This is a genomic window from Arcobacter sp. CECT 8989 (assembly GCF_004116715.1).
In the GTDB taxonomy this organism is placed as follows: Bacteria; Campylobacterota; Campylobacteria; order Campylobacterales; family Arcobacteraceae; genus Halarcobacter.
This window is the reverse complement of the sequence record NZ_PDKE01000016.1, coordinates 1-55447: the sequence shown is the minus strand read 5'-3', so window position 1 is coordinate 55447 and position 55447 is coordinate 1. Positions and strand designations below refer to the sequence as shown.

Here is a 55447-nt window from a genome sequence, read left to right as displayed (position 1 = left end):
GTATTATTCTTATTTCTAGATTTATATAAACCTTGATGTGTAATACCTATAGAATAAGTATCATGGAAATGCATACTAAAATTTTTATTAGATTCTTTTACATTAGTGAAAAGAATATTATTCAATAATTTATTCATTTTATTATTATACACTAAAGAGAAAAATTTTATTAAAAGAACTGGTTATATATTTTCTATATTGGCATCTTTTTATAGAAATTTTTAAATGATTAATCCTAAACTATTTTTCATATTTACTGTTAGTAGGTTTTAAAATAAATATAAAACTCACTGTACTATAATTATTAATGAATCTAATGTTAGATATTATATATGTATAAACTAATTATTATATGTTAAAAAAGGTTTATTATGACAATATCTTATAATACTAAAAATAGCTACATAAATGAACTACAAAAGAAAAATAGAGAAAAAAGAATAGAGATTAGAAAAGAGCTTCTCGAAAAAGCAATTGGTATAAAAAAAGATGAGAATAAAATTGCACTAATAATAAAAGATGAAGTTATTGCATTGGATAAAGAAGTTTATAATATGCAAAATAAATATTTTAAAAATTCTTTTATCTCTTATCAAGGTGCTTTAATAGCAAAGGAAGAGGATACAAACTATATCAATGCTACAATAAATAATCTACAAAAAGAAGAGGAAAAAAAAGAAGAAAATGGCATTTTCCTTGATATTTCAACAGATGCAAAAACAAAAGGTTATCAGGCTGCTAATAGTCCTGCAACACAACTTCAAAAACTATATAAAAAACTAAGAGAGTATGAAAGTAAAGTTGCATCGCTAATGAAAAAGTTGAATTTTACAGACAATCCACATCAAGCGAATCAGATAAATGAAAAAATAGTAGAGCTGAATCAAAAAATATCTGCAATAAAAGAACAAATACAAAATATTACAAAAGCATAACAATATATTAAAATGTGAATTAACTTAAATTCTGATGGAGAACTTATGGTTTTGCAATTAATACTCCACCAGCTGTTATCATTACACTTCCAGCTACAATATTAATTTTTCTTTTAGCACTTTTACTTTTAAATAGTTTTTTTGCACTATTTGCACTATATGCATAAGCTAAAAGTACTACACTAAGTACTATTGTAACAAGAGTAGTAACAATAACAATATCATAAATTGTCAATGTCTGTAAATTTATAAAAGTAGGTAGAAAACCTAAATAAAAGAAAATAACCTTTGGATTACTTAGTGTTATTAATAGACCTGCAATAAAGTTTTTCTTCCAAGGTAAACTTTTTATTTCTCTTATATTTGTTTCTTCTTCTTTTGTAGTTATTATTTTATATCCTAAATATAATAGGTACATACCTCCAATATATTTTACAATAATAAAAAAATCACCTAATATTGAAGCTATTACACTCAATCCAAAAATAGCTAAAAGTAAAAAAACTATATCACCAATAACCATTCCAATTACTAAAAAAGAAGTATTTTTTAAACCTGAAGATAGAGCATTTGAAATAATTGCAAATAATCCAGGTCCAGGACTAAGTGCAAATAAAAACATTGCTCCCGAAAATGTTAACATATCAATTAATGACATTGGCTTTCCTTATTTAATTTAAATTTTATCCAAATTCTTTTATTTTAATTATCATCTAATCTACTTTACACTTAAAGAATATACTACATTTCCATTCAGATTGAGTCATTTTACTACTTAGTTGTATTTAAATTCCCATATAAAGTTTTTTAACAAGATGCTTGTAACAATTTTAAGATTCTTTTAGATTCTTCATTACATTTATTATATATATCAATTGGAAAATTATCTTCATCTGGTTTATTTAATAAATCCTCAATAGTTGAGTTTTTATTATTGTTATCTTTTATAATTTTTGATATGTTAGAAATATAGCCATTTTCAGGGACATCATCTCTAAAATAAGCAAGAAGAGGAATTGAATTAAGAATCAATATTTGAAATTCTTTTTCTAGTACTCTAATGTAAATTAATGAATCCAGTATAAAATTTTCTTTTTTAAATGGTAATTTAGATGAATGCCTTATTTCTTCAATTTCTAAAGGATTTAATTCAAGATATTTCCCATAAGCATTTATATTATCAATATATTTAAGAAATTTCTCCATATTATTAACTTTTTCTTTATCCATTTTATTCCATATATAAAGAACAAACCCTGTGATGACTATAAACACTATAATTTGCGTATTTACATCTTTTCCAAGACCCCATGAAAAAAAACCAATAAGACATATTGTTGTAAATCTTTTTAATTTTTCTAATTTACTTTGGTAAATAAAAACTAATAAAATTAAAATTAATATTATTGAGCCAATGAGAATATTCCTCACATAAGGTAGTAATACTTCCATATAAACTCCTATAAATTATAATTTATTAATAATAACATAGGTTACTATTCTAAAGACTTAATATAGTAAACATGATTTAAACTTTAACAATCAATAAATAGACTTGATTTCCATTTTCAGACTATTAATTGTAGATACAGGACTCTTTGTGAACTAGATATTTAAAATAAATAAACTTGATCTGTCAACAGAAAACAGATCACTCTGGATATGCTTAAATCAGAATTTGTGTATAGACAATGATTAGACGTTTTTATTTATAATTATTATGTTAAACTATTTTTAGATATTAGAAGTTAATATAGTTAAAGGAGTTTTATTGAAAAAGTTATTTTTATTAATTGTTATAACAATCTTTTCTTTTTGTGCATATGCAAAGGATATTTCTTTATTTGTAAACAATAAAGAAATTAAAGTTTATGGTATTTCTACTGAAGAATTTGAGGCCCTTAACTATATGCCCAAAAATACATCTGATGCAAAAATTGTAACAAAGAATTTAGTTAGTACACTCCATCAAATGGGTTATGTGGCTGCAGAAGGTTTTGTGGTTTCAGACCATGAAATTTTTTTAAATCAAGGTTTAATTACAATTGTTAACGTTTTTGGAGTCAATGGTAAGGCTAAAGTAGCTATTGAAAAAATTGCTAAGAACTTAATTGGTAAAAGACCTAATGTTGATAAACTTGATGAAATTCTTACAGATATAAATGCACTTTCAGGAGTTGATGCAACCTTTGCACTTCAAGCTTCTAAAAATAAAATTTTAGATCCTAGAGGATGGACACCAAAAGATAATACTAGTCACTACAGTTTAATTGTCAAAGTATCTAATCAAGCTCAACATTATGGAGCAATAGCTTTAGATAGTACACCAAGAAAACTTTCGAAAAGAAATAGAACAACGATAACTCAAACATTTAATTCAGTGATAGTTGGTGGAGATCATATTCAAGGTTCTTTTACCCATATATGGGGAGATAATCAAAAAGATCAAAATGAGGGTTCTCTTACTTATTTTTTACCAATCTTAGAGAATGGTCTTTATACAGAGATGCATGCTTCATACACTGCTTCTAAAAATGAAGTACAACCTAATATTACAAAAGATTTTGAAGGTACAAGTTTTACAGGAACCATTGGTTATCCAATATTTCGTACTCATGATGAAACACTTAATATTTTAGGTGGAATAGGTTATCAAGGGGAGAATCAAGAAGGAGAGTCTGATTCTAGTGTGAAAGCACTAAATACAACTTTATTTTATAATCATTCAGATCCTGAAGGAAATAGTATAACTACAAGTATTACTGTAACTTCAGGTGATGCAAGTTCTCAAAGTAATTTAAGAGAAAATGGTAGATTTACTCATTTTCGTGTAGGTGCAGGCTATATTCATGCTTTAAGTTTTATTGGAGATGATACAGAGTTAAAACTTGAAGGTTTTGGTCAGTATACAAACGATACTGTACCTGGTGCTCAAAAATTTATTTTAGGTGGATCAGATTTCTTAAGAGGTTATCCTACAGGTATATATTCAGGAAATAATGGTGCTGTAGGAACATTCGAGATTGCTCATAAATATTTTTATGATAATGATTTTTTAATAGGTTCAAATGTTAAAGCTTTTTGGGATATTGGTTTTGTTTCTAATAAATCAGAAGATGCTATATCTTTAAATAGACCTAAATATAAAGCCTTAAACAGTGTAGGTATTGCATCTTCAACTGATATAAAAAATGGTTTTGGAATATCAGGATGGCTTGGAGTACCTCTTAATAAAGGTAATCAAGGTGAAAATCTTAGTCCTGCTGTTTATTTAAGACTTACTAAATCTTGGTAATTTGGAGGAAATATGAATAAAAAAATAAAAAAATTAATATGGATTTTCGTTGCGATTTCATTTGTTAGTACTAACATAGCAATTGCAAGTCCACTTAAATGTAATTCAAAACAACCTTTGTTATGTAAAAAAGCAATTATTGAGATTCTTAGAAAAGCAGGACTAAATCAATACTTTATTGAAGATGGTGATATCATTTTGACAATGGATACTTCTTCTCCACAATACAATGCAATTAAAAATACTAAAATTGGTATTTTTGTTCATGAGTACAATGGAATTAAAGTAGTAACTCGTGAGCTTACAATTAAAGATGTTGTAGGTTTTGAAAGTGCAGATAGTGCTACAAAGGGGCATCATCCAAGATATGGATTAAATGTATTAACAACATTAGCAACAACTGGTTCTTTTTCTCAAGAGATGCCTAAATTAGTTAGTGCAAAACTACCTGGGGAATCAAGTTCTGGACCAGTCAAAGTTACATTGGTGGTTGCAAAAGGTACTTCTGGGGAAAAAACAATTGAGTTTGTTTTAAGAAAAAACGACCGATCAACTGCACTCTCTGGGATGCAAGACATAGGTCTTTTAGATAAAGATTTTAATTTAGTAGTAAGTAGTTTAAATGCAGGAAATCAATATACTTTGACAGCTGATGCATTAGCTAAACTTGCTGGGGTTCCTGTGAACTCATTGCAAGCGGGCGATAAAACTTCATTTGAATACAGTTTTTCTAAAGCTACTGAAGAAGATATAAAACATGATAGTTTAGATGTCACAAGTACAGTTGCTGGTACGGCAAGTTTAATTTTAAGTAAACCTACAGCACCAGCTCAAGTAGCATTACCAAGTGTGCAACCTAAAATAGCATCAAAACCTGGAGCTACTCCTCAAGAGCAAGCATTATTAGATGCATCTAATTTTATTGGTACCTATACAGGGAACAATAATAAACAAAACGAACGACTTCAAAAGCTTACTGAAATCCAACAATTAGTTCAAGCAAGCTCCCTATCACCTGAAAGAAAAGCACGTATAGATACAGCAATAAACAAAGCTAATGAAGCAGTTAAATTATTAGGTGGTAGTCAAGCATTTGAACAAGCAATACAAAAGCAAAAAAATAATGACCCTTCATTGACAGCTTATGAAAGTGCTCTTATAAGTGCTGTTACAGGAAATCAAAAACTGGTTAGTTCTGAACTTAGAAGTGGAGTTTTAGGTGGAAATGCTGGCGAAGAAATTTTTAATCATAATGATATGCAAGGACAAAAATTATCGTCAGCAAAAAACACAAATAAATATCTGCAAGAAAGTTATCAAAGAGATCTATTAGCTTATGAAAATTTTGTAAAAAAACAAAAACAAGTAGCTCAACAAGCAGATGTGAATGGTGGATTAAAGTTTTATGCTATTGATGGTACTTCTTCATATGCTTCAGCAAATGACTTTTTAAAAGCTCATGGTCAAGTAAATAAACAAACAGGTAGAGTAAAGTCATTTAATGAACTTACTAGAGCTACAGTAAATCCAAACCATGGAGGTTCATTAGGTTATCAACACTTTGGCGGAAGTCCTGAATTTTTAACAAGTAAAGGTAATCCAACGCCAAAGCCATATTGGGTACATGAATATCAATGTGTTGATGCTTCTTGTTCTTCGTACACTAATCCTGATGCAAGTGCTCCTCAATCATCAGATCAAGGTAGATTGTTTCGTTTAGAACATTATTCAGGCTTAGAAAGAAAAGCACTTGAAAAATTAATAATGAATGGGAATTTAGAAGGAGCTAATCCAAATGGTAGATTGGTTCAAAAAGTTGGCAATAAAATATTTGTTTTTGAACCATTACATAAAGATCCTAAGAGTACTTGGCAACCTGCATTATTACATGCCTATAATCAAGCCGCTTCTGGCTCTGGACCTGCGCCAGTTATACCATCAGACATGAGTGGCTTTAGTGTTACATATCAAGTCTGTGGCCCTGCTGGATGCGTTGGTGCTGACAATAATGGAAATTTAGTTGAAGGCAATAAGGAAACACAATTAGGTGTTATTGTAGAAGAAAGCGGTTTACTAAAAAATCTTCAATCATTAGGTGCAGTCGGAGCAAATGGTAAAATTCAAGGAATAGGTAGTGATAAAGATGGAAATATTGTAGTATTTACTCAATCTCCCGGTAGTTCTGACTTAGTAAAGTTTACCTTTCAAAAAACTACACCTGATCAGGTTGCAAAAGCGGGATTAAAACCTATAAGTAAACCTGTTGAATTAGTATTACCTAATCAAAATAATGTAAAGCCTCAGGTATTTACTATCACAGTAAGTGATAAAGATGGTGGAAAAACAGCAACAAGATTTCCTGGAATTGTCACTGAAGATAAAGTGAAAACTCTTGTTGATGCAGGTGTGATTACAAAAGTAAACGGTCAATTTATGATTAATGGAAAACAAAATCCAGATGGCAGTATTACAGCACCAGTTATCATAAAAGGTACTGAGTATAAGTTTACTTTTCATCGTGGTATTCATGTTGGAAGTACTGCTATCCCAACTTCAGTTGTTCAAGCTTTAAATAAACAACAGGTTGCAAAATTTTTCCAGCCCAATAGTGCTCAAGCGAATGCGGTTGCATCACTTACTCAACCTGTACAATCATCTCATCAGGGGTTAACTCATCCGGTGCAAACAGAAAAAAATATTTCTCATGTACATGAGCAAAGAAACAAAGCTATAACTGGTAAATTAAGCACAAATGCAAATATGGAGTTACCAAAAACGGGGCAACAGCCTCGCTCTACAATTACATTTGCCCATAAACAAGCACCTAACACTTATGTGGATGCTACAAATGTCAATCAGTATTTCATTACTCCATCTAGTGGACATCAAGTTGAGCTTAATGAAGCAGCAAAATTTGTAGACTCAAATAATAAGCAATGGTTTTGCATGGTTTCTGGTCTTGGGCATCGAATTTCGATTAATAATAATGGTGATAAAACAGTACATGGGCATGCAGAGACATTAAGTTTCTTCGATCCAGCAATAAGAGATATACCAGGTGCTAAGCACAATACTTCATCTCATTGTTTGATTTCGATTAACCATGATTAGTTAAAATATTTAGTGTACTCTTTCTTATCTTAATTAGAAATATGCTTACTTTTAGAGCAGTTTTTTCAAAAAGAGTTGAATTTTTAAACAGATGAAGTAGTCAAACTGACTACTTCTTTTTAGCTACATCTTGAATCGCTCTATAGATTGTATTACGAGCTACATGAAAAATCTTTGATAAGAATGCAACAGATTTTCCTTTTTCACGCTGTTTGTATATAATATTCTTTTCTTTAGTACTAAGAATAGCTTTTCTACCAAAATGAACACCTTTTTTCTTTGCAGCTTCAATTCCTTCCCTAACACGTTCATTTATCAAATCACGTTCGAATTCTGCAATAGCACCTAACATAGTAAATAATAGTCTACCTGCTGGAGATGTAGTATCAATATTTTGATGTAATACTTTTAAGTTTACATCCTTGCTCTCTAAAAACTTTGCAATATTATGAAGATCTATTACAGACCGTGCTAACCTGTCAAGTTTTGTAATATAAAGTACATCACCTTCTCTTACAAAATCCATCATAATATTAAACTGTTCACGATATGCTTCATTCTTTCCTGATCTTTTTTCTGAGAAGATCTTTTCACAGCCTGAATTCTTAAGTTGATCAATTTGATTCTCAAGATTTTGACTAGAAGTTGAAACTCTTGCATATCCTACATTCATAATAAATCCTTTGTGTTGAATTTACTATTTATCTCATATATTTGAAGGATTGTAAAGTAACGTATTTCTCCATAAAAGAACTATTTATGAAGCTTAAGTTTTCCAGCAATACAGTTATTTACTGAAGAATATTCTGCAATACTTCTTAAAACATATAAGAGGTTTAAATGCTAGGACAATGTACACTCTATGTATTTATAATCAAAATAGTTATTATATTTCATTAGCAGCAGTTGTAGTAACTATTACACAATTATTTACTAGTAACTCTATAATAAGCCTTATAGTATTTGCAATCACTTATGGTAGTTCTGCATATTTCTATCCTAAAGCTAAAGATTGCCAAATATAACAGATTATTGAACTTGTGTTTTATAGCTTATTTTCTATGTATCATAAAGTGTAGCTATCCCATAGATATAAAATTAGATAAATTAAAAAATCATGAAATAGATTGTAAAAAGTTTAAATAAACTCATAATAACAGTTTTTAAAAAAACTAAAATACTATTAAATATTTTAACTAATTATAAAAAAGAATTCAGTAATATATTAATTAATTATTTTAACTCTTCAGGAAGAATTAAAATTGATATAAAAAATTAAGTTAAGAAGAGAATATTGGAATTTTTAATACTAATTGCTGTAATTTTTGTTATTTCATTTATATATGAAAAATTAAAAGGTTCATCTTCTTCAAATACAAATAGTTCTCAATCAACTTATCAATCAAATTCTAAATCTAATACTGTAAAAAATCCTAACGCATATAGACCTAAAAAAACACCAACTAGAAAAATCAATTTTGGTGAATCAAATAATATTCAAACAAATACCAGTAATAATAATGAAATTAAACAAGAAGACTTGAAAGACTTAAATGATGCTTTTACTGGTGCTCCTCTAGATTTAAAATTAGGTTTATTTAGATGTAATAATTGTCAAGTTTATTATCATACTTCAAGTTACGAAATACTTTTATCTGAAAATAATAGACAATGTATGTCCTGTGGTTCTTCAGATATAACATCAGTAAACGGTATAAAAACTGGTGCAAGAAATGCAAGCGTAGATGTAATCACTCTTGATAACTATAAAAATCATCTTGGAAGAGTTATTACTTTTGAAGGACATGTTTACACTGTTAATGAGTCTAGAAGAGGGAATGATTTTGCAGTAATGTTTGAAAACAAATCTTGGACAAGAGGATTTAAGCTTGTATTCTTTAGAGGTTCAATATCAAAATGTGGTGGAAAAACATATATTAATAGTTTAAAAGGTAAGAATATTAAAGTTAGAGGTTTATTAAAACACCATCCTAAGTTTGGATATGAAATTGTCATTTCAGAAAAAAGTCAAATTTTAAAGGTTAACTGATTATGAAATGGACTAATTTAGAAATAAAAAAATACAATAGTCAAATTGATAAATTGAAGAATATGTCTCCTTATGAATTATTTGAAATAAGCGAAAATTCTGAAATCAATGAAATTAAAGCAGCTTATAGAAAAAAAATGAAAATTTATCATCCTGACAAAAATACAACTTTTAGTAAAGAATATGGAGAGAATGTAAGTAAAATTTTAAATTATGCATACGATAAATTATTAAAGAAAGTAAAAAAATGAATAGCAATAGATATTTAAGACATTCAATTATTGATTGGTTTGATCAAGACTATATGTTAAATTTAAACATTTTAGTTGTTGGAGCTGGTGCGTTAGGGAATGAGACCATAAAGAATTTAGCCTTGTTAGGATGTGGTAATATTGATCTTTATGATTTTGATACAATAGAGGAACATAACTTAACACGAAGTGTCTTATTTAATGAAAATGATATTGGTAAAAATAAAGCAAAAATAATTTCAGAAAAAGGAAAACTGTTAGATCCTAATGTAAATATTAACTATTTTACAACTGATATTACATTATCTTTGACACCAGCTAAAATACAAAAATATGATGTTGTTTTTTGTTGTGTAGATAATTTTGAAGCTAGAATATATTTAAATAAAATTTGCTTTCTAATGAAAATTGATTTAATCAATATGGGGATGGATAGTAGATATCAAAGTACAGAGCTTTTTCCCTTTTCAACAGAAAGTAATTGCTCATGTTATGAATGTAATTTACCATATAGTGTTTACGATAGATTAAAAAAAAGATATAGTTGTGGTGGATTAAAAAAATTATCATTTATTGAAAAAAAAATACCGACTACAATTATAACATCTTCAATGGCAGCATTTGGAGTTTCATTAGGTTTAAGATTAGGGAATAATGATAATATCCATAAATCAACAAAAATATTTATAGATACTATCACGTCTGATATGAATAAAACTTATTATGATAAAAATAAAAATTGTCCTATATGCTCTACAGATTCAAAAAAAATTAAACTTTTAACTTTTGATAAAACATCTGAGTTAGAATTTGACAATGATGATACAACATTAACGTTATCTCATTCAATAATTAAAAATATGGAATGTAAAATTTGTAATGAAAAAGAATCTTTTAAAAACTATCATTATAAAAATGCTTTGATGTATGATGATAGTTTAACTATTTGTCCAAAATGTAACAATCAAAGTGTCGATATCGAAGTTTCTGATATAATTCAAATATCAGAGGTTAAACATTTAATCAAAGACAACAATTTTATTGATTTAACATTTATTACTTATGAAGTAGAAGACTATATATATATAATTTCAAAAGGAGAAAAATAGAATGAGTAATATTAAAGTAATTATCAGAACACCTGACCAAACTAGAAAAGCAGAAGTTGAAGTAAGTGAAGAATTTACAGGTGGTGATATCTTAGAAAATGCAGTAAGTAATTGGAATTTACCAACAGATACTGATTATCAACTTGCACTTGTTGATACTAACACTATGATTCAACCTGCTCAGAGTTTAAAAGATGCAAAAGTTTCAAATGGTTCATTATTAGAAGTACAGCCTGTTCTTGTTGCAGGAGTATAAAATGAGTGGTTTTTCAGAAAGAAGAAATCAAGATTTAATTAAATTAAACGAATTAGTTAAATCAACAAATGGAAAAGTTCAGATTTTATCAAAATCAGGTAATCCAGTATCAACAATTGTTATTGAATTAAACTATCCAACAGTAGTTAATTCTAATTACCCAACTGATATATGCAATAAAACTAAAATAACCATAAGTTTATCATCTAAATATCCATTTACTGAACCGTCAGTTTCTTTTGATAAGCCAATAGTTTTCCATCCTAATGTTTATGATTCAGGAAGAATTTGTTTTGGTACTAAATGGTTACCTACTCAAGGTTTAGATTTATTGATTAAAAGAGTAATAAAAATTATAACATTCGAACCAGATATATTAAATGAGGCATCTCCTGCAAATGTAAAAGCATTAAACTGGTATAGAAGTATTATAAAGATATTTCCAAATAAATTTCCAACTACAAAATTACAATCTAGTAATGAAACTAATAAGCCATCTATGAGTTGGAATAATTTAAAATGAATTGGGTTGACGTAGAATCTGATATCATAAGAAGAAATTATTCTACACTAAATAATCAGTTAACTTTAAATGAGATTTTGAAAACGATTACTTCATCTGACCCAATTATAATATTCCCAACCTATATTTATGAAAAAATTTTAACTCATTTAAAATCAGATTTAACAACAGAATTAGGTGGTATTTTAACTGGTAATTTTTTTGTTGATGATGATGATAAAATAAAAATTATAAAAATTGAAGATGCTGTAGAAAGTAGGAATTACAGTTCTACTGGTGTTTCTTTAAGTATGAATAGTGATATTTGGAATGATGTTAATAAAATTAATGATAAAAACAATTCAATTGTTATTGGATGGTATCATAGTCATCCAAATCTAGGAGCTTTTTTTAGTGCAACTGATAGATATACACAAAAACATTTTTTTAACAATGATTATAGTTTGGGACTTGTGATAGATCCCATTAGAGAAGAAGAAAAATATTTTTTAAATAAAGATTCAATAGAAGTATGTTCCAAAAGAGTACTAAAAACTTATGTTTAATTGGATAAAAAGATTTAACTTTGGTGGGGGATTTAGAGGAAGTTTAAATAAAAATGGATTAGGTTTCAGTTGGGGGATACCAGGAATAAGAATTGGAATTTCTCCATCTGGATATAAATGGATTTACATTACTATTCCCGGTACAGGTATTGGTTTTTATAAAAGATTTTCAAAAATAAATCGTTCAAGGAAATTTAAATCAGTAAAAGAAAAAGAAATATCTTGGAAAGAATTAAAATAAATCTAAATATCTTTTAATAAGTTTGATATGGCTATAGTTTATCAGACATAAAACTCTGAACAGTCTCTTCCTCAACCTCTTACTTTTTGAGCAGTTTTTGTTAGTAAAAAGCTTTTCCCAAAAAGACTTGAATTTTTGAACATATATGAAGTAGTCAAATTGACTACTTCTTTTTAGCTACATCTTTGATTGCTCTATAGATAGTATTACGTGCTACATGAAAAATTTTGGGTAAGAATGCAACAGATTTTCCTTTTTCATGCTGTTTGAATATGATATTCTTTTCTTTAGTACTAAGAATAGCTTTTCTACCAAATTGAACACCTTTTTTCTTTGCAGCTTCAATTCCTTCTTTGACACGTTCATTTATTAAATCACGTTCAAATTCTGCAATAGCATCTAACATAGTAAATAATAGTCTACCTGCTGGAGATGTAGTATCAATATTTTGATGTAATACTCTAAGATTTACATCTTTGCTCTCTAAAAACTTTGCAATATTATGAAGGTCTATTACAGACCTTGCTAATCTGTCAAGTTTTGTAATATAAAGTACATCACCTTCTCTTACAAAATCCATCATAATATTAAACTGTTCACGATATGCTTCATTCTTTCCTGATCTTTTTTCTGAGAAGATCTTTTCACAGCCTGAACTCTTGAGTTGATCAATTTGATTCTCAAGATTTTGACTTGAAGTTGAAACTCTTGCATAACCTACATTCATAATAAATCCTTTGTATTGAACTTACTATTTATCTCATATATTGGAAGGATTGTAAAGTCATGTATTTTCCCTAAAAGAACAGATTAAGGAACTTTGTTTTATAACTCATCTTTGTAGCAATTTTTCATCCATATTGTATTCCTAATATATTTATATTGTCATTATTTATTTTCAGGCTATCTTGTATATAATGTATATTCAATAAATAGTTAGGTGTCAAAGGAATATAATGAGATATACAGCCTCTTTTATTTTTTTATTGTTATTCATGGTAACTACCACATATGCGCAAGATATTCCTGCGAATGCATGGAAGAGCGGAAATAGTTGGTACTGTAATGATGGCTATAGAAAGCAAGGAAATGAATGTATAAAATTCAGAGTCCCTGAAAATGCATGGGTATCGGGCTCAAATTGGTATTGCAATGACGGTTATCAAAAACGAGGCAATGAATGTATCAAATTTAGAGTGCCAAAAAATGCTTGGGTGTCAGGTTCAAAATGGTACTGCAATAATGGTTATCGCAAACAAGGTGATGAATGCGTTAAATTTGAAATACCAGATAATGCTTTTGCACAAGGAGCTCAGTGGTACTGCAACGAAGGCTACAAAAAGCAAGGTGAGAATTGCATCAGAATGTCCCAGGATGAATTGATCCGGCTAAAAAAGAAACTAGAGGAGCAAAAAGCGTCATTGTCAGATGGAACAATAGCATTTCAAACGAAAGTAGATGATGACTCTGGAGATATTATCAAACTAGAGAATGGTGCAATTGTAGAAGTTTCTTCTTATTTTGGTTACCTAGGTTACAGAAAAAAAGCGGTGTTGTTCGGTAGTGGCAACAGATGCAGAATCTGGATTGCTGGCAAAAAAGCCTATAAATGTGAGTTGTTAAAATCACCAGAGAAGCGAGGCGAACCAGCTAAAGAAGTACACATATCGGAAGTGAAGGGTAAGGGAACTATATTGATTATGCTAGACGGAAGCATGTACGAGGTAGATTCAATAGACGAAATTTATACTTCATTGTGGCTTGGAGTATCAGATGGATTGTTGATTAACGGTACAACGCTAATTAATTTCGATGCAGATGAAGCAGTCACAGTGCATAGAATCAGGTAGTCACTTAGCAATCGCATGCACATGGACATCAAAAGTGCCGCTCGTGCTTCGCTATGCTTTTTGCCGTCAGTGATGTGAAGCGTTAAGTTACTAAACCTCTTACTTTTGAAGCAGTTTTTACTAAAAAGTAGCTTGTTCCAAAAAGAGTTGGAATTTTGATCATGTTCAATAAGTACAGGTTGTTGAACAGTCTATAAATATTCTTATAACTCACCTTTGGGACAATTTATCTATCATTTTTTGTGTCTTATTTTCTGTTGACAGATCAGAACTCTTAAAATATAACTTTTAAAACAAGAAACTTTTTGTATAATATCAAACATTATCATAATAGTAATATAAAATGTACTTATAGCATATATTTATTAATTCTATTAATCCCTTAATGATATAGAAATTAAAGAGTAACTAATGAATAATAAAGAATTAATTAATAAAATTTCTAACCAACTATTTGATACCTTTGTAATTAATAGAAGATATTTTGCTATTCAAAAATTTGGATACTATGTTGCAGAACGAGGTTGTATTAATGAATATACCATAAATAGGATATTGCAAAATAAAGAAAGCTTTTTATGTTATCAGGAAGATTTTAATTTTATAAAATGGATATGCTTTGATTTTGATATTAATAAAGAAATTCATGAAAGTGAAGATTATCAAAAAAATAAAAAAAAATTATATACACAATTAATTCAACAACTTTCCAAACTAATTAGCTACTTAGAACAAAATAAGATTGAATATTTATTAGAATACTCAGGTAATAGAGGTATTCACTTATGGATAGTTTTTGACGAGTTTATTACGAGACAAGAAGGTTTTTTAATTTTTAAAAGTATATTAACAAACTCAAATTTAGAATTAGACAGTAAATTGTTTTCACTTGATAAATATCCAAAAACAATATTATCTAAAACAAAAACTGACAAAGGAATAGGTGTAAAGATTCCTTTATCATTCCATCAAAAATCATTAAAGTATTCCTTATTATTAAAAAATCTAGATAACTTTGATATTGAAAAATTGAATATAAATGAATTTACTGATGGCTTTCTAGAAGAACAACATAATATATTATCTACATATGTAAAACAAAACAAAGATACTTTATTCTCTAAATTAGGTATAACTCAAGAATCTATGGAAGAGGAAAAGTTAAAAATAAACTATTTAGATTCAAAGGATATATACTTTGATAATATAAAACTAGATGAAATCATACAAAAGCTAACACAATGTGAGCATTTAAATAATATATTTTCAAAATCAAGGCCATCAGAAAAAGAAGCTAGAGTAATAGTAGGATTGCTGGGACAGTTGAAACTATCAGATAAGCCCTTAGGAAAAACTCTATTGCATAAATATTTTATGTCAAGGGAAAGAGCAAATGAAACTATCATAAAACAGAGATTAAAATTTTCTAATAGATTATGCCCTCCAACTTGTGATTTTTTTCGAAATGAATATAATAAAGAATGTTCTTGTGATAATATAGAACAAACACCACTTCAACATTTAGACAATTTTAATTACTTAAATAAAAATGTATTTGAGATTGATGAAGATTTATTTAGGACTATTGTAAAATCTCAGATTAAATATACTAAAAGAAACGATGAAGTTGCATTATTCCATATTATTAATAGTTTGTATAAATCTCAATATCATTTAATTTCTCAGGAGATAGAATCTTTTCTAACTGATGATTATAAATTTGATGATACTTATAAATTTAATAGAGAAGAGCAAGACAAAATAAGAAGGTTGTACTCTTTAAGCGCAAAAGATAAAGTAATTACAACATTTTCAATAAAAGTACTTGACTCTATTTTTTATAAAAACTCATCGTCAAGAAGCTACGGCTATAGATTTAACCCATCATTTAGAAATCATGAAATATTTGAAAATTGGTTTAAGCAATGGAATATCTATATTAGTGAACTTAAAACAATAATATACTCAGAAGATTTTCAAGAATATCAAATTTTAAAAATTGACTTGAAATCTTTTTATGATAAAGTTGATTTAGAAAAACTTCAGATAGAGCTTAATCACGAGATTAATAGTAACTATTCAAAAGAATTAATTGGTGATACTGAAAAAGATATTTATATTAATATCATTAGAAATCTAATCAAAATCACTAAAAAGATAAATAACAATTCATCAAAAGGTTTACCTCAAGGACCTGCTTATGCAAGGTATCTTGCAGAACTATACCTGTCTTCATTGGATAAAGTAATAGAAAATAAAATTCAACGAGATGGTTATTATTTTAGGTATGTAGATGATATATTTATTATTGTAAAAGATTCGAGTTTCTTAGATGAGATATATACTTATGTAAAAAGTCATTTAGATACAAAATATTTAACTCTTAATGATAAAAAAGAATACAAAGGTACAATAAAAGGATATATAAAAGAATTTTCTCAATATATCGATAATACAAAATACTTTGTTGATAAAGTATCAAAAAATCAAGATATTAAATCAAAGTCTACTATTCATAGTGCATCAACAAAACTAATTGAATTAGTAGAGGATAGAGAAGGAAATATAAATGAAAATAATTTAACTTTTCTATTTACTCATTTAGATGATGTTGAACTTATTAAAAATAAAAAAACAGAATTAGAAGCATATATTATCAATATGAGTAAGGGTAGAGGTTCTTTTTTTAATATTTTTTGGAAATATTATTTTGATAGATATAAACTTAATGATATTAATTTTAATTTACTTTATGATTTAAAAGAATTAAAAAGGATTACATTATTAAATAGAATACTAATAGTACTTAAAAATACTGATCAAGATTCATTAAAAAACTTAAAGAAATTACTAGACTATTATTTAACTTTAGAATTAACTAAAATTGAAAAGCTCTTAATTCTAGAAATTTATGTACTTGATAATACACTATATAACAATTATATATTAAATAAAATTGGTGAAGATTTCTCTATATATAATGATTTAATGCTTTCAGAATTTAGTAAAAAATTACCTCCTGAGGTATTAGATAAAATAACTTCAATATTGTTAAGTGTTGATGAGAAAGATAGATTAGATTATTTATATAATATTATGCTGTTTTCAGAGAATGAGGAAACTGATTTATTATATAAATTGTCAAAAATATTTGTAGATACGATTCATTCTTTAATAAAAAATCATATTGATACAAATACATACTTATATAATAAAACTACGACAATAAAATATATTCAATTATTATATATATCTTCTCTATTTTATAATGAAGATTTAAAATCTTTTGAAAATAGAATAGTTTTAATTTGGCAAAACTTATTCTCAAATATTAATAGGGAAAGTTTTATAAGTCAAAAAGATATTGACTATCTTTCATATTGGACACTTAAACTTAACTCAATTTCTTTAAATAAAACAAATATTAATTTTATTATGCCTTTAATCAAAGATGAAAAACATAATATTTTAACAAAATATGATTCTGATACATATGGTATTCTTACAAATTACTTTGATTCTTTAATAGAGTTAATATACATATCCAATAACAATTCTATTTCTGAAGACAAAGATTTAAAAGAGATAAAAAATATATTAATTAATGATAAAAATGTAAAATATCTTGAGTGGCTTGATGGAAGTGAGTCAATCTTTTACCCTTCAAAAGATATTTGTTTAAGAAATGCAATATTTAATGATATAACAATTTTATGGAAAAAAAATAAAATTTTAGTGAGATTGAAAAATGAATTGACATTAGCTGAAGATTTACCTTATACAAATGAAGAGGTTTCTCAAGAACTAATTTTTGATAAGAAGTATAAGACGATTATATTTGATTTTAATATAGAAGATTTTAAAAAGCCATATGATAAACTTTATCAAAATATTTTTGAACTTCTAATAGATTTAAATGAAATACACAAAAACTTAGATAAGTTTTCTAAAAAATATTTTGATAGTGAATCTATATTAATAAATCACTTTTATGAAAACTTTTTTATAATGAATGATAATACCTCTCCTTTAATTGCATATGATGGATTTAATAAATTTTTTATTACAGATAAAAGCTATAGTCCTAAAAATAAAAGTAACTACTTTAAATATATGGAAGAATTAATACAAAGTAAACAATTAGATTTCTTTTTTAATGATACATCAAAGATTTTTACAAGTTTCTCAGAACACTTCTTTCCTAAAGGCGATTTTTCTGATACAAATGAAAAACTTGAATATTTAAATATTTTTATTGAGAAAATAAAATTAAATATACCTACTAATATATTTCAGATGGAAGAATATTTAATTAATACAATTATTCAATATTACAAAAATACTGAAGTAGATAAAAACTTTTATGATATTATTGAAATTTATTTATCTTTTAATAGGAATAAAGAAAATAAAAAGTTCATTATTTTTGATAATAGAGGAACTATTCAGGATATTAATTTAAAAATGTTTATCAATAGTATATCTTCCTCATTTGAAAATAGCGAGCAACTTGCTATACTTTGGTCAAATGAGTGTACTAAAATAGATAAGAAACTTCCTAATATCGAAGACTTTGAAAAAAGTACTATTGATTATAATGTGACTGATGAAGAATTTGAAGTCATTATCAATGGGGTAACATTATCTTTGGATAGAATTAAATATAATTATCTGGATGAAGATAATGCATTATTCCATGAATTAACTCCAGATAAACTAGATATTATTAAGAATAATCTTACTTATCATACACTAAAGGAAGATGTTTATAATATTGTTATAATATCTCCAATAATTCGAAGGACTTTTGAAATTATAAAAGATAGGAATAGTCTTTTTAATTCTAATAAATTTGATTATCTATTCAAACCTTTTAAAAGTTTAAATGAATTAAGACACTACCCAGATTTTGATAATGCAGTAAAAGTTTTGGATAATCATTACCATTATAATGAAAAATTTGATGGGATTGATTCAATTAGACACCATTTATTTCAATGGCTTAAAATCTTTAATAATGAAGATGAAATATTAGCTATATTACATATTATTGCAAATCATAAATTTATATCTAAAAAGGATAGTACTGATTTCGTATCTAAAATATTACAATATAAAAATAAAAGCTATTTAATTACTACATTAAAGAATCCAATCGATAATAACGGAACACATAGGTTAGTGAATTTTAAAACAGAAGAACCTGACTTATGGAGAAAAACAGACCTTAAGGATTTTCCAAAAGCATTATTAAAAAGAAATTCAAAAAAACTTGTTCTTTTATTTGATGTTAGTATTTCAGGTAGTCAAATAATTAAAGCATTTTCTAACTATTACTTGTGTGAAAATATAGATAACTCTAAATCGAATAAGTTTGTTCAGTTTTTTAGAAGTATTTTAAATTATTTTAATCCTAAATACATATTAGAAGAAGAAGCTGAAAAACAAGATTATTATAAAATTGATACTACTAAATATGATATATTTAGAGAAACTTTATTGTCTCAAAAAGAGATTGTATTTTTATGTGGTTTATATACAGACTATGCTGAGAATGAGATAAGAAAATATTTTGATAGTATAGGATTTAAAAATAAAATATATTTTGATGGGAAAAAAGAATCTTATAATAATTGTGTTTTTAATGGATTAAAAGGGAAGAGTGAATTTAACAAATTTAAAGAAATTGTATCTAACGAGGAGTTTATTTCAAAACATTTTAATATAAACTCTAAATATAAGAAAGACTCTGAATTAAATGAAAAGGATGGTCAAATTGTAAAAAGAAACTTGATTGCAAGATTTAATTCTATGCCTAAAAAAAGATTCTTTCTATTCACTTCCGTTCCTAAGAACTATAAATACTCTCTTTTTCAACAAATGAAAGATTAAAAACTTGATCCGTCAATAGAAAATAGGATAAAAAAACTCTAGATACTCTTTTCCTAAATCTCTAAATTTTGGAACAAAATTAGAAAATCCTATTTACTGGCTTTATAACCTTTATTTAGAGATATAATTTGTTCCAAAAAGTATTCAAGAAGTATAATTTATAGATTCTCTCAAACTCTTAGGACTTTTTGAACAACTTGTAAGCCTCCCCAAATATTGGACTAAATAAAACAGAATAATTCTGCTAAAATTTATTTAGGAGAATTGTAAATGAGAAAGAGTAAATTTACAGAGAAACAAATAATTGAAATCTTAAGAGAGATAGAAGATGGTACACCAGTAGTTGAAACATTAAGAGCTAAAGGTGTGAGTAGAGATACATACTATAAATGGAAACAAAATATAGTGGTATACAACAAACTGATTTAAAAAAGCTAAGAGAACTTGAAAAAGAGAATGCAAAGTTAAAAAAGATGTATGCAGAGATGGCATTAGCCAATGAAGCTTTAAAAGATGCAATCGAAAAAAAGCTGTAAGTCCTGCAGATTATAAAGCCTTAGTAAAATATATATGTGATAAGTTTAAGTTTAGTATCTCAAAGGCTTGTAAATATGTAGGACTTAGTAAATCAACATATTACTATGAACCTAAAGTAAAAGATGACACAGAGCTAATTGATGTTTTAAATAATCTAGTTGATAAATATCCTAGAAATGGTTTTTTCTTGCTGTATCATAGGATTCGTAAACTTGGATATAAATGGAATCATAAAAGAGTTTATAAAGCCCTTGGATTGAATATAAAAAGAAGAACTAAAAAAAGGATACCTACAAGAATAAAACAGCCATTACAATATCTATGCTCTCCAAATGAACAATGGGCTATGGATTTTATGTCCGATACACTTTATGGTGGAAGAAGATATAGAATATTAAATATTATGGATGAATTTAATAGAGAGCTTATAGAGTTTGAAGTATCAAATTCACTTCCTTCAAATAAAGTTATACAAGCACTGCAAAGGGCAATTACCAAAGTCAATAAGAGTAGATAATGGTCCAGAATTTATATCTCATAAGCTTGAATCTTATTGTTATATTCATAATATTGAGCTAAAGTTTATTCAACCAGGTCGTCCTATGCAAAATTCAAGAGTAGAAAGATTTAATGGATCTATGAGAAGAGAGTTTTTTAATGCTTACATCTTTAGCTCACTAAATGAAGTTAGAGATATGGCTAAAGAGTGGATTGATGATTATAATCATAATAGACCACATACAGTTTTAAATAAATTAAGTCCAATTGAATATTTAGAACAGTACAATTTAAAAGCTAATTATTCTGATTTAAGCTGTCCTAATTAAGGGGAGGCTTACAAGTTTAAAGATTCATCTAATCTACTTTCAAATAATATTGCTAACTGTAAAATAGTTAAAGACTAATTCTAAATTGGCATTGTTCATTTTTTAGAAGACTTCTGAATAGCTATATATAGAAGCCTGAGTTTTAGAAAAAGCACTTTTGGTTTTAATAAGCTTTTTAAACTGTCTATGAATCGGCTCAATAATAGTAGTATATTGTGACTATCTAACTAATGCATCTTTGTGTTGTACTAACATGATTATTTATGCTTATGTGAGTGTTTTTGAGATTTTTTATTTAAATCTTTAATTAAGAAAATAACTAATACAGCTACAGAAAACATTGTAACAGCTAATATATACTCAGTCATTTGTAACCTCCAGTTTTTTTAATAGTTGTTTCACTTTTAAATGTAAGTAAATTATACCTATAATTAAAACAAAAAATCAAAAAAAACTGTTGCTACTTGCAATAATAAACCTTCTATTATTAGTGTTCCCTTGATTATCCAACCAACTATATTTACAATAATTGCAACATAATCAACACCAAATTTCTACAAACATTGCCTGATGTTTCATTACCTTCACAAGCATCTATAATGAAAAACTCTTACTAAAACCCATGAAAATTTTTAGATAATAGCTTTCTTAGAGATTAAATTTTTTTGCAGTAATTTTATCTAACCAAAGAATTTTTTATTTGATTATCAGTTGGTTTTATATATCCAAGTGTTGTGCTAACATTTTTATGACCAATAAAATTCGAGATAATCTTTATATTAATAGATTTACTTCCCATTTCAGTAATTAAGCCTTGTCTAAATGAATGTGAAGTGAATCCTTCTCCAAGTATTTCTTTCATTTTAGAGTTTACCTGTTGTATAAAAACAATATTATTAATACCTGTTTTTTTACTTGTACTTTTATGTATGATTTTATTTGAATCATCTTCTATAGTAAAGTCAAATAACTTATTTGATTGTGAATATATTGAAGATAAAGCAGGTACAAATAGATTTAAACGTCATATTTATAGAAATGCAATAGAAGATATGAAGTTATTAAATAAGTCATTGGAGTTGTAAAATGGGTTATGGTGATAAGTTAAAACAAAATTCTGCAAAAATACAAACTAATGAAAATGTATTAGATAATAAAAAAATCAAAACTAAAAAGCCATCAGGAAGACCTAAAAAAGCAAATGATGAGGTTAGAAATGTTGCAATACCAATTGCTCTTAACCAAAAAGAAAAAGAGTGGATAGAAAAACAAGCTTTAAATATGTCAAAAGAGATAGGTATAAAAATTACTACATCAGCTTGGATGAGAATGGTACTATTAAAAGATATGGATAAAAATAGTTAATTACTAAGGAATAGACAGAAAAGAGGAAGGTTTAGTAAAACAGTTCGCCTAAAAATATCTATCCTTAGATGTTCAATGTAATTTTAGCGAATTATTAAAGACTTGTAAAGTATATGTATTGGACTGATAAAGTAATTAGATTTTTTAATTAATGTGAATGTTTTTAAGTAAGAATGGGTTTATTTATTTAGTTTTTTTATGAAACCAATCATTAAACCAATGATTCAAGCATCATTATAATTGCTACAGTTTCATTTGTCATTTTAATCTCCATTTTATTAAAAAATTTGTATATCTTTATATCTATCTTGATTATAGCAAAAATTTTTTTGTATATTATTTTGTAAAATTGTATAATTTATTAAGTTAATTTAGAAAATAAGCTAGTATTATAATATGAGTTTTGAAATATTTAGTGAAAAATAAGTATTGATAGAATGAATAATGCTATAAATATTAACAAAAATTTTATTTGCATCTATTGCATTTTGATAAGAGAAATAAGTACTTAAAAAATAATAATAGAAAAGGTTTGATCATGGACTCATTTATTACATTTATTCCAATGTTAATTCTTGCATTTATTGGTATAACATATACTTTAGGCCACAATGAATATTTAAAACAAAATAAAAAAACCAATAGAAAATAAATTGAAATACTTAAATAAATATACTATTATCTTTGTATTTTTAATAGTTCCCTCAGCAATTCTTTTTAATATTGATGATAAAAATGCATTTTTTATGGGATTGTTTTTATTTATTAGTGGACTTTTCTTTGCTTTTTCACTTTCAAATGAAAAAAGAAATAGAAAAATCATAATTTTTTTAAATAAACTATTTTAATACTCTTTACAAGAATAAAACTTTTTGATAGAATTGTCATTGAACATCTTAGTATAGATATTTTTAGGTGAACTGTTTTACTAAACCTTCATCTTTTCTATCTATATCTAAGTAGATATCTTGTCACTATTTAATTTTTCTCTTTTTTCAGATTCTTTTTTTCCTATTACAAGTAATATTCCAAAAAGTGCAACAATTCCTATAACTATATTAAATTGTGTATTAGGATCCATATTTTTCCTTTTTATAATCTTAACATAGAATATTTAATAAAAGGACTATTCTCTCAGTTATTTTAAAATATCAGAAAGTTCAATATTTAAAATTTTACTAATTTTGTAAAGGTGCTCTATTGAAAAATGATGTGTACTTATTTTAGGATTTTCTGCATGAGATATAAAACTTGAGTTTTTTAGTCCTAACTCTAACGCTAAATCTAGTTGTGATAAATTTTTTTCTTTTCGTAGTTCTCTAACTTTCAAAGAAACTTTATTATGAAATTCATAAATTTCATCTTCTGTAAAATCAAACAATAATTACCTTTTACTTATATGTATAATTTATTAAGAATTTTATACCAATAGATAAAAATGAGATAATACATATATGTATAATTTAAGTGTAAGAATAATTTTTATATAATAAAAATCTTTATATTTGAAGGATAATTATGAGTGATGATAGTAGTAGCCTTGGAGATATGATTATAGCTGGTATGATTATGTGGGCATTAATTTTATCTATTCCAGTTGCTGTAGCTGGAGACTTAGGGTTTTTAGCTTTAATGAAAATAGGAGTTCTTAATAATGCGCCAAAACTTTTATATATATTAGCTTGGTTTGTTCCTGCTTTACTTTATGGATTTTATGTAAAGAAATTGATTTCAAAGTATTTAACACAAGATTCTTTTGGAATAGGATTACTTATGTATGCACAAGGGTTTTTGTTATTAGGAATTATTGCACTTAATACTGATGGTGGTGTTATTATTTCTAAACTAATAATCTCTGGGCTTAATTATTTTTTTGGTGGTGGTTGGTTAACCGATTATGGATTGATGTTTGGAATTAGTGGAGTATTATTTTTACTTGGATTTAAAGTTTCAAGAAATTATCCTATTGTAAAAAAACGAGTTAGAAAAAGATATATTTAGAAGAAGGAATTAAATGATAAAAGTTAAATTACTACTTATATGTTGTATCACTTTTTTATTTACAGGTTGTGCAACTATGGAAATGCAAAAACAAGCAAAACTTACAAAGCCTATACAATTAGATAAAAGTGAAATGAAAAATTCTTCTATTTATCTACAAGTAAATAATATTGAAAAAGGTGGTGGAGATAATATTAATCTAAAAGATAAACTATCAACACTTTTAAAACAAAAAGGTTATTCAATTGTAAATGAATCAGCAGATTCATCAATTAAACTTTTTGTAGATGTATTATTTGTAAATAACATAAAAGAGGCTTTTGCTTTACAATCAGCATTAGGTTATGGGTTAACTGGTACTGCACTTAAATATTCAGCAACAGGAAGTGGTAGTGATGCCCTTGGTGTTGGTTTAGTTATGGCATTAGGTTCGGGTATTGCAGGAAAAGCTTTAGAAGATGAAACATACAGAGGTATATTTGCAGTAAAGGTTGAGAACAAAGATAAAGTTCATACCACAAAAGTATTTACTGAAGTTATTCAAATGAACCTAGATAAAAAAGAGGCATTTACTGCTCTTGAAGATATCTCTTCAAAACAAATTTCAAATATATTTTAATAGACAAGGATAGTTATGAAAAATAGATTATTATTAATTACTTTACCAATGTTATTGGTATTTTTATTTGCAGGTTGTGGTTCCAAGCATGGACATGCTTATTATGTACCTAAAGATATGAATAAATGTACCGTTCATGCAAATAAGTATAGAGTTAGTAACTCTTATTGTACTTTAACTAAAGAGTATGCCTTAATTAATATAACAGGTATTGGAGAAAGTAGTATGTTTACAATTCCACAATATAATAATTCAACTGCAGCAGGATTACAAGTTGCAGCAGAAGCAACATTAAAAAGAAATCGAAATTATTTTGCAATAGCTTATCCTCCTAAATTATCTAATTTTGATGGTTCTTTAATCAACACAGCAAAAGAATATTTTGAAAAATGTGAAATTAATACTGCAAATGTATTAAGTTTTAATACAGATCCTTGTCAATTACATTACAAGCCAAGAGTTGTTGAATTAGTGATTGAAAGTTACAAGGAAAGACCAGAAAATGTTTTAACTTATGATGCAAAAGAAGTACTACAGTATTTAAAAGAAGAAGAAAGATACGATCCAGAAAGTTCTTTAGGTAAATATAAACTTTAAGATGTGGAGCTTTCCTCCATATCTTTTGGCATAATCTTTTATAATAACTTCAATTCTATATTTTGGAATGCTATTGTTCTTAGGTAAATATCTTTATATGAAGGATCTAAAGAATAAAATAATAGCTTATAATACTTTAATATGGAAAAAAAGGTTTATAATACTTCTAGTTACAAATTATCATAAAAATTAATTAAGAGTTACTAGAATCATATTTTCCTATTGACAAGAAAATTGCTATTGCTAAAATAATGAGTGTAATGGTTTCAATTGTAAACATTATAATTCCTTATTTATATTATATCAAACAAAGAGAAAAAAAGAATATTAGAATTAGATTTGCTATTATAGTTTAGATCCTAAAATTATATTTACTCTCTCACTCATATCTTTTACAACTTTTTCATTTAAGTGAACATATTTTTTTGTAGTTGAAATATCTTCATGAGCTAAATAAGCTTGTAATTTTGAAATATCATAACCTGCAACTACATTAAGCCAAGTAGCACATGAATGTCTAAGCATATGTGGACCATTTTTTTCCTTTTTAGGAATATTAGCCTCTTGTAGTACATTTTCAATTATTGTATTAAGATATCTATCATTTAATTTTTTTCCAGTTCTAGTAGTAAAAAGATATTCTGTATCAATCAATACAAGATTATTCAAATCACTTTCTATTATATTTTTTGCAATATAAACATATCTTTTTTTATTTCCTTTTCCAATAATTGCTATCTCATATGAATTCCCACTTTCCTTAAAATCACTCTTTTTAATATCAGTTAGCTCACTAACTCTTATACCTGTAATTAATAGTATCTTTAACATCACTCTGTTTCTATGTTTACTGTTTCTTTTCCAATTTATTTTATCTATTGTACTAAGGAATAAATCAAACTCACTATCTGGCTTTAAATATGCAAGTGGCTTTCTTTCTTTTTGAATAGATTTAACTAGTGTTCTATCAAGTTTAAAGAAATGTGAATCACCATTTTTTATATAATTCTTTGATTCAATGAACTGTAAAAAGTTTTTTATAGCTACCAAAATATCTTTTTTGTATGTAGAGCTGTAAGATTCTAATTCATTAACTAGAAAATATTTAATAGTATTATTCTTAATGTTTGTAATACTTTGAATATTATTAGCAATCAAGAAATCATAAAATTTTATATTTGGATTGAAATAACTTTTTGGTCCTTTAAAACCATTCCTACCCATTGCATTTATGACTTCTCTCATTTCATCATTATCACTTGCTTTATTAAATTCTTTTATCAATTGTTTGTGTAATTCAAGATTAATTATTTTTCTTCTACTTTGGGTAGAGAATACATTTCTCATGTATGGCTTGAACCAATGATAGAAATTTAGTTCAAAATTTGCAAAAGGTTCAAACTCTATTAAATCATCATCAAATATGAAAGAACCTAAATTATTTTCGTTTTCTACCATTCTTTTTATTCCTTTTTTTCATATTTTTACTTACACTTGGTACTTTATATTTAGTATCTATAAGTTTATTCACCATAAATAAAGAGATCTCTTGAATGGCTTTAATAGGGCTATTCTTTTGAAGTTTAAAAAAGCTTTCATCCTCATTTTTAGATGCTCTTGATATTTTAATAGATAAGTTGTTGTAGATATCCATAACTTTAGATAATTCTAAATTTTGAATATATTCAAACTTATTAAAGTTATAATTTTCTTCTTTTAAATCACAAATTATTGAAAAAGCTAATAATTCAGGCATCCAAAATTGATTACCATCTTTGTCTTTTTTTAGGATATAAGTTTTTGATAAGTAAGTTCTTGTAAGAATATCATAGAAGTAAGCTATAGGCTCAATTAGACTTACTTTTCTTTGCCAAGCTGCATCTTTATTTGCTGATAACATTATATTGTCTATAATATGTGCAGATAAAATTTCTTCAGATAAATAGGAATGAATATCTTTAGTTAATTCTAAAATGTACTTTTCATCACTTTGATCTGGATTAGAAATTAAAGGTTTATCAATTCCTTTTTCAATTGCATTTATATATTGACCTAATAAATTGTGAACTGCAACAAGAGCAGCTTCTTCTTTTATATTTTTGACACTACAGTTTTTTATTCTTGTTAACTCTAGTAAATTATTTCTCAAAAGTCTACCTTATTCAATGAATTTGATAAATTCCAGAAATTATAACAAAAAAATCAAGGAATGACAATATTAATACGGAAAATATAGTATTTTCCGTATTAAAATATAAAAAGCTTCAAAAAAAGGTTTTTATATTAAATACTTTACAGTTAGTTTAGTAAAATCATTTTTGAACAAAAGAATTTTCCGTATTAATTGATACTGTTTTATTTAAAGTATTTTTTATGAAATCTTGAAACTCTTGGTTCACTATTTTAGAGTCAACCTCATCATAATAATTTGTTCTTATAAATTTCCCAAATGCCAGGTTATCTTTTTTATGAGAAGTATAAAAATGTTCAATAACTTTATCTAATGAACTTGATTTAATATTGAAGAATTCTTCAAGTGCATGAATGTTAGTTAAAATAATTTCTTCTGGACAACTGTTATCAAAACCTTTTAATTTATATAAGGTACTGTCTAATAACATAGGATGATTAAAGAAGTATGCAATGAATTTATAAATCTTTTTACCATTGTAATTTTGTTTATATGTTAGATAGTTATTAATATTCTCAAGAGATTTATCTATATCTTTTATCAGTCTTGAGAAATCATAGGTATCATAATTCTTTAAAGCCTCTAATATATTAAAAGGTTTAGATTTACATTCAACAAATATTACAAAGTTTTCAAACTCAATGATTACATCTGGAGCATCTAGTTTCTTTTTTTTGTTTGGTTTTCCATCTTCTTTTAATGGATAATATATCTCATCCCCATATATATCAGCTGCAGTAGTATGTTTCTTTGCAAAGTCTCTAATATATCTTTCTAATGCAGGACCATGTATTCTTGAACGAAACTCTTTTATTTTTGTATTCTCATAAAAATACATATAAAGTCGTTCTAATTTGCTACTTTCTAAAAAAGAGCTATATGATATCAAAAAAATATACTCTTTGTTTTTATCTGTAATAAATGGATAGTGAAAACTTACTTTAGGTAAAAACCTATCAATTGTCTGTAACTTATCGAATGAAATAAAGTCATTATTCTTTTCAGGAGATTTTTTTCTTAAGAAGTTATATTTGTTTTTAAACTCTTTTTCATCAATAAGAATAAAGTCTAAAAATTTATCTACTTTCTCTTTTGTAATACCATTTATATTATTGGTATATTCATGAAAATTTTTAAGAGGATATGCAATTGCTACTTTATCATACTTAATAAAGTGTATAAAGAATAGTATAGTACAAATACATAACTCTTCTAAACTAATACCTATTTCATCTACACAAAATTGATTTACTTCAGGATAGTCTTTATATAATGTTAAAAGTCTCAATACTTCAAGTTGATAATTTGCTGTTTCTTGAACTGAAAATTGCTCATAGGCATAAAAGAACATAAATTTATTAATAAACTCTTTATCCTTTACATTAAAATTACCAGACTCAATTGTAGAATTATATAAGTGATTAAGTATATATCTTTCATTATATTTATGATTTATTTTTAGATTAGGGTTTGATTGTACAACAATCTTCTCTGCAATATATGGAATAAAAATTTTTAATGAGAATAATGATTCTTTAGGAAAAGGACTATCATACCTAGCATTATAATCATATGAGTCTTTAATCCATTTACAATTTAATGCATCGAATCTTAATAGCATCAAATATAAGCTTTTTGTAAATGAAACTCTTCCTAAAAAGTTTTTCATTTGTTTTACAGTCATAGCTCTATGTGATGAAGTTTTTTTAGACATCTGATTAATAAAATTATCTATATTCATAATAAATTATAACATAATTAAAATATCTTAAAAGTATTTATTGATAAATTTATTATTATTATTTTAGCTCTAAATAGATAAAATATAATAAAATAAATTAAACAATTTTTAGGTTAAATAATTGATGATAGGTATTTATGATAGCACAAGATTTTAAAAAAATCTCTGAAAAAAACTTTGAAATTCTTTTAGAACACTATAACAATAATGATAAAAAATTATTACCTTTTTTAGGATCTGGAATATCTACTCCTACAGGAATAAGTAACTGGGTAAATTTACTTGTTGATTTAGGTAAGTTAACTAAGAAGTACAACAATAAAGAGTCATTAGAAAAGATGATTAAAGAATTAGGCTATCCAAAAACTGCTTCAATTATAAAAGATGAGATCAATAATGAAGATAAATACAAAAGTTTTTTAGTTAATCAATTTGAACCAAAAAATACGTTAACAACATCTACAATTATTAAAATAATGATTAAATTTTTTTCAGTTGTTACAACTAATTATGATACAACATTAGAAGAAGCTATTAAAACAATTAATTTTATATATTCGGAGAATAGTATTTCTAATGTTGAATTTAATACCCAAGACTTACCTGACTTGAGTACTTCTCTTTTACTTGAAAAAAAGAATATTGTTTATCTTCATGGTTATAAGAGGAATAAAAACTTCTTGTTAACAGAAAATGATTATAGATACTTTTATCCTAGTAATTATGGTGGGGAAGGCTCTGAAGATTTAGAAGAGTTTCTTAGAAGTATAATCAAAGATATGAATTTAGTTTTTATGGGTTTTAGTTTTAAAGATAAGGACTTTATGAAATTCTTTAAAAATAGAATTGAAAAAATAAGACTAAATAGAGTAAGAAATGATACAAAAGGATACCAAAGTAAAAATGTAGAAAATTCTCATTTTGCATTTATCAAATTAAAGGATAAAGGGGATGAAGAACAATATAAAATGCTTAATGACATGAATATAAAACCAATCTATTATGAAGGAAATTATTCAAACTTAGAAGATTGGCTTCATCAAATCAAGAAAATTGAAATAAAAGATAATCAAGGATATCCAGATGCAATCTAATTTTTATGAAATAGTATATGAAGTAGACAAATACCTGGCTAATCCAATACAAAATTCACTAAATGAAATTCTAAAGCTTTTTCCACAAACAGGAATAAAAAGGTATTTCTGGAGAGAGCTTATAACTAACGATAAACTAAACCATGCTAAATGGTTCAATATATTAGTTGATAATAATTTATTTAGTTTAAAGACTTCAAAAGAAACAGAAATTATTCATAGTAAGCAATATATAAATTATTGGCAAGAAATCGAATATCTTGAGAAGATATGCAATAACTACTTAAATAAACAAAATGCAAAAATTCTAAATGACATTGTTAATAACTTAATTGAAGAATACTATGATTTAATTAAAGAAGGGTATGAACTTCATGAACATATTTATTGGATTACTTTTAAGATCTTTGCACACAATAAAGTAGAATATTTAAATATTAAACATTTAGAATTTATTGAGTTTATACTTGAAAGAAATGATAAAACACTTATATCTGCAGATTTAAAAAGTGAATTTCATGATAAAGTTTTTGAAACAAAGAATGTAGAATTTATTACTAGATATTTTGAATTATTATTCTCTTTCACTTATAAAGATGATGAGTTTACTTCATTAGTAGAGCTTTATTGGTTAGAAGAATTAACAAAAGAGATAGCATCTATAATACCTGTTGAATATCAGCAATTAGTATTAAAAATAGTACTGGATAAAATCGAAAATATTATAAATATAAAGAAATTCAGTTTTGACTCATTTTTGATTCCTAGTATTGAACCAAGTACTCAAGAAAGATATAGTTCTTCAAAAGTTTCAAAAGTATTAATAGATTTTACTAGAGATTTACTTGAATCTATGGATGCTCAATTAATATCAATGAATATCAAAAAAATGTTGACTGAAGGATATGATATACATAAAAGACTTGCTATTCATATCATTAACTATAAATATGAAGAATTAAAAAATATATTCTGGAGTATTGACTATAATCCTATTGATAACTCAGAATTGAATCATGAGTTATTTATGTTATTCAAAAATCATGTAAATGAATTTTCTATTAAGGAATCTGAACGAATCATTGAATGGAATGAAACACAAGATTTAGAATATTTGAAAGAATATGATAACTATAAGAACTTGATAAATAAAGATAAGCGAAAAATATTATATGCATTTAAAAATGCTCATGAAGATAATATATTGAAAAAAGATTTTGAAAAGTATAATAATGCATTAGATTTTGATGAAGAACATCCTGAATTTAATTCATATTTTAGTGGTTTTACTGAAAGAGGCTCAAAAAGTCCTTATTCAATAGAAGAAATCTCGAATATGGAAATAAGTGAATTAGTAAAAGAAATTAAATCATTTAAAGAAAAAGAAAGTACAAGTTTTAATAATCCTACAATAAGTGGGTTTGCATCAGAAATAAAATTAGATATAGAAGAAAACTATGTAAAATATATTGATAACTTAGATTTTCTGGTTAATATTCCATCAAATTATCATTATTATATTTTAAGTGGATTAAACTCAAAAATATATAGTTACACAAAAGAAGAATTAAATTTATATATTGAATACATAAAGAAAGTTATCTCATTAAAAGAGGTAGATAATAAGTACAATGAATTAGTAGCAGTATTTGAAGATTTTATAAGAAAAATCTCATCTACTGAAAAGGTTGTAAAACTAGATAAAGAACAAGTCAATGTAATAATTACTATATTTAAAGATTTGAGAAATAAAATTCAATACTATTCATCTGGTAATGAAAAAAAATCTGATATTTTAAATAGTAATGAAGGACAATTTTACACATCAATAATAGTATTTTCATTAAAAGTTGCAAGAGATAAGTTGCATGATACAAATGCAGTAATTTGGCATAACGAATTAAAGCAAATTATATTAGAAGATTTAGAAATTAAAAAGTCATTTCATCTTTTTGAAGTCATGGGTAGATATTTACCCAATATATATTATTTAGATAAAGAATGGATTGAAAATAAATTAGAGGATTTATTTATTAAGTCTAGTGATATCTATAGATCTTCTCTATATAAAGGTTATCTATCTAACCCTACAGTATATTTAGATATATATACAGATATTAAAGATATTGGTGCATTTGAATTTATGTTAAATATGGATTTTGAAATAGATAACTTAAACAAAAAAGTTATTGAGCTTATTTGTATTGCATTTATTACTGATCATGATAATGATTTGATTTATGATATAGTTAAAGATGGTAAGACCGAACAAAAGAAGTTAATAATAGACTTTTTTAAGAGTAATAGAAATGAAAGTGTAGACATTGAAAAGCATTTAATCCCATTATGGAAAGAATTTTTAAATTCGCTAGATAAAAAGGAAACTGATCTATATATAGGACTATTCAGTTGGATGAATAAACTAAAAACTATTAATAATGATACTTATAAATTAATACTAGAGACTATTGAAAAAATTGATAGTTTCCCTAAACAGTATACTTATGAAATAGCTAGAAAGATATTTGATTTTATTCCTGAAAACACTAAAAAAATAGCTATTATTCTTATTGAATTATTAAAGAAGTTTGATATTAGCTTTTATCAAACAGCTAAATTGATAGAATCAATTGAAAAAATATATAAAGAAGGTTTAATAGAAGAGGGCAATGAGATATCAAATCTTATTGGTCAAAATGGAAACTATGCATTAAAAGAAGTATATATTAAATATAATTGATAAAAATATAATATGGAGCCTTACGGCTTGTCCATATTACTTCGCCACTGCTTCTTTTAAAGCCTTACCTACTTTAAATTTAGCAACTGTAGTAGCTGCTACTTGAACAGTTTTGTCAGTACCAGGAACTTTTGCAGTTCTAGCAGCTCTAGCTGCAGTAGAAAATGTTCCAAATCCAATAAAACTAATTGAATCTTTTTTAAAATTTATAGCTCTTATTATATAAAATTTTTCTTTATAAACCTAATGAATTTAACTCAAAAAGCTTGTTATCAATGGTATTTGCTAAATTTTCAATAGCATCTTTAATAGAATTAAACTCTAACATAGTATAAGCTATACCAAGAGGCTTATTGTTAATATTTACGTTAATATAATATACATTATCCTTAGTATTTACAAATATAGACTTCTTTTGATTAGTGTCTTTAGCATATCTTGATGCTGAGGTATCTGCATACTTACCATAGCTGCTTCTACCAGTTACTAAAAGTTCATTTATTGCATGACCTAAAGTTCTAAGTTCTAATGGTGAAAGAGTAATTGATATTTTATCTTCAGAATTAAAACCTTTTACAACATTAAACCATATAATACAACTGTAGTATACTTGATTGTTTCTACCTTCTATTTTTTCTAGTTTAGTTGTAAAAGATACAGAATGAGCTTTGTTACTAAAATTAACCATTATCTTCTTCTAAACAACATTGAGATAATTCTAATTAAAAACATAAATCTTCCAAACCCAAATAAATAAAGCATTGCTCTTAACATAATGAATCCTTTTTATTAAAAATCTTTAAAACTATATTTGTGAATTTTATTTGCATATTTTAAAAATTCATTCCACTCATTTTTAAAACCATCTTTAGGACTAACAAAGAAGCCTTTAAACACTTCAAAACCTTCTTTAACTACTTTGTCTACCTTTTTATCTTTTCTACCCTCAAAATCAACTATAGCAGGTTTATACCATAAGATATTTGGAACTTGTTCTCTTAAGTGTTCTTGAATACCTGTTTTCTCTGTAGTATGAAAATATATAGTAGGTTTTATCTTTTGTACTTTCTTTGTTGTATAAGAACTGTTGAACTTTTCTAAGTTCTCTATAACAAAGTTAAATAGATCAGACCTAGCTTTAATTTCATTCTCTGTTTTTTCTGTAACTTCACTAATAAAGCTCTCTGAATAATTACCCTCTTCTAATAATTGAGTAACAGTTAACCTTTTTTCGTTTATCCATACAGGAAAAGAACTACTAACTCTTTTATGGACATTCTCTTTTGAACTAATGTAGACATATTTCTCTTTAGTAGTCAACTTGTAATCAATGCATGGATAATCTTCATTTATAAGCTTCATAATGTCAAAAAGAGGTTTAGCAATTTTTTTAGCTCTCTTTTCATTTAATATGATTGCACTATTTTTGATATAAAGAAGTTCTTTGTATGTATCATCACCAATTAAATAGATATCTGCATTTATCCATCTAAGAAAAGAAACATCATCTGCTGACTCTAAGATTTTAATTGTCATTTCTTTTAAATCATCAGTTTGCTTTTTTACTTCTTTATACCCTATTCTTTCATTAGACATTTTATATCCTTTTGATAATATACATTATAACAATTTAACAATATTGTGTCAAATACTATTAAGTAATCTAACCATTGCACAAACCTCATCTATATACTAATGAACCATCATACACTAAGCCCTTTCAATACAAATCGCTCCCCTCCCCCTTTTTTCCTTTTCTCTTTTTCTCCTTTTCCTCTGGGTGCATCATTTAGGAAAGGTCATTGTGTGAGGACTGTGCATCATGTGAGTTTGGAATTTTCTTGAGTTCAATCCTGGTCTTGTAATAATATGAGTGAATGTGATGAGGTGTTAAGTGGTTAGATTACTTAATAGTATTCTAGTATATACTTGCCTTTATTAGTCCATTTATTAGTATAATGAGTGATAGATCTTATTTGATTTTATACCTTATAGTTTTTATAAATTTCTATTAAATCTTTTATTGTTTCAGTAATACCAAATACTTTTAACTCAGACTCTCTCTTTTCAAACAATGATATTAACATTTGTTCTTTATCTTCAATTTTTGCATGATGTATTTTTCTGTGGCATCCTGGACACAAAGAGATTATATTTGCAGGAACATCTAAACTATTATAGATTCTGTCTTGTGCACTTAAAGGAAATAAATGATGTGCTTCCATGTACTGTTCATTTGTTGCATTAGAAATAAATGTATTATGCTCACTATTAATCTCGCATTTATAATTTGCATTTACTAATGATTGTTTTGCATATGAAGCATTTCTTGGATATTTTCTAGTTCCATTACATTCTTCTTTATCAGGTGGCTTCTGAGGTTTTCTTTCTGGAGCTAAAGGTGTTATGTTCTCAAAATCATTTTCTAATAAATTATCAAGTTGTTGATCATCAAAATATTTTTTTGATTCTAAGGAGTAAATGTACTCTAATATTTTTACACTTCTATAATCATTTATAAAAAGATACTCTCTAAAATATTCGCTTCTACTATATTCTGAATACTCATAAATTTTGTCATAATCTATCTGGTCCACTTCTTTTAAATTATAAAAATAGTTTAATTGGTATTTAGGTTGTTTTTTATTTTTTTCGATGTTTGTAATTAAACCTTTTGCAAAAACATTTCCACTTTTAACAAATAGAACAATTGCACCAACTGATTTTTTCCATTCTTTTTCATACAGAATACTTTCTGCCCATCTGTTATAGTTATCCTTTAAAAACTCTTCTTTTGTGTAGCGATTACCAATAGGTTGAATTATTACAGGCATACTCAAATAATCAGGAACAATAAAATATTCTTCAGGAGTAGCACTCTTATCTACTTTTATATTTTTATGAAGTTTATTTCTCGATAGTTCTGCATTAATTGAGCCACAAAGTTTTTCAAACGAAGGTGTTTTAGTTTTAGTGTGGTTTTTATCATAGTCTGGATATCTTTCAGTATATCTTTGAGCTAATTGCTTTTCTGAAGCTCTTCCATTAAAATCTTCTTTTAATATAATGTAACATCTATCTTTTATTGTTTTTTTTTCCATTTTCTATCTTTTTGAAGGGTGCTAGTAATTTTTGTTACTTACAGTATATAATAGATAAGTTTTTGATTTGATTTATTGAAATAAATTAATTAGTGTGAAATACGAACAGCTAGAATTATATTAATTCTAGCTATGTGTTTTTATTTAGATGTAGTTTCTTTTGGTGTATTCTCTTTATAGAACTTTTCTTTATTTTTTTTAGCTTCTTCTTCATTTTTTCGTTCAATGTGAAAAACAGAACTTTCTAATAAGTTCAAAAATATATACACATATTCATGACCACTTATCTCTATTTTATTTTTTGCAATTTCTTCAATATGTTCTATTGTGTCATTAATTTCATAATCTGGTAAATAAATTTTTCTTTGTGAATTAATTATTGCAGGGAGTCTAACACTTTTATAATAATCTTTAATTAGTAACTGTTTTTTTAAATATTTTGTAAAATTATTCAATTTCTTATATTCAAGTCCTTCAATCTCTTCATCTAAATCTTTTTTATAATTAACTTCATATTCAATATCTTGATAATCAAGTGCTTTTTTAACATCTTCTAATTTATTCTCGTATTTATCTAATCTTGTTGTTTCTCCACAACCACTAAACCCTAGTACAATTATTGTTAACAAAATGGTTAAAATACCTTTTTTCATTTTTCTTCTCCTTTATTAAATTTATATTTAAATTCATCTCGTAACATTGATACATCAGGTTCTCCTTGCCCTTTTATAAAACGAAGTATATTTCTTAATCTTTCCGTATTATCTAATAATTCTTTTAGGTCGTATTTTTCTGATATATTTTCTCTGCCATAATCATTTATAGATTCTTCTTTTGTAGAAAACATAAATTCTTCAGTTCCTCTCATCATTCCAGTAACCAATAATGTTCTTGTTACAATAATAGGCTTTAAAAATGGCTCTAATGTTAATTCTTTAAAAAATTCTTCACTTGTAAATTCTGCATACATTTCATCTTTAGAACTTATAAAGCTTTTAAAAATAAAATACTCTGCATCCTCTAAAAATGAAAAAGTATTATCATTAGCTGTCATATAAAAAGAGTCTAACTCTTTAACCTTCCCTTCTTTATACAATAGTTTATTTTCATCTTCTTTAATATTCATATACTTTCCCCTATATATTTTTTTATTAATTCTTTTATGTCGTTTTCTAACTCTAACTCTTTTTCAGTAGCAATTGAAACTGACTCTAACGCAATAAAATATTTTAATAATTTACTACCAGTGTATTTATCATTTATCTTATCAAATTTTTGAATCTTTCCTATATTTAAAAATTCCTCAATATCTTCATCCGTGAAATACTTTTCTAAAAGGCTAAATATTTTTCTCACTTACTTCTAATATTTTAGAATAAATTTCAGCTTTTGTCATTTTTTGCCTTTAATTCTAATTCTATTTGTTCCATAATCTTTTTTATTTCTTCTAATTTCTCATCCACAAAAGCTTTTTTCTGTTCTGGTAGTTTATTATATTTTGTATTAGTTATTACCTTTTTAAAAGAACTCACTTCATCTAAAAGAGTTAATTCTTTAACTACCTTTTGTTTTGGTTTACTCTCTTTTACATTTAATTTCTCTATATCTGTAATTTTTAGTTCACCCTTATTATACTTATTAACCAATTCTACTTTCTTGTCTACTTCAATGTTAAGTGCTGCAACTGCAAGTATTAATCTTCTACTATCTATTTCAAGCTCTAATAACCTATCAGCAAGTTCTTTTTGTTCTTCAATAATTGAAGCTATTTTGATGTAGTCATATACATAAGTTCTAGTTTTACCATACATTGATGCAAACTCATCATAAGTTAGTTTAGAATTATCTTGCTTCTCTTCTTCATAAGCTACTTTATAGTTAATTGCTAAATCAAACATATGCATTTTTGTAGATGCCTCATTTGCTGTTAATGCATCTTTTCTAAAGTCTTTTTCATTGTATTCATCTTCTTTAAGATAATCAACTTTTATCTTATTGTATTTAGCACCCTCTTCTTCTCTTAACTCTTTGAAAGCTGCTAGTCTTAATTGACCTTCAATTAAATAAACAATTCCTTCTTTATTTTTATATACAATAATTGGAGTAATTTGCTTATTTGCTTTAATACTATCTTTTTTAGCTTGAATATCTTTTTGTGAAAATATCTTTCTTACTTGTCTAGGGTTGGGTTGAATTTCATCTAATTCTAAATAGTTAGACTCTGTATTGTCTGTAGGCTCTAAACTTCTCTCAGATAATACAGATTTAGTATGTTTTTTTTGACTTAGTTTTGCAATAACATTAAGGGCTAACTTTACTTGACCTTTTCGTGTCATATAAGCTTGAAAAGATTTAATTTCTTTTTTATCTGAATTAGCTAATAACTCAATTAATTCTTCAACACTCTTTTTTTCATAATCTTTAAAATCTTTCATTACTCTACCCTACTTTAGTTTTTTAGTTCTTCAAGATACATTCTCATAACTATATCTTTTGTTAAATCAAAGAAACTTCTTGTACCTTTATCAGTAGGAGCTTCAAAAACTGCTGCACTATTTGCTGCTAACTGTGCACGATCAAAGATTTTATTCTTTGGAATAAATGTATCAAATAAAGTATAATCTTCTCCTAATAAGTCTATTAGTTTTTCATTTGAGTTCTCAGTATTAGTTAGATGCTGATTACTTCTACTTTCATACATAGAGTTTATTGCTCCTAAAACTTTATACTCTTTTCCTACTTCTTCCTTATAAATTTTTGCTTGTTTAATAACTGGTCTAATGATTGAAGGGATACCGTCTCTTGAAAAAGTTTCAGGAGTTAATGAAAACACAAAATAGTCAGATGCCATAATTGACATTCTAAGGAATAAGTTAACTGCAGGTGGTAAATCAATTAAAATATAATCATAATCATCTTTAACATGAGAAATTAATTTTTTTAATGTATTTTCCATTGTTCCTAGATTTCTACTGTATGTTGGTAAATCTTCTGCAAGTTCCATTACAACTGGTGAGTTTGGAATTAAATCAATTTTACCTCTAATTCCATTTTCAAAGTAATCTTCTGTATCAATATTTATAATTGATTGTCTTAGTACCTCTTCAATATCTGTATCATTAACTTTTGTAATTAGCTCTACTAAAGTATTCTCAAAATCTTCTCTTATATATCCAAAAGAAGTTGTGCAGTTTCCTTGCACATCATTATCTATAAGTAATACTTTTTTTCCTAAGTATGCTAAAATTCCTGCAATGTTACAAAGATTTGTAGTTTTCCCTACTCCACCCTTATAGTTACCAATACAAATAACTTTTGTTTTTCTAAGATTATCTAACTCTTTTAATATTTCTTCAATGTATGGATAAATCGCAGGTAAGTAAATGTTTCTATTGTTGTTACCATCAGTGTAGATTGTACCTGGTATTTCATTATTTAAGATTTTTTCTTCTAATTCTTTTACAACAGTTTCCAGATTCTCGTCTGGATAATGAAACTTTGCATAGTCTTCAATTAATAGAAAAGGATAATTTTCTCCTTTATATTCAAGTATTGTTGCTTCTGCTTCTTCTGGGTTAGCATTTGCAAAGGCTCTAAAAGAACTTTCATTTTTATAACCTTTGTGTTTTGCTAATTCTGCATTTGTAGGTTTTCTATTTTCAAATCTTAGATGCATTATATTTCCTTTAATTTTCTACCGTAGAAAATTTTACTTAATTTTTACGACATTATAATCGCATTTTAAATTTTTGTCAATAGTACGATACTGCAATCGTAAAATATGTTTATTTTTTTCTACGGTAGAAAAATTTATTTAAAATAATTATCACAAATAACTTAGAAAACTAATATATTACTAATCCAATGTAACAGCTTATTGTGTATCCAGAGTTTTTATGTATGCTAAATACCCTATTCTCTTTGAACTTATTCTATAAGTTTTCTTCGCCATATTTATTTACATGAAATGGTAATGTTCTTACAGCACTAGAAATTTTTTAATTTTGCTTTAAAAGTATCTTTGAGTTTGTTTGAAACTTCTTTTATTAATTCATCTTGCTATCTTCATGATTTAATCTGCATTGCAAATGAAATCAAGTCATTTCTTATATATTAGTTTTCTTGATACTAACTTTTAAACTCATATCATTTACTTTTGTATCTTTATATATTTAAGATGCTAATATCATAATATGATGATTTTTGTAAGTAAATCTTTTTTAAAAAGAGTAGAGCAGGGGTAGAGCAAACCTCATCCAAGAAAATATACAAAAGACTGGTATAGCTATTGCATATATATGAACTTGGAAATACAATATTATATTTCTATATATTACAATACTAACTCTTTTAATTCATAAATTACAATGGATATAGAAATTTCCTTAATCAACAGGCATTAGTGAAATTATCTTTAATATACATTATTTCAAATAATATTGCAGTGTACTTAAAATATTACTAAAATTAAATATAGATACTGTATATGATGTAATAGAATAAAAAGAATAGGGTACATCATGATGTATTACATAAATTTTATTCTGAGAAAACTGCTATTAGAATATTTATTACAAATTCATTTATACATCTTCTTTAAAATTTTCCACCGTAGAAAATTTTTGCTTAATCCTTCAACTAGCTATCACAATTTTTAATTTAAAATTTCTTAATTACTCTAATCTATATATATTACTATTTTTTTCATAATACTCAAAAGCACTAAAAATCTTTTCAAATTCTCTATTTATTTTCTTAGCATATTCATTATCTTCTTCTATTAATTCTTTCAATGCAATTCTTATATTTTTTGAGTAAATAAGATAATCTTCCATTCCTTCAAATCTTAACGAATCCATAAATCTAAAAATAGCCTCTAAAAAGTCTTTATCATTTTTTAAATATTCTAAATAATCATCTTTAGAAAAATTTAGTAATTTATGAAATTCTTCTCTTTTAATCCATTTTAAAATATCTTTGAGTTCTTTTTTTGATAGTGGTTTTTCTCTTATTTTTTTATTTTCAAGTAGTTCTCTATGTTTTTTTAATAATTCATTATATTCATCAATTTCTTCCAAATAGTTAACACTTGCATCACCATATACTAGATTTTCATTTTCCATAACATAGTCTTTAATTTTTAACATACCATTTTTATAAGCTTCTTCTGCTTGTTTATTAGTCTTTTTTATTTTATAAACCTCATAAACTATGTTGCAGTACATGTTGTATTTATATTTATCTAATATAGTGTCATTTGTTAATTTATATGCACAATTTACAAAGTCACTTTCTTTATAGTCCAAATTATATCTATGATTATGTATTAAGTTTTTAACTTTTTCTTTAAATTCTTTTATTTCTACTTTTAATATTTTATTATTTTTCAAATGCTCTATAGAATCTTTTTCTATTTCTATCAGCTCGTCTAATAATTTCTCAAGATTTCTTTTATCATAATCATAATTAATAAAGTAATATACAAACTCATCAAGTAAAGGATAATTAATATTTATTCTTTTCAGAACCTTGTCCTTATCATTACAAACTTTATTTTCTATTTCATCTTTATCATTTTGCATATTTTCTATAATTTCTTTAATATTTTTATCTAAAATAGTTGAAGTAATCATAGATAAATGAACTATATTTAACAGTAATTCTTTTTTTATATTTTCATATTTTTCAGTTTTATCAATTAAAAATTTAAACTCATTTAAATCTCTAATAACTATTTTCAGAACTCTTAAATTATTTATATTAATATCTTCAATTATTTCAGTAAGTATTCCATCTTTAGTATTTATATTTAATGCTGTTGATACTTTTTTAAAATTAGTAATAGCCTCTGGGCTATAATAAAAACTGTAGTCAATTATTTTTTCTTTATATTCATTAATTATTTCTTTATCATTAATTACATTTTTAAAGTTATTTAAAATCATCAAAATTTTACAACTTTTATGCTCACTTAAATAAGAAATTAATCCTAATATTTCTTTTGCTTCAATTTTATTTGATTTCCTTTCAAAATCATCAAAACATATAATTACATTTTTTTCTAAAAATTCTTTTGGAATAAATATAAATAATTCTGATAAATTAATTTTATTTTGTTTTCCAAGTATTGAAGAGTAATCTTTTTTTAGCCACTTAAAAAATCTTTTATTATTTAGATAACTAATATAAATTTGTGCAGCTATTTCTGCTTTTATTTCAGCAATAGACTCTTTACCAAAAAAAGAAATATATACAATAGTTTTTTGAGAAATAGATTCTTCTTTAATAATGCTTTTCCATAAATATGTTTTTCCAGTTCCCCAACTTCCATCTAAAGAAATTATTACTTTTTCTTCTTTTTCAAATAAATCTATAATTGTATTTTTTAGCTTATTATCATTAGTCATTTTTCTTCTTTTTTATCTATTTATTTTTATTAAATCACAATCAATTTCATGCTCTTTTAATTTATCATTTTTATAGTCAATATTTAGTTCATTTTTATACTTAAAACATTTCTCAAAATTTGCAGTATTATTGAAATAAATTCTATATAAATTTGTGGGTATTACAATTCCATTTTTTATTTGATTATTTGGTTCTAAATATTCAGCAATTGATATTGAATTTATATAACCTAATTTTTGTGCTAATGTTCTTCCATATCTCTCAACTTTAGTCCAAGTTTTTTGATTAACTTTTGCACTTTGAGGAATAATATTTGCCATTGTGTATGCTTTATTTAATGCTTTAATATTATAATCAAAATCTGCATCAGCTACAATAAAATGTCCATTAAAATAAATATTGGATATTTTACATTTTAATTAAACTAACATGTACTATTATAAAGGTGTCCTGTACCTGTGTAATCTTTATACTTAGTTCTGTACTTAAGTGGAATAGTTTTTTCATTATAAAATCTAGGTCTTTTTTTAATATCCCTAGATGTATTAACATTATTTCCATCTAATTTTACCCAACCAGAAAGTGGTCCTTTATTTTTATAACTATAACAAATTTTATATAGTTGTCTATCAATAATTTGATCACATTTATTTGTATCAATATAATCCTCAATAGAAACTGCAAAAGCTAATGCAGGAAGTAGGGTAGTAGTAACTAAGAGTTTTTTCATATATATCCTTCAATTTTACTCAAATATACCATAACAACAGGGTTTTTAATAGGGGTAATTCTACAGTTACCCCTATGTAAAGGGGAGTAATTACACAATTACCCCTGAGTAATTGTGTAGTTTTGCAGGGGTAATTCTACAGTTACCCCTCTGGTAATTATGTAATTACTAGGAGGTAACTGTGTAATTTTTTCAACTATTTAGGAGTAACTATAAATAGGGCATTTCATAATAACAAAAAACCCTACAATACAAAGTAACACTTACAGAATACAATTAAAGAGTAACATAATACAAAAGAGTTTATTTAAAAAGATTGTTGGTATATTTTTTCAAAGAATTAAAGAAGAAAGCTTTTTAGAAAGGCTTTTCTTCTTTTTTATTTTTTTTCATTAGATACATATTTATTTGGTGATATGCTTTAAATATTTTTTCTGGTACTGCAGCTCTATTTTTTATCTCTTCAATTTTACTAGTATCTTGAAGTGTTAAATAATATTCATTTATTAATAATTCATTTTCTTCATCTTCATGAAATACAAATAAATATTTTTTTGCAATATGATTTTTATTTTTAAATTCTAAAATTTTAAATAAGTCATATTCTATTTTTTTATTTAAATTAATTAATAAATTTATTCTATCTTCACTGACTTCAATTTTTTCATCAAACTTGTAATTTAAATCTACTTTTATATTTGTTATATCTATGAAATTATTTTGTAGTTCTGAAAAAAAGAATTTCATATTTAAATATAATTGCTCATCACTTGAGTTATAAATAAAAGATTTATCTTTCTCAATTAGTAATTTATTAAAAACATAAAAGAGTAATTCTTCAATTTCTTTTTTATCTAAAGAAATAATTAAATTGAAGAAGTCATATTCATTATCGAAACTTTTTTTCTTTTTCTCATCAATCTTTATATTATTTGTTTCTTTTGACTCATTTAATTTTTCTTCTTCTTTTTTATCTATTGCTTTTTCACTTTTTTGTTTTTTATTTTCACTAATTACTTTTGTTTTAATTTCTTCTATATTTAGATTAACATCAACAAGTTTATTATCGTTCTCTTCTAGTTCTGGTACAAATTCTTTTTTTACTTCTTCACTCTTATTATTTTTAATGATAAATTCATTATCATTATGTTCAATAATATTTTCTTTTTTGTCAGTTGCAGCAATCTCTTTTTTTAGAATTATTTTTCCATCTTCAGTTATAAGATTATAATGATCCCAATTTTTTAAGATTTGTGAACCAATTACAAAGTCAACTTCAACTTGACCATTTAATGTATTTGAGCTAAAGAAGTCTTGCTTTGTTTTATTCAAAAGTTTTATATGTTCTTTTATTTCATCCATTGATGCATCTTCATGAAAAAATTTCTCTTCTTTTTTTTCTAATATTTTTTCACCTTCTTCTTTCTCTTCTATTTTCTTTTTTTCCAATATATTTAATAAAAGTTTTTTATCAAAATATTTTTTATAAAGAAGAAATATTAAGGTTAAAAATAAAAGTATTATGATTATGTAAAGGAAAATTTTAAGTGGCTCCATTGCAATTCCTATGTAAATTTTGAAAATAAAGCTTTTATTCTTCAAAGTTAGCCATAGGTACTAAAAATCATTTAAAATTGATTTTAGAGTACTCTATGTGATTTTAAAAGCTATATTTAACCCTAAATCAAACTTAGTAATTCTCTTAGGGTAAAAGTTTATCTGTGTGAATATAGTATTTTATAATAAATATAATCGCACATTACTAATGTTTTCTAAACATATACTATATATACTATAATATAGAATGAAAATCACACTTCATAGTGATTTTGTTGCTCTGCTCCCCATTCATCTTTACATTTTTTGATACCAAATGCTATTTGTGTAAAAGCTTCACTTGAATAATCCAATGCTTGTTTAAAATCCTCTTCAAAGTTATTGTCTTTTATCACATCATTTATTTTTTTGATATAAAATGTAAGTGCAGCATATTGCATTAGTTCTCCAGTAGCATTAGACTTATAAATAATAGGAACTGCGTGTAAATGTTTGTAACCTGTAACACCTCTTGTAAAGTCAAAACCTACAGAAGTTGCTCTATGAAACATACCAAAAATGATACTAGAAAAGAACACACTTTGATTAGTAGGCTTTGAACTATTTGATAAAAAACTGTAATTAAATATCTTAGGAATATCTTCCCATTGAGAGAAACCTAACACATCTTTTGACCAATAAGTAAAACATTTTACAACAGTATTGTAATCCATTTCGATAACTTTTCCTTTTTCATTTAGAATAGCAACAGGAAAGAATTCATCTTCTTTTTTTTCCATTTGTTCTCTTGTTTCTTTAACAACAAACTCTGGAATATAGTTTAGAAAACTTTGTAATTTTTCTTTAGAATTTATCAATAAAAAGATATCAGTATAGTTGCTGTTTATATCAATTTCATAAGTATCTTTCATTATAATTCATCCTGATTAACTTGTGAATTTTGATTACTATTTTCTTCTTTTAAATATCTTATAATCATATTTTATCTTATCTAATAGAAAGGTGTTTGAAGTTAAAACACTATATTTTTAAAGCATTGCAAACTAAGATGTAATTGTATAAGGTTACTTAAAAACGAGCAAAAATAGAATATTCACTATATTATTGTAAAGTTTTTTATGAATAGAAAATTCATTTTTAGAGGAGCTTATTTTGTACAAATTTATATTTAGCTGCATCCTTATTGCAGTTGGAATTTACTCAGTTAACTTACCAAAATTCTTTAGTGAGTTTTTACTATAATATTTTTATAGTGAAGGCTTACAGTTTATACTTTACTACTTTATCTTCCATGTCAATCCTTGATATTATTTTATCAGATTGAGACGGAATTTTTAACACCTACAAATAAAATAAGTTTTATAAAAAAGTTATTTGAATAAGCCTAAAAAAGACTTATATTTTTGTTCCTGTAACTTGCATTATCTCATTATCTATTTCAATGTATAAATATCTTCTTTCTGAGTCTTCTCTGATTATAATATCTGAATCTTTTTTCTTATTCTTAATCTTCTTTTCTATATATTCTATACTAAATCTTGAATCACTATGTATTTTGTACTTAGTAGAAGTTCCACCACTTACATTAATTATTAAATATAAATCTTTATTTTTGACATCTATTGTTTTAATTTTTGTGTCAACACTTATAATATCAAGTGGGTTATCAATAAATTTAGCCATTATTATCCTTTATAATTTAGTTTAAATTACTATAATAATTATTAAGATAAACTTTGTAATTTAACTTGTATATAGTTATCAATTTATTTAATCTATAGATATCAACCTTTTACTAATAACTATTAAGCTCTGGAGAGATAAATGAGTATTTCATTCACACATAAAGATTTAAAAAATACTAATTACCTGGAAGTTATTAAAGATTGTAAACACTTCTGGGATATGAAAACAAAACTTTATGACCTTGCAAATAAGTATGACAAAAATAGTGATTTAAATATTGTTCTAAATTTACTTTCTGAGATTTGTGCATTTCAATTAAATGATGAAAGTTTAAATGAACCATATACTTCATTTATTAAATGGGAAGGAATCTCACAAGAATATACTCCTAAAAAGCTTGTAATTGAGAATCTTGAGCTTTTAGAGTACTTAGTTGATATATGTGATGATTATAGGTTAAAAGCATTTATAGCTGATTTCTTATGGCTTTATAGAGAAAAAAGGAATTTTACTCATTTATTAATTGCTATAGATAGTTTTATAAAGTTTCCTCTTGATGAAGAACACATATTTGATTTCAACTCAATAGGAAGTTTTAGAAGGGCAATTAAACTTAGTTTATTAACAAAACAACCAGTAGATAAAATAAAGTCAATCATTCTTGAAAATGTTTTAAGCTCTACTGTAGAACAGTATGCACACTGCTCAAATATCTTTAGATTATTATTAGACTTAAAAGAAATAGAAGAAGATGAGAAAAGTAGTGTCTACAGAAAACTAACTGAATTTGCTATACATTTTGAAAAAGAAAAAGATTATAAATTTCAACGAACATATTTATTTGATATGAAGAAGTGGTTACAAAAAACAAATGATGATGATAAAAAAAATATAATTGAAATTACTTGCAAAGTAGCTGAGTCTTTTATAAATGAAGCATTTACAAGAACAGATAATGCAATTGTAGCTGCAAAGTTATTTGAGAGTGCTATTCATGAATACAGAACCATACCTAATAAACATAGGAAAGAATTAAATATTAATGAGAGAATAGAAGAAATACATAAAGAAATGACCTCATCAAATTTAAAAGCTATAGAATCATTTACAAAAATAAATATTGGACCTGTTGATATCACAAAAGAATCTGAGTCTTCAATTGAGTTAATGAAAAACTCAAGTCTTGAAAATGCAATTGTAAAGTTAGCTTTTATTACCTATTGTCCAAATTTAAAAAATCTTGATAAAGAATCTCGTGAACATCTTTCTTCTGCTTTTAGTAGAACAGTAGGTTCTTCTATGTTACTTGAAGATGGTAGAGTAGCTGCTGAAACAAAAGGAACAGTAGAGTTATCTGGTGATGCATTTGAAGAGAAAGTAAAAGAAGAAGTTCATTCAAGATATGCAAAAGATATACAGAATTGCATAAAAGCAAATATAATTCCTGCATTTATTCAATTTATTACTGATCATACTATCACAAAAGATTTCTTAAATGATTTGTGTATTCAATCAAATATAGTTCCAAGAGATAGAGCAACAATCTGGGCTGAAGGTTTATACTTTGGATTTGAAAGAAACTTCCTAGTGTCAACACATTTATTAATTCCTCAAGTAGAGTACTTAATAAGAACCTTACTTAAACAAGCAGGAGTGAGAACTACAGTGATGGAGCAGGGTAGTGCTATTGAAGTTGAAAAAGGATTAAATACATTACTTGATACTCCTGACATTAAATCACTTCTTGACAATAATATACTTGAGGAGTTAAAACATTTGCTAACATATAAGTTTGGATATAATCTTAGAAACGATGTATCTCATGGAATATCTTCTAAAGAAAGGTTTAATTCTGAAGTTGCAGTTTATCTATGGTGGTTATTATTAAAACTAGTTATTTTTAATAGTCCATATGTGAAGTATTTATACCATTAAAAAATATTAAGGAGGAAAAATGATAAAAATTTTAACTATTCTAATCATAACAAATAGCTTTTTATTTAGTACTCAAAGTGTAAATTACAAAAATTCGTTAGATTTATATAAATCAATATCGACTCAATTAAATGCTGAATGTACTGAGCTGATCAAGGGTTCTAATAATCAGCCAATACTAATGAAAAGTATTCAAAATACATTTTGGAAAGCAAAAAGTCCAGATACAATTATTAGCCCAATAAATAATCAGTCTTTTTTGGAAACATTTCATAAACTAGATATTTTATATTGTAAAAAAGCACTTGAAAAATATAAAATTTCTAAGAACATTAACGACAATATTCTTAAAAATTTAACTACAAATGTATATTTTTTTGAAGAATATATTGAAGTATTAGAAGAGAGTGAAAATAAATAATATTTTTTCACTTTTTTTGAGAAATAAAAGATAAAATTTTAAACGATTTTATGATACAAGGAATAAATGACATAATAATTCACTAGTCCAAATGTCATCGTAGGTGTGTATATTTATTATTCTGGTAATGCAATATTCAAAATTATTTAATAATAAAACTATACTTTATAGAGTAACACATACAGTATATAAATGTGGTTAAAAGTAGAGAATGATTGGTTTAAAACTAATAAAGAATTACAAAAATATTTTAATTAGAATTAACTAAATTGAGACTGTTCAAATTATAACAAAAATTAGACAATCTGAATAGGAACATATAGATCTAATATAAAAGAATCATTTTCATCTAAATAATGATTTTGGGTATATATGACATATGCAGGTAAGGTTGTTGCCTCATATCCACTATTTGGCATCCAATATTGATAAACATATGTCATAAGTTTACAAATATCTCCATATTTTCCTTCATAATGGAAAATAGCACATAATGATTCTATTACTTCGAATTTACTAATGGAATTATTTGGTTTAAAACTTTCATCAACCTCTAGTGCTGCAATATAATTACACTCTTCATATGGAATAATAATTGTACTATCATGATAAATACCAATTTGAGTGTTATTTGATAAATTATTTTGATATGCAAAAGCTAATAATCTTTGCCATACTTTAGACAAAGCAAGACTATCATAACCTTTATGTCTTATATGTGCACATATTTTTTTAGGGATAACTTTTATTTTAGGTTTGAGTTCTTCAAAACCTTTTATAATACTCTCATCTATGTTAAGTTTATCTTTTGTAAAGTTCTTAAATTTACCTTTTCTCCACTGACTGGGGGTATATGTAAAACGTTTTTTAAATGCTTTAATAAAAGAAGTATGTGAAGAATATCCACATAAGTTTGCTATTTCAGATATTGTAGAATAATTGTTTGTAATTAAAAGATTAGCTGCTTTTTGAAGTCTGATTGAAGTTATTCTGTCAAAAAGATTTTCACCAGTCTCTTCTTTAAAAATTCTGTGAAAGTGAAATTTACTTACACTATTTAATTTTGCTAGCTCTTCCAAAGATATATCAGTGTCAATATATTGATAAATATAGTTCAATGATGTATTTACTATTTCTGCTCGTAAATGTTTTGTATCCTTCTTCATAAATAAATTCTATCACAAGATAGAAAAAATAGCAATATAAGATAACAAAAAAGAAATTTTGAATAGAGAAATAAATTTTTTATCAGTCTATAATACTCTTATAGAAATAGAATAAAGGGAAAAAAATGAAAGCAATAGGATTTAAAACATCATATGAGATTGACCATGAAGAAAGTTTAATTGAGTTTGAAACAATAAAACCAAAAGCAATAGGTTTTGATATAGTAGTAAAGGTTAATGCTGTATCAATGAACCCAGTGGATACAAAGGTGAGAGCAAATGCAGCAAAAGATACAGTGCTTGATGAACCAAAAATTCTTGGGTATGATGGAATTGGAATTGTTGTTGATATTGGAGACAAAGTAAATAGTTTTAAAATTGGAGATAGGGTTTATTATGCTGGTGATGTATCTAAAAATGGTTCTAATTCAGAATTCCAACTTATTGATTCTAGAATTGTAGCTCTTTCTCCAAAGTCATTGAACGATGAGGAGGCAACTGTTTTACCTCTTACTTCACTTACTGCTTGGGAAGCTATGTTTGATAGAATGAATATTAATCCAACTGAAAATAAAACAATTTTAATCATTGGTGGTGCAGGTGGTGTTGGTTCAATTGCTACACAGATTGCTAAATCTACAACTAATTTAACTGTTATTGCTACAGCTTCAAGGGAAGAAACAATTACTTGGTCTACAGGTATGGGAGCTAATTATGTGGTAAATCATAGAGATTTAGTAAATTCTGTTAAAGAAGTTGGGTTTGAAACAGTTGATTATATTTTCAATGTAGCAAATACGGAAATTCACTGGGATGCAATGGCAGAGCTTATTGCTCCACAAGGAAAGATTTGTTCAATTGTTGATACAAATACACCAGTTGATATAAATAAACTTAAACCTAAATCTGCATCTTTTATGTGGGAATTTATGTTTACAAGACCTATGTTAAATACAGATGATATAAAAAAGCAAGGTGAAATTCTAAGCCAAATTGCATCACTTGTGGATGAAGGTAAAATAAGAACAACATTGACTAAAACAATAAATGGTTTTTCTGTAGCTAGTATAAAAAAGGCACATAAAATTAGTGAGTCTGGTAAAGCAATTGGAAAAATTGCTATTAAATTTTAATACTACTTTTTATAAATGATATTAGACAAATTTCGTCTAGTATCTCTTACTACTAATATTTAACAATAGATATTTCTTAATAAAAGAGGAAGGGATAATAATGACAAATCCAATTTTAAATGATATAAACCAAGAAGAGACACAAGAATGGTTAGAGTCTTTAGAGGCTGTTATTGAAGAAGAAGGAAAAGAAAGAGCACATTTCTTAGTTGAAGAAATGATAGACAAGATGAGAAGAAATGGTTCTCATCTTCCTTATAAAGCAACAACGGCATATATAAATACAATTGATCCAAAAGATGAGCCAGTTATGCCTGGGAACAGGGTACTTGAGGAAAAAATTGATGCAATTGTAAGGTGGAATGCACAAGCAATGGTTGTAAGAGCATCTAAAACAAAACTTGGATTAGGAGGACATATCTCTACATATGCTTCTGCTTCAACATTATATGAAGTAGGGTTTAACCACTTTTTTAAAGCAGCAAATGAAAATGATGGTGGAGATTTAGTTTATTTTCAACCCCATAGTTCTCCAGGTATTTATGCTAGGTCATTTTTAGAAGGAAGACTAAGTCAAGAACAAATGGACAACTTTAGACAAGAAGTGGGGGGAAATGGATTATCTTCATACCCACACCCAAAACTTATGCCTACGTATTGGCAGTTTCCAACTGGTTCTATGGGACTTGGTCCAATACAAGCTATTTATCAAGCAAGATTTTTAAAGTATCTTACAAATAGAGGTATAAAAGATTGTTCAAATCAAAAAGTTTATTGTTTCTTAGGTGATGGTGAAACAGATGAACCAGAATCTTTAGGAGCGATTGGACTTGCTGGAAGGGAAGGTTTAGATAACTTAATTTTTGTTGTTAACTGTAACCTTCAAAGACTTGATGGTCCTGTTCGTGGAAATGGAAAGATTATACAAGAACTTGAAGGAAAATTTAGGGGAAGTGATTGGGAAGTAATCAAAGTTATTTGGAGTGGAACTTGGGATGCTTTAATAAATGCAGATAAATCAGGTAATTTAAAACAAATAATGGAAGATACTCTTGATGGTGAATACCAAAACTTCAAGCAAAAACCAGGTGAATATGGAAGAAAAAACTTTTTTGATAAATGTCCAGAGATAAAAGATTTAGTTAAAAATATGAGTGATGAAGAAATCCCAAAACTAAAACGTGGGGGACAAGACCCAGTAAAAGTATATGCTGCTTTTGATAAAGCAACAAAAACGAAAGGTAGACCAACTGTAATTTTAGCTAAGACGGTTAAAGGTTATGGAATGGGTGAATCAGGTGAAGGGAAAAATATTGCTCATAGTGTAAAAGATTTACAAGAAGAACAATTAAAAGAGTTTAGAGATAGATTTAACTTACCAATTTCAGATGAAGAGTTAAAAGATATTCCTTATTATATTCCCCTTAATGATTCTGATGAGATGCAGTACTTACATAAACAAAGAGAAGAACTTGGAGGATACCTTCCAAATAGAAGAACTGTGTTCTCAAATGAACTTAATATTCCAAAATTAAACTCTTTTGAAAATATTTTGAAAGGTACAGGGGATAGAGAAGTATCTACTACAATGCTTTTTATTAGAATTTTAACATCTCTTGCGAAAGATAAAAATATTGGAAAATCTATTGTTCCAATTGTTCCAGATGAAGCAAGAACTTTTGGTATGGAAGGTATGTTTAGACAAATTGGAATTTATGCCCATGAGGGACAAAAATATGAACCTCATGATAGAGACCAAGTGGCATATTATAGAGAAGAGAAAACAGGACAGATATTAGAAGAAGGGATAAGTGAAGCTGGAGCTATGTCATCTTGGATTGCAGCTGCAACTTCATATTCTGTAAATAACTGTCCAATGATTCCTTTTTATATTTATTATTCAATCTTTGGATTTCAAAGAATTGGAGATTTAGCATGGGTTGCTGGTGATATTCAAGCTAGAGGTTTTTTAATAGGTGCAACTTCTGGAAGAACAACATTAAATGGTGAAGGTTTACAGCATCAAGATGGACAGAGTCATATTCAATCAACAGTTATTCCAAACTGTTTATCCTATGATCCAACGTATGGATATGAATTAGCAGTAATTGTTCAAAATGGTATTAAAAGAATGTATGGAAAGGCACAGGAAAATATCTATTACTATATAACTGTTACAAATGAAAACTATACTCATCCTGAAATTAAAGAAGGAATTGAAGAAGGTATTATAAAAGGTATTTATCATTTTGATACAGTTGAAGCAAAGAATGATTTCAAAGTAAAACTTCTAGGAAGTGGAGCAATTTTTGAGCAAGTAAGAAAAGCTGCAAGAATTTTAACTGATGATTTTGATATTAAATCAGAACTTTATAGTGTAACTTCTTTTACAAACTTAGGAAGAGAAGCACAAGAAGTAAAAAGAGAAAATCTTTTAAATCCTAGTACTGAGCCAAAACAAGACTTTGTTCAGAAAATTTTGGGTGAGGATAAAGAGGATATCATTATTGCAACAACAGACTATATGAAGTCTTATGCTGAACAAATTAGAGGAAGTATTAAAGGTGAATATCATACTTTAGGAACAGATGGGTTTGGAAAATCTGATAGTAGAGAAAGATTAAGAGAACACTTTGAAGTAGATGCTAAATTTATTGTTTTCTCAACGTTATCTAAGTTAGCACAGTCTGGTAAAATTGAAAGTTCTATAGTGTTAGAAGCTATGAAAAAATATTCAATTTCAAGTGAAAAAATCGATGCTTTCTATGCTTAAGGAGTAAAAGATGAGTACTTTAGTAGATATTTTTATTCCTGATTTAGGAGCGGACAAAGACGTTGATTTAATTGAAATCATGGTTGAAGTTGGTGATACTGTAGAAGTTGAAGACGGTCTTATTACTTTAGAGACTGAAAAAGCTTCTATGGATGTTCCTACAACTCATGCAGGTGTTATTAAAGAAATTCTTGTAAAAGTTGGAGATAAAGTAAACTCTGGTGATTTAATAGCAAAAATTGAAGTTGAAGAAGAATCAGAACAAACTGAAACTTTAATCATTCAAGAAGAAGTTAAAAATGATGAAAAAGTATCAACTTCTAGTTCGAATATTTCATTATTAAATGAAGAAAAAAATGAATTAAATTCTATAGAAGATATTAAAGATACTTCAGTGTCAATTGAAAAGTCTGATAAAATCTATGCTTCTCCTTCAGTTAGAAAAGTTGCAAGAGAGTTTGGTGTTGATTTAGGTTTCGTAAAAGGAACTGGTAGAAAAGGAAGAATCCTTAAAGACGATATTAAAGCTTATGTAAAAGAGCAATTATCTAAACCAGCAGTAGCAGCTGCAGGAACTGGAACAGGTCTTGGATTTAACTTCCCAGAGCTTAAAGAGATTGATTTCTCTCAATTTGGTGAGATTGAAACTGTTGAGCTTAGTAGAATTCAAAAGATTTCTGGACCATCATTACATAGAAACTGGGTTTCAATGCCTCACGTTACTCAATTTGATGAATCAGATATTACTGAGATGGAAAGCTTTAGAA

At 26.1% G+C, this 55447-nt stretch carries 51 protein-coding genes and 2 pseudogenes; 27 read left to right on the top strand and 26 right to left on the bottom strand.

The window, feature by feature from the left end; genetic code table 11:
• Window positions 1-371: 371 nt before the first annotated feature.
• Window positions 372-935 carry a hypothetical protein gene (locus CRV02_RS13175; protein ID WP_129090722.1) on the top strand — a complete coding sequence of 188 codons (564 nt, stop codon included), beginning with the start codon at window positions 372-374 and terminating at the stop codon, window positions 933-935.
• Between the two features lie 43 nt (window positions 936-978).
• Here CRV02_RS13175 and CRV02_RS13170 read toward each other — a convergent pair whose 3' ends face one another.
• Window positions 979-1593, bottom strand: a complete 615-nt coding sequence (locus CRV02_RS13170) for a LysE family translocator (protein ID WP_129090721.1) — start codon at window positions 1591-1593, stop codon at window positions 979-981.
• Window positions 1594-1742: 149 nt separating this feature from the next.
• The gene (locus CRV02_RS13165) at window positions 1743-2387 is read right to left on the bottom strand and encodes a hypothetical protein (RefSeq protein ID WP_129090720.1); all 645 of its coding nucleotides are present in this window, start codon (window positions 2385-2387) and stop codon (window positions 1743-1745) included.
• Between the two features lie 319 nt (window positions 2388-2706).
• Between CRV02_RS13165 and CRV02_RS13160 the strand changes: the two genes are divergently transcribed.
• Window positions 2707-4230 (top strand): ShlB/FhaC/HecB family hemolysin secretion/activation protein, encoded by a 1524-nt coding sequence (locus CRV02_RS13160; RefSeq protein WP_129090719.1) that lies wholly within the window; start codon window positions 2707-2709, stop codon window positions 4228-4230.
• Window positions 4231-4242: 12 nt separating this feature from the next.
• Window positions 4243-7341 (top strand): hypothetical protein, encoded by a 3099-nt coding sequence (locus CRV02_RS13155; RefSeq protein ID WP_129090718.1) that lies wholly within the window; start codon window positions 4243-4245, stop codon window positions 7339-7341.
• Window positions 7342-7450: 109 nt separating this feature from the next.
• On the opposite strand, the gene CRV02_RS13150 is transcribed toward CRV02_RS13155, so the two are convergent.
• Window positions 7451-8014: a recombinase family protein gene (locus CRV02_RS13150; protein ID WP_129090717.1), complete on the bottom strand. Its 564-nt coding sequence runs from the start codon at window positions 8012-8014 to the stop codon at window positions 7451-7453.
• A 178-nt stretch (window positions 8015-8192) separates the two neighbouring features.
• On the opposite strand from CRV02_RS13150, the gene CRV02_RS14875 reads away from it, so the two are divergent.
• From CRV02_RS14875 to CRV02_RS13115, 8 genes are all read left to right on the top strand, one after another.
• Window positions 8193-8366: a hypothetical protein gene (locus CRV02_RS14875; protein ID WP_164969006.1), complete on the top strand. Its 174-nt coding sequence runs from the start codon at window positions 8193-8195 to the stop codon at window positions 8364-8366.
• A gap of 269 nt (window positions 8367-8635) precedes the next feature.
• A complete protein-coding gene (locus tag CRV02_RS13145) occupies window positions 8636-9391 on the top strand; it encodes a hypothetical protein (protein WP_129090716.1) in 756 nt (251 codons plus the stop codon).
• Window positions 9392-9393: 2 nt separating this feature from the next.
• A complete protein-coding gene (locus CRV02_RS13140; protein WP_129090715.1) occupies window positions 9394-9642 on the top strand; it encodes a J domain-containing protein in 249 nt (82 codons plus the stop codon).
• Window positions 9639-10751 (top strand): ThiF family adenylyltransferase, encoded by a 1113-nt coding sequence (locus tag CRV02_RS13135; RefSeq protein WP_129090714.1) that lies wholly within the window; start codon window positions 9639-9641, stop codon window positions 10749-10751. Before CRV02_RS13140 ends, CRV02_RS13135 begins: the two co-directional genes overlap by 4 nt.
• A 1-nt stretch (window position 10752) precedes the next feature.
• On the top strand, window positions 10753-11007 hold the full coding sequence (locus CRV02_RS13130) for a hypothetical protein (protein WP_129090713.1): 255 nt from the start codon (window positions 10753-10755) through the stop codon (window positions 11005-11007).
• A 1-nt stretch (window position 11008) separates the two neighbouring features.
• Window positions 11009-11530, top strand: a complete 522-nt coding sequence (locus CRV02_RS13125; RefSeq protein WP_129090712.1) for a ubiquitin-conjugating enzyme E2 — start codon at window positions 11009-11011, stop codon at window positions 11528-11530.
• Entirely contained in the window at window positions 11527-12075 is a 549-nt protein-coding gene (locus CRV02_RS13120) for a Mov34/MPN/PAD-1 family protein (RefSeq protein ID WP_129090711.1), read from the top strand. Before CRV02_RS13125 ends, CRV02_RS13120 begins: the two co-directional genes overlap by 4 nt.
• Window positions 12068-12316 carry a DUF4236 domain-containing protein gene (locus tag CRV02_RS13115; RefSeq protein ID WP_129090710.1) on the top strand — a complete coding sequence of 83 codons (249 nt, stop codon included), beginning with the start codon at window positions 12068-12070 and terminating at the stop codon, window positions 12314-12316. The genes CRV02_RS13120 and CRV02_RS13115 overlap by 8 nt, the downstream gene beginning before the upstream one ends.
• A 163-nt stretch (window positions 12317-12479) precedes the next feature.
• Here CRV02_RS13115 and CRV02_RS13110 read toward each other — a convergent pair whose 3' ends face one another.
• Complete coding sequence (locus CRV02_RS13110; RefSeq protein WP_129090709.1) at window positions 12480-13043, bottom strand: recombinase family protein; 564 nt, start codon at window positions 13041-13043, stop codon at window positions 12480-12482.
• Window positions 13044-13272: 229 nt separating this feature from the next.
• Between CRV02_RS13110 and CRV02_RS13105 the strand changes: the two genes are divergently transcribed.
• From CRV02_RS13105 to CRV02_RS13095, 3 genes and pseudogenes are all read left to right on the top strand, one after another.
• Window positions 13273-14166 (top strand): hypothetical protein, encoded by an 894-nt coding sequence (locus tag CRV02_RS13105; protein WP_129090708.1) that lies wholly within the window; start codon window positions 13273-13275, stop codon window positions 14164-14166.
• Between the two features lie 411 nt (window positions 14167-14577).
• Window positions 14578-20058 (top strand): RNA-directed DNA polymerase, encoded by a 5481-nt coding sequence (locus CRV02_RS13100; RefSeq protein ID WP_129090707.1) that lies wholly within the window; start codon window positions 14578-14580, stop codon window positions 20056-20058.
• Window positions 20059-20328: 270 nt separating this feature from the next.
• Window positions 20329-21422 (top strand): annotated as a pseudogene (locus CRV02_RS13095) (IS3 family transposase).
• Between the two features lie 676 nt (window positions 21423-22098).
• Here the strand turns inward: CRV02_RS13095 and CRV02_RS13090 are convergent.
• Window positions 22099-22284 carry a tyrosine-type recombinase/integrase gene (locus tag CRV02_RS13090; RefSeq protein ID WP_129090706.1) on the bottom strand — a complete coding sequence of 62 codons (186 nt, stop codon included), beginning with the start codon at window positions 22282-22284 and terminating at the stop codon, window positions 22099-22101.
• 67 nt (window positions 22285-22351) lie between these two features.
• On the opposite strand from CRV02_RS13090, the gene CRV02_RS14870 reads away from it, so the two are divergent.
• From CRV02_RS14870 to CRV02_RS13080, 3 genes are all read left to right on the top strand, one after another.
• The gene (locus tag CRV02_RS14870; RefSeq protein WP_164969005.1) at window positions 22352-22507 is read left to right on the top strand and encodes a hypothetical protein; all 156 of its coding nucleotides are present in this window, start codon (window positions 22352-22354) and stop codon (window positions 22505-22507) included.
• 1 nt (window position 22508) lies between these two features.
• Complete coding sequence (locus CRV02_RS13085) at window positions 22509-22787, top strand: hypothetical protein (protein ID WP_129084439.1); 279 nt, start codon at window positions 22509-22511, stop codon at window positions 22785-22787.
• Between the two features lie 653 nt (window positions 22788-23440).
• The gene (locus CRV02_RS13080) at window positions 23441-23635 is read left to right on the top strand and encodes a hypothetical protein (protein WP_129090705.1); all 195 of its coding nucleotides are present in this window, start codon (window positions 23441-23443) and stop codon (window positions 23633-23635) included.
• A 107-nt stretch (window positions 23636-23742) separates the two neighbouring features.
• Here CRV02_RS13080 and CRV02_RS15060 read toward each other — a convergent pair whose 3' ends face one another.
• Together CRV02_RS15060 and CRV02_RS13075 are read right to left on the bottom strand one after the other, a co-directional pair.
• On the bottom strand, window positions 23743-23868 hold the full coding sequence (locus CRV02_RS15060; protein WP_258239309.1) for a hypothetical protein: 126 nt from the start codon (window positions 23866-23868) through the stop codon (window positions 23743-23745).
• A gap of 57 nt (window positions 23869-23925) precedes the next feature.
• A complete protein-coding gene (locus CRV02_RS13075) occupies window positions 23926-24168 on the bottom strand; it encodes a helix-turn-helix transcriptional regulator (RefSeq protein WP_129090704.1) in 243 nt (80 codons plus the stop codon).
• A 137-nt stretch (window positions 24169-24305) separates the two neighbouring features.
• Here CRV02_RS13075 and CRV02_RS13070 point away from each other — a divergent pair, with 137 nt between their 5' ends.
• Genes CRV02_RS13070 through CRV02_RS13060 form a run of 3 tightly spaced genes read left to right on the top strand, consistent with a single transcriptional unit; the run spans window position 24306 to window position 26004 of the window.
• Complete coding sequence (locus tag CRV02_RS13070) at window positions 24306-24788, top strand: hypothetical protein (protein WP_129090703.1); 483 nt, start codon at window positions 24306-24308, stop codon at window positions 24786-24788.
• 13 nt (window positions 24789-24801) lie between these two features.
• Window positions 24802-25407: a complement resistance protein TraT gene (traT, locus tag CRV02_RS13065; RefSeq protein WP_129090702.1), complete on the top strand. Its 606-nt coding sequence runs from the start codon at window positions 24802-24804 to the stop codon at window positions 25405-25407.
• Between the two features lie 15 nt (window positions 25408-25422).
• Window positions 25423-26004, top strand: a complete 582-nt coding sequence (locus CRV02_RS13060; protein ID WP_129090701.1) for a hypothetical protein — start codon at window positions 25423-25425, stop codon at window positions 26002-26004.
• Window positions 26005-26349: 345 nt separating this feature from the next.
• On the opposite strand, the gene CRV02_RS13055 is transcribed toward CRV02_RS13060, so the two are convergent.
• The 3 genes from CRV02_RS13055 to CRV02_RS13045 all read right to left on the bottom strand — a co-directional run bounded on the left by CRV02_RS13055 (window position 26350) and on the right by CRV02_RS13045 (window position 29936).
• Window positions 26350-27462, bottom strand: a complete 1113-nt coding sequence (locus CRV02_RS13055) for a tyrosine-type recombinase/integrase (RefSeq protein WP_129090700.1) — start codon at window positions 27460-27462, stop codon at window positions 26350-26352.
• The gene (locus CRV02_RS13050; RefSeq protein WP_129090699.1) at window positions 27443-28153 is read right to left on the bottom strand and encodes a hypothetical protein; all 711 of its coding nucleotides are present in this window, start codon (window positions 28151-28153) and stop codon (window positions 27443-27445) included. The genes CRV02_RS13055 and CRV02_RS13050 overlap by 20 nt, the downstream gene beginning before the upstream one ends.
• Before the next feature lie 163 nt (window positions 28154-28316).
• A complete protein-coding gene (locus tag CRV02_RS13045) occupies window positions 28317-29936 on the bottom strand; it encodes a hypothetical protein (protein ID WP_129090698.1) in 1620 nt (539 codons plus the stop codon).
• A gap of 137 nt (window positions 29937-30073) precedes the next feature.
• Here CRV02_RS13045 and CRV02_RS13040 point away from each other — a divergent pair, with 137 nt between their 5' ends.
• Together CRV02_RS13040 and CRV02_RS13035 are read left to right on the top strand one after the other, a co-directional pair.
• On the top strand, window positions 30074-31030 hold the full coding sequence (locus CRV02_RS13040; protein ID WP_129090697.1) for an SIR2 family protein: 957 nt from the start codon (window positions 30074-30076) through the stop codon (window positions 31028-31030).
• The gene (locus tag CRV02_RS13035) at window positions 31020-33770 is read left to right on the top strand and encodes a hypothetical protein (RefSeq protein ID WP_129090696.1); all 2751 of its coding nucleotides are present in this window, start codon (window positions 31020-31022) and stop codon (window positions 33768-33770) included. The genes CRV02_RS13040 and CRV02_RS13035 overlap by 11 nt, the downstream gene beginning before the upstream one ends.
• A 36-nt stretch (window positions 33771-33806) precedes the next feature.
• On the opposite strand, the pseudogene CRV02_RS13030 reads toward CRV02_RS13035, so the two are convergent.
• The 15 genes and pseudogenes from CRV02_RS13030 to CRV02_RS12960 all read right to left on the bottom strand — a co-directional run.
• Window positions 33807-33971 (bottom strand): annotated as a pseudogene (locus tag CRV02_RS13030) (HU family DNA-binding protein); the annotation flags it as partial.
• Between the two features lie 34 nt (window positions 33972-34005).
• On the bottom strand, window positions 34006-34458 hold the full coding sequence (locus tag CRV02_RS13025) for a hypothetical protein (protein ID WP_129090695.1): 453 nt from the start codon (window positions 34456-34458) through the stop codon (window positions 34006-34008).
• A gap of 101 nt (window positions 34459-34559) precedes the next feature.
• The gene (locus CRV02_RS13020; protein WP_129090694.1) at window positions 34560-35366 is read right to left on the bottom strand and encodes a hypothetical protein; all 807 of its coding nucleotides are present in this window, start codon (window positions 35364-35366) and stop codon (window positions 34560-34562) included.
• A gap of 386 nt (window positions 35367-35752) precedes the next feature.
• A complete protein-coding gene (locus tag CRV02_RS13015; RefSeq protein WP_129090693.1) occupies window positions 35753-36871 on the bottom strand; it encodes an HNH endonuclease signature motif containing protein in 1119 nt (372 codons plus the stop codon).
• A 140-nt stretch (window positions 36872-37011) separates the two neighbouring features.
• Complete coding sequence (locus CRV02_RS13010) at window positions 37012-37524, bottom strand: hypothetical protein (protein ID WP_129090692.1); 513 nt, start codon at window positions 37522-37524, stop codon at window positions 37012-37014.
• A complete protein-coding gene (locus tag CRV02_RS13005; protein WP_129090691.1) occupies window positions 37521-37997 on the bottom strand; it encodes a hypothetical protein in 477 nt (158 codons plus the stop codon). Before CRV02_RS13005 ends, CRV02_RS13010 begins: the two co-directional genes overlap by 4 nt.
• Window positions 37994-38227 (bottom strand): hypothetical protein, encoded by a 234-nt coding sequence (locus CRV02_RS13000; protein ID WP_129090690.1) that lies wholly within the window; start codon window positions 38225-38227, stop codon window positions 37994-37996. The genes CRV02_RS13005 and CRV02_RS13000 overlap by 4 nt, the downstream gene beginning before the upstream one ends.
• Window positions 38228-38253: 26 nt before the next feature.
• Complete coding sequence (locus tag CRV02_RS12995; protein ID WP_129090689.1) at window positions 38254-39306, bottom strand: ParB N-terminal domain-containing protein; 1053 nt, start codon at window positions 39304-39306, stop codon at window positions 38254-38256.
• 14 nt (window positions 39307-39320) lie between these two features.
• Complete coding sequence (locus tag CRV02_RS12990; protein WP_129090688.1) at window positions 39321-40547, bottom strand: ParA family protein; 1227 nt, start codon at window positions 40545-40547, stop codon at window positions 39321-39323.
• A 997-nt stretch (window positions 40548-41544) separates the two neighbouring features.
• Window positions 41545-43278, bottom strand: coding sequence for a P-loop NTPase fold protein (locus CRV02_RS12985; protein WP_129090687.1), 1734 nt, complete (start codon window positions 43276-43278; stop codon window positions 41545-41547).
• Window positions 43279-43290: 12 nt separating this feature from the next.
• On the bottom strand, window positions 43291-43656 hold the full coding sequence (locus CRV02_RS12980; protein WP_258239310.1) for a DNA/RNA non-specific endonuclease: 366 nt from the start codon (window positions 43654-43656) through the stop codon (window positions 43291-43293).
• Window positions 43657-43703: 47 nt separating this feature from the next.
• A complete protein-coding gene (locus tag CRV02_RS12975; RefSeq protein WP_129090685.1) occupies window positions 43704-44009 on the bottom strand; it encodes a DNA/RNA non-specific endonuclease in 306 nt (101 codons plus the stop codon).
• A gap of 357 nt (window positions 44010-44366) precedes the next feature.
• Complete coding sequence (locus CRV02_RS12970) at window positions 44367-45566, bottom strand: hypothetical protein (RefSeq protein ID WP_129090684.1); 1200 nt, start codon at window positions 45564-45566, stop codon at window positions 44367-44369.
• A gap of 254 nt (window positions 45567-45820) precedes the next feature.
• Complete coding sequence (locus CRV02_RS12965) at window positions 45821-46477, bottom strand: hypothetical protein (RefSeq protein WP_129090683.1); 657 nt, start codon at window positions 46475-46477, stop codon at window positions 45821-45823.
• A gap of 484 nt (window positions 46478-46961) precedes the next feature.
• On the bottom strand, window positions 46962-47249 hold the full coding sequence (locus tag CRV02_RS12960; RefSeq protein ID WP_129090682.1) for a hypothetical protein: 288 nt from the start codon (window positions 47247-47249) through the stop codon (window positions 46962-46964).
• A 141-nt stretch (window positions 47250-47390) separates the two neighbouring features.
• On the opposite strand from CRV02_RS12960, the gene CRV02_RS12955 reads away from it, so the two are divergent.
• Both CRV02_RS12955 and CRV02_RS12950 read left to right on the top strand, forming a co-directional pair.
• Window positions 47391-49187 (top strand): DUF4209 domain-containing protein, encoded by a 1797-nt coding sequence (locus CRV02_RS12955; RefSeq protein ID WP_129090681.1) that lies wholly within the window; start codon window positions 47391-47393, stop codon window positions 49185-49187.
• A gap of 19 nt (window positions 49188-49206) precedes the next feature.
• Window positions 49207-49608 (top strand): hypothetical protein, encoded by a 402-nt coding sequence (locus CRV02_RS12950; protein WP_129090680.1) that lies wholly within the window; start codon window positions 49207-49209, stop codon window positions 49606-49608.
• 296 nt (window positions 49609-49904) lie between these two features.
• On the opposite strand, the gene CRV02_RS12945 is transcribed toward CRV02_RS12950, so the two are convergent.
• The gene (locus CRV02_RS12945) at window positions 49905-50774 is read right to left on the bottom strand and encodes a GyrI-like domain-containing protein (protein ID WP_129090679.1); all 870 of its coding nucleotides are present in this window, start codon (window positions 50772-50774) and stop codon (window positions 49905-49907) included.
• A 125-nt stretch (window positions 50775-50899) separates the two neighbouring features.
• On the opposite strand from CRV02_RS12945, the gene CRV02_RS12940 reads away from it, so the two are divergent.
• From CRV02_RS12940 to CRV02_RS12930, 3 genes are all read left to right on the top strand, one after another.
• Complete coding sequence (locus CRV02_RS12940) at window positions 50900-51907, top strand: zinc-binding alcohol dehydrogenase family protein (protein ID WP_129090678.1); 1008 nt, start codon at window positions 50900-50902, stop codon at window positions 51905-51907.
• Between the two features lie 100 nt (window positions 51908-52007).
• Window positions 52008-54680, top strand: coding sequence for a pyruvate dehydrogenase (acetyl-transferring), homodimeric type (gene aceE, locus CRV02_RS12935; protein WP_129090677.1), 2673 nt, complete (start codon window positions 52008-52010; stop codon window positions 54678-54680).
• Between the two features lie 10 nt (window positions 54681-54690).
• Window positions 54691-55447, top strand: a 757-nt coding sequence (locus CRV02_RS12930; RefSeq protein ID WP_129090676.1) for a biotin/lipoyl-containing protein, incomplete at its 3' end; no start/stop codon positions are given.

Excerpts from the sequence above, each read along its gene's own strand:
- CRV02_RS13175 (WP_129090722.1), top strand. The coding sequence starts at position 372 with ATGACAATATCTTATAATACTAAAAATAGCTACATAAATGAACTACAA.
- CRV02_RS13170 (WP_129090721.1), bottom strand. The coding sequence starts at position 1,593 with ATGTCATTAATTGATATGTTAACATTTTCGGGAGCAATGTTTTTATTT.
- CRV02_RS13165 (WP_129090720.1), bottom strand. The coding sequence starts at position 2,387 with ATGGAAGTATTACTACCTTATGTGAGGAATATTCTCATTGGCTCAATA.
- CRV02_RS13155 (WP_129090718.1), top strand. The coding sequence starts at position 4,243 with ATGAATAAAAAAATAAAAAAATTAATATGGATTTTCGTTGCGATTTCA.
- CRV02_RS13150 (WP_129090717.1), bottom strand. The coding sequence starts at position 8,014 with ATGAATGTAGGATATGCAAGAGTTTCAACTTCTAGTCAAAATCTTGAG.
- CRV02_RS14875 (WP_164969006.1), top strand. The coding sequence starts at position 8,193 with ATGTACACTCTATGTATTTATAATCAAAATAGTTATTATATTTCATTA.
- CRV02_RS13140 (WP_129090715.1), top strand. The coding sequence starts at position 9,394 with ATGAAATGGACTAATTTAGAAATAAAAAAATACAATAGTCAAATTGAT.
- CRV02_RS13135 (WP_129090714.1), top strand. The coding sequence starts at position 9,639 with ATGAATAGCAATAGATATTTAAGACATTCAATTATTGATTGGTTTGAT.
- CRV02_RS13130 (WP_129090713.1), top strand. The coding sequence starts at position 10,753 with ATGAGTAATATTAAAGTAATTATCAGAACACCTGACCAAACTAGAAAA.
- CRV02_RS13125 (WP_129090712.1), top strand. The coding sequence starts at position 11,009 with ATGAGTGGTTTTTCAGAAAGAAGAAATCAAGATTTAATTAAATTAAAC.
- CRV02_RS13120 (WP_129090711.1), top strand. The coding sequence starts at position 11,527 with ATGAATTGGGTTGACGTAGAATCTGATATCATAAGAAGAAATTATTCT.
- CRV02_RS13115 (WP_129090710.1), top strand. The coding sequence starts at position 12,068 with ATGTTTAATTGGATAAAAAGATTTAACTTTGGTGGGGGATTTAGAGGA.
- CRV02_RS13110 (WP_129090709.1), bottom strand. The coding sequence starts at position 13,043 with ATGAATGTAGGTTATGCAAGAGTTTCAACTTCAAGTCAAAATCTTGAG.
- CRV02_RS13105 (WP_129090708.1), top strand. The coding sequence starts at position 13,273 with ATGAGATATACAGCCTCTTTTATTTTTTTATTGTTATTCATGGTAACT.
- CRV02_RS13100 (WP_129090707.1), top strand. The coding sequence starts at position 14,578 with ATGAATAATAAAGAATTAATTAATAAAATTTCTAACCAACTATTTGAT.
- CRV02_RS13090 (WP_129090706.1), bottom strand. The coding sequence starts at position 22,284 with ATGAAAGAAATACTTGGAGAAGGATTCACTTCACATTCATTTAGACAA.
- CRV02_RS14870 (WP_164969005.1), top strand. The coding sequence starts at position 22,352 with ATGATTTTATTTGAATCATCTTCTATAGTAAAGTCAAATAACTTATTT.
- CRV02_RS13085 (WP_129084439.1), top strand. The coding sequence starts at position 22,509 with ATGGGTTATGGTGATAAGTTAAAACAAAATTCTGCAAAAATACAAACT.
- CRV02_RS15060 (WP_258239309.1), bottom strand. The coding sequence starts at position 23,868 with ATGGATCCTAATACACAATTTAATATAGTTATAGGAATTGTTGCACTT.
- CRV02_RS13070 (WP_129090703.1), top strand. The coding sequence starts at position 24,306 with ATGAGTGATGATAGTAGTAGCCTTGGAGATATGATTATAGCTGGTATG.
- traT (WP_129090702.1), top strand. The coding sequence starts at position 24,802 with ATGATAAAAGTTAAATTACTACTTATATGTTGTATCACTTTTTTATTT.
- CRV02_RS13060 (WP_129090701.1), top strand. The coding sequence starts at position 25,423 with ATGAAAAATAGATTATTATTAATTACTTTACCAATGTTATTGGTATTT.
- CRV02_RS13055 (WP_129090700.1), bottom strand. The coding sequence starts at position 27,462 with ATGGTAGAAAACGAAAATAATTTAGGTTCTTTCATATTTGATGATGAT.
- CRV02_RS13045 (WP_129090698.1), bottom strand. The coding sequence starts at position 29,936 with ATGAATATAGATAATTTTATTAATCAGATGTCTAAAAAAACTTCATCA.
- CRV02_RS13040 (WP_129090697.1), top strand. The coding sequence starts at position 30,074 with ATGATAGCACAAGATTTTAAAAAAATCTCTGAAAAAAACTTTGAAATT.
- CRV02_RS13035 (WP_129090696.1), top strand. The coding sequence starts at position 31,020 with ATGCAATCTAATTTTTATGAAATAGTATATGAAGTAGACAAATACCTG.
- CRV02_RS13025 (WP_129090695.1), bottom strand. The coding sequence starts at position 34,458 with ATGGTTAATTTTAGTAACAAAGCTCATTCTGTATCTTTTACAACTAAA.
- CRV02_RS13020 (WP_129090694.1), bottom strand. The coding sequence starts at position 35,366 with ATGTCTAATGAAAGAATAGGGTATAAAGAAGTAAAAAAGCAAACTGAT.
- CRV02_RS13015 (WP_129090693.1), bottom strand. The coding sequence starts at position 36,871 with ATGGAAAAAAAAACAATAAAAGATAGATGTTACATTATATTAAAAGAA.
- CRV02_RS13010 (WP_129090692.1), bottom strand. The coding sequence starts at position 37,524 with ATGAAAAAAGGTATTTTAACCATTTTGTTAACAATAATTGTACTAGGG.
- CRV02_RS13005 (WP_129090691.1), bottom strand. The coding sequence starts at position 37,997 with ATGAATATTAAAGAAGATGAAAATAAACTATTGTATAAAGAAGGGAAG.
- CRV02_RS12995 (WP_129090689.1), bottom strand. The coding sequence starts at position 39,306 with ATGAAAGATTTTAAAGATTATGAAAAAAAGAGTGTTGAAGAATTAATT.
- CRV02_RS12990 (WP_129090688.1), bottom strand. The coding sequence starts at position 40,547 with ATGCATCTAAGATTTGAAAATAGAAAACCTACAAATGCAGAATTAGCA.
- CRV02_RS12985 (WP_129090687.1), bottom strand. The coding sequence starts at position 43,278 with ATGACTAATGATAATAAGCTAAAAAATACAATTATAGATTTATTTGAA.
- CRV02_RS12975 (WP_129090685.1), bottom strand. The coding sequence starts at position 44,009 with ATGAAAAAACTCTTAGTTACTACTACCCTACTTCCTGCATTAGCTTTT.
- CRV02_RS12970 (WP_129090684.1), bottom strand. The coding sequence starts at position 45,566 with ATGGAGCCACTTAAAATTTTCCTTTACATAATCATAATACTTTTATTT.
- CRV02_RS12965 (WP_129090683.1), bottom strand. The coding sequence starts at position 46,477 with ATGAAAGATACTTATGAAATTGATATAAACAGCAACTATACTGATATC.
- CRV02_RS12960 (WP_129090682.1), bottom strand. The coding sequence starts at position 47,249 with ATGGCTAAATTTATTGATAACCCACTTGATATTATAAGTGTTGACACA.
- CRV02_RS12955 (WP_129090681.1), top strand. The coding sequence starts at position 47,391 with ATGAGTATTTCATTCACACATAAAGATTTAAAAAATACTAATTACCTG.
- CRV02_RS12950 (WP_129090680.1), top strand. The coding sequence starts at position 49,207 with ATGATAAAAATTTTAACTATTCTAATCATAACAAATAGCTTTTTATTT.
- CRV02_RS12945 (WP_129090679.1), bottom strand. The coding sequence starts at position 50,774 with ATGAAGAAGGATACAAAACATTTACGAGCAGAAATAGTAAATACATCA.
- CRV02_RS12940 (WP_129090678.1), top strand. The coding sequence starts at position 50,900 with ATGAAAGCAATAGGATTTAAAACATCATATGAGATTGACCATGAAGAA.
- aceE (WP_129090677.1), top strand. The coding sequence starts at position 52,008 with ATGACAAATCCAATTTTAAATGATATAAACCAAGAAGAGACACAAGAA.